This is a genomic window from candidate division TA06 bacterium, from assembly GCA_016235665.1.
In the GTDB taxonomy this organism is placed as follows: Bacteria; Edwardsbacteria; AC1; order AC1; family EtOH8; genus UBA5202.
In genome coordinates this window covers 1-57619 of the sequence record JACRJI010000009.1, presented here as the reverse complement: position 1 = coordinate 57619, position 57619 = coordinate 1, and the positions used below count along the sequence as shown (strand labels likewise).

Here is a 57619-nt window from a genome sequence, read left to right as displayed (position 1 = left end):
TGAGTGCCGCAGCTAACGCATTAAGTACCCCACCTGGGGAGTACGATCGCAAGGTTGAAACTCAAAGGAATTGACGGGGACCCGCACAAGCGGTGGAGGATGTGGTTCAATTCGACGCAACGCGAAGAACCTTACCTAGGCTTGACATGGTAGTGAACAACTATGGAAACATAGTCTTCCGCAAGGACACTGCCACAGGTGGTGCATGGCTGTCGTCAGCTCGTGTCGTGAGATGTTGGGTTAAGTCCCGCAACGAGCGCAACCCTTATCCTTAGTTGTTTCCACGAAAGTGGTTACCCTCTAAGGAGACTGCCCCGGATAACGGGGAGGAAGGTGGGGATGATGTCAAGTCCGCATGCTCCTTACGTCTAGGGCTACACACGTCCTACAATGGGGCCGACAATGGGATGCAATATCGCAAGATGGAGCTAATCCCCAAACGGCCTCTCAGTTCGGATTGCAGTCTGCAACTCGACTGCATGAAGTCGGAATCGCTAGTAATGGTGGATCAGCATGCCACCGTGAATACGTTCACGGGTCTTGTACACACCGCCCGTCACGTCATGGGAGCCGGTAATACCTAAAGTCGTTTGCCTAACCGCAAGGAGGGCGGCGCCTAAGGTAGGATTGGTGACTAGGACGAAGTCGTAACAAGGTAGCCGTACCGGAAGGTGTGGCTGGATCACCTCCTTTCTAGAGAACCCGCAGGACCTCCCAAGACTTATTGGGACCGGGGTCCTGCACATAAATCCATGTTACTCAAATTGTATGACCTGTGCTCTGCTTTTCGGTTTTTTAGGAAAAGGTTATGGGTTATAGGTAATAAACTTATAATCTGTAGCCTTTTTTCTTACCCCTCCCTAATCCTTCCCCCAACTGCGCTTCGGCTACGTCGCGCAAGCCCGGCGGGAGAGGGACGTACTATAGGGGCCCATAGCTCAGTTGGTTAGAGCGCGTCCCTGATAAGGACGAGGTCAGAAGTTCGACTCTTCTTGGGCCCACCATTTTAGCCTGTCTTCGGATGGGCATTTTTTATGTGATCAGGTAAAAAAATCCCCCCGCTTACGGCGGGGGGATTTTTTGTTTTAAAGATTTCAGCTTATTTTAAGACCAGCATTCTTTTGGTTGCATTAAAACCGGATGACTCTAACCGGTACAGATATGTTCCCGAAGAAATTCCTTTACCCTGTTCGTTTTTCCCGTCCCATTTGATCTGGTAGCTGCCGGGAATCTTGTCTTCATTGACCAGGGTCTTTACCAACTGGCCGGTAACATTATAGATATTTATTTTTATCCAGCCCGGCTGTGATATTTGATAACAAATGGTGGTCTGTTCCTTGACCGGGTTGGGAAAGTTCTGGCTCAGTTTGGTCGCAAAGACGGGAATATCGGTCAATTCCGTCTGCAATGCTCCGCTAAGCTTGGCAGTCAAAGTATCGCTGCCGCATCCGGTGCGCCTCATATTGCCTCTAAAAGTGGATCCACAGGAACCAGCGCTTTTAGTGTTGCAGCCAAGCTCCCAGGCAAAAAGTTTATGGCTTCCCCACCCAAAGGCCAGTAATTCCATCTTTCCGTCCTGGTTTATGTCGCTTAAGGCCGGAGCCGACCAGCTGGGCTCTATCCAGATGGGATAACCCGGGGTCAGCGAACCGTCTGATCCTTCAAAGGCGTACAAATACCCCGATTCAGTGGTCAAAAGAACTTCGATGATGCCGTCAGAATCGATATCGGCAGCAATGGGGTTGGTACGGCCATTGGAGCCGGTTTGAACCTCCCACAGCATCCGGTTCACACCCTGATCTGAATAGGCCCGGAGCACTCCGTTGGAAGCAATAAAGGCCGCATCCAGCTTGCCGTCGCCGTCCAGATCGGCTATGGCCGGTGAACATACTATCCTTGTTCCGCATCCAAACCCGACCGGCCAGCCTGCAAGCTGTTCTCCGTTCGCTTTGAAGCAGTATCCTTTGGTGGAGGCTGTTGGGCAATAGGTCTCGGCGCCCAGGATGATCTCGTTCTTTCCGTCATTGTCCATATCGGCAAAAACCGGGGAGGCCAGTCCATAACCGGCGCTGGACTGGACTATGATCGGCCATCCCGGCAGGCTGGTTCCGTCATGGTTCAGAACCAGTAGTTTTAGCGCACCGGCGGAATTGGCGGTGACTGCGATCTCCATCTGGGGGTCTCCGTCCAGATGGCCTAGAACCGGGGAAGACCACACCGGACCACCGGTGCAAATCGGCCAACCCAAAAGCAGGGATCCGCCGGCATCCCAGGCATAAACATAACCGGCAGTGGTGGCAGCCACGATTTCAAAGCTGCCGTCGCAGTTAAGGTCGGTTACCGCCGCCCCGGAAAAGGCGTCGCCGCATACGGCCTGGGGCCAACCCGGCTGTTCGGAACCGTCATGCCTTAAAACATGGACCTGGCCGTCGCCGGGCACCGTGTACCAGCCGCCGCTGCCCATCACAACCTCTAAAAAACCGTCGCTGTCAATATCGGCCAGGGCCGGGCTGGATTGGTCTATGCTTCCGCCGATTACCACCGGCCAGCCGGGTACAATCTTTCCCAGGCGATCAAAGGCATAGACTTTGCCGTCATCGCTGCCGATAATGATCTCCTCAAACCCGTCGTTATTGATATCGCCTGAGGCCGGGGATGACCACATCCGGCTGCCCCGGGTCCCGTTGCCCACCGCCGCCGGGAAACCGGGCATTAAGGCGGGCTGGGTTTTGATAGTGTTGGAAGCGGGGAATGCCGGGCTCTCGCTGCCCAGGGAATCGACAGCAGATACAGCATAGCTATAGCTGGTATTAGCGATCAACCCCTGATCGGTAAAAGTGCGGGAATCCATTACCGGAACCAGGTTGACTTTAGTAAAAGATACCTGGTCCGTGGTTTTACGGTATATATTATATCCTTTGATTCCAATGCCGTCATTGATCAATGCCCAAATTATCTGGATACGGTCAGATCCCAAAGCTCGTGCTTGAATGCCGCAGACCGGATTGATGACTTCGGACCGGCTGATTATCTGCCGGGATTCCCGGCCATAGGAATCGCGAATGGTAAGCAGCAGGGCGAGGGGGTTGCGGTCATCGGTTCTTATCGGTTTTAGCGCCAGCCTCCTATGGGTTGAAGAACCACCGGCCGGGATGCTTCCAAACCGGAGCATCTCAGGCCTGGGCCCGGTCTGTCCGCCGGCAACTGCTGTGGCAGTGAGGGTGATTCCCCGGGCCTGGCCGGTTCCCAGGTTGGCAATGACCACAGAATCCAAAGTAACAAAGGTTTCCCTTTTGGCGGCATTAAGACTGGCTGCCGGGGACAATACATAGGAAGATATTACCAGTGAATCGGCCTGAATGCCGGTTTTAATTTCCTGGGACACTATGATCTTTTCGGTTTTATTGTTTGATACCGCCAGATCGGCTTTGGCAATGAAAACAGCGGTCAGTCCCAGCGTCCGGTCTGATTTTATCCGCGGCGAAACAGTCAGCAAAAACCGGGGTCCCATAAGCGTATCACACACCAGGGTCTGGCCCGGCTCCAAAACCGGCAGGCTGATGATGGAGTCGGTTATTTTTACCTGAGGGTCTGCCGATCGCAGGATCACAAAGGCATTTTCCAAGGGGGACAGGCCGTTATTGGTTAGGGAAGGATACAAGGCAATGGTTTCGCCGGGGTTCATTACCCGATCGCAGTTCCCATTGCTTTTGTCGCCAATCGTTCGCCCGTCATCGCGAACGGTATAACTGCTTACAAAGGGATGGGCGGCCCCGGATGGAACGATCTGGCAGGAAGTCTGGCTCGGGATAACGTTGGTCCCGGTGACGGTTAACAAAAGCGGGCCTTCGGTCAACAGCGATATCGGCAGACTAACAGAGGAAGGTATCGTTACCTGGATGACTTTTAAAGCTTCATTTTGTTTGTAAACCGCCAGTTCAACCGTTCCTCCAGCGGCCGGGCCGGAAATGTCGACCTTGATCAGGGAATCGCTGACGGTCAATTGTCCGGGATGATTGACGCAAACTTTCTGAGGTTCTCCGGTCCAAAGCAGCATGGAGGGATCGCCCATCAAATTGATCGAGAATTGCGAATAGGAGTCACGGATGTGCTGCAAGACGGAAAAGGCCTGGCCCAGCATCTGCTGGCGGTAATAATAAATCCCTGTGAACATAGCCTGGTACAAATATCCCTGGTACCCCCAACCCACCCTGGAATTGCCGATGAAGGCCACGGCCCCGCCATTGGGATTATTGAGCAAATGCTTGGCAAAGCAGTCGTGGTCAAAGGCATTGGGATCGCAGGCCGGGGTGATCACCACCGAAGGCCGTCCGTTGTTTGCCAGCCGGCCGGCATCGGACCGATACAGCCAGCCGCCGCCGGTGGTGGCGCCGGTTCCCAGCTGATAGATGCCGCCGTGATCAAAGTGGTATACTATGTTATATCCCTTATTCAGTTCGACCATGGCCGATCCGGCGTCAAGGTTCTTGTCACCGGCCCATTGAAAGCAAGCCGAGTCAACCGCCGGGCGGTAAAGTTCGTAGGAATCTATCCAGGGGGCGTCTGTTTTAAGGGGGAAATTGTTTACTGATTCCGAACTCCAGGCATAACTGCCTTCGGAAACCATCAAAAAACTGGATCCGAAACCCGGCGGGGGATTTCTTTCGTAAGCTAAAACCTTGTCCACAAAGGTTTGGGCTTGGGCCGTTGTGCTTACCGGAGCCCGGCCTAACAGCAGGTCGGGTTGCATGTCAAGGACTTCGCCGCCCAATACATCACCGTATTGGCCGTCGCGATTGGGATCAAAATTGTAACTCTGGATGTCTCCGGTGCAGGAAGTATCCACTATATCGGAATAATAGAGATCGGTGGGAATCCGCAGGTCCGGAATATACTGCGGCCAGCTTCTCCAGGGGACATAACGGGCCGGTATCACCGGAGTGTCTCCCCCCAATAATACCAGCACCGTTCCCCAGTTGACCCAGGCGTCCTGGATGAAATGGCGGATCTTTTCCTGGATATCCGCTCCCCGGTAATTGCTCTCTATCCAGCGGGTGGTTTTGATTATGGTGTTAATGCCTTTTTGGGTCTTCCAGTCAGCCAGCCTTTGGAACTGGGGCGCCAATTCTTCCGAAGTTATTATCACATAGTCCACCGGCCTGCCTTCAAGAGAAGGGGATTCGGTGGCCGGGGATTTGGCGGAAGTCTGATCCACCGTGATCTTCGCGCACATGATCAGGCGGACAATATCATTTTTATTGGCAATGGCCGTCTGCAGCTGGTTCATCACCAGGCTTTGGGCCATAGGGCTGCGTCTTTTTACCGGGCTGGCCGAACCGGCTTTTAAAGCATATTCAATTTCAAATGATATCGAGTTGTAAAGGGTAAGCTGTGCTTTGGAAGGATTATACTGCAGGGGCATGACCTCAACCGTTACCACCTGGTGCTCACCCCAGGCCGATACGCCTTTGATCCTGGCTAACTGGCCGGGGTAGTCGCCTTTAGCCTGGTAAAAGGCAGGATCCGCCGCTACAAAGTCCGGGGCCGCCTGGCCGTTCATCGGGACCGGCTTTTGAACCGGAAAAGGATTGAAGCTCCCGGGCAGGTTTTCGGATGAAGATCCGGACATTTTCAATCCCCCTACCGAGGCGTTGAAGGGGACAAGGATGTTGACTAATTTTACCGGCAGCAAAGGGCTTCCGGGTTGGGCTTCCAACGGAAAGCTGCCTTTGACAGCGAGCCGGTGGTAAGAAGACTTGCCGATGGTTACCGGGTCGCTGGATAAATCTGACACCATAGTGGTCTGGGTGAAGCTGATTACGGCCGCATCGGAGGCCGTGAAAAATCCGAAGGCCATTATAACTGTTAATAACGCTGAATTCAGGTATTTCATTTGGGTACCCTTTGGTTTTGGTTATGTCATAATAAATACGCAAGCATCGTGCCAAGGGAAACAATAAAAGAACAACATCTGCAAAGCTATGCAAACACTGCTATTTGCGGCATGTGGTTTTCGTGGCGGGCTTTTACCAAATCCCCAAATTCGGACTAAAAACATTGCTATTGTCATAAGATATTTACTTTACCCGGCGGTATGTCACTTAATAAGAATTCAAGGATTAGCCAAGACGTAAGTTGTATCGCAACCGGCAATGAAAAAGCCGTTTAAAAAAACGGCTTTCAGGGGAATAACAAAAGATCCGGCGGACAGAATAAAGTATGGTAATGACTAAATAGAAGAGACCGTGAACATGGCTTGGAAGTAATATTTACCGGGGGCCATTTCTTTTGATAGCTTCAGCCGCAGATCAACCGCTAAAAGGCTGCCCCGTTGAATGTCTTCGCTTTGGTATAAAGTTTGGGCCTGGCCGTTGAAAGGCTGGAAATTTTCCTGGCCAGACAACTGAAACATCAGCATTTCACCGGGAAATGTTTGGCCATCCTGATTATAGATGCCGCCATTTAATTCAGTTTCCACCAATGCCCCTCCGGTGCTATTGCACCAGACCTTTAAGGACAGGGCTTTAGGTAAAGTGACATAGCCGCGAGCTACATCACTATTTGATACTTCAATGATGTTCTTTGATTCACAAAGCTCTACTCGTGAGATTTTCGGGATAATAACGCTGATATTTACCTGGTCTGAAGCGGAATTTGATCCGGGCCGGGCTAGCGTTTGGGCCAAACCGGAACTAGTCAATAATCCGGTTAAGGCAATTATTATGTAGATTTTGTTTTTCATACTTCCTTAAACTAACAAGGAAGCATCTAATATGCCAAAGAAAAATGATTTTGTAACACACAGTATTGCAACACATTACAGAGATAGAGAATATTTAAGCATTTGTCTTAAATGTCTTGTATATACGACATTAGTCGCAATAATTATATAATTTGCAAATGTCAATAAAAAAAGACAATAATTCTATTTCATTGAATATTAATGATTTACAAGAATATTTATAGTTTGGCATGTCTTATGCATTATAAAATTATGACACTGGTGAAAAATTTCCTTGGCTATTCTATTGACTTTTTCCAAATCCGGTGGTAACCTATGTTAACCCATAATATGAACGGAGAATTAAAATGGATAACCTACAGGGCGGAATACTGAAGACATTCAAGTATGCCGTATTTTCCGAGATCGCGACATCATTCGTCCATGAGATGAAGAATCCGATCTCGGCCATAACTCTGGGAATGGAATTCTTTGACATGAGCCTGGCCGAGGGCGATCCCCAGAAGGAAACCTTAAGGAGCATTTACAAATCTTCGGAAAAGCTGAATGCCCTGCTGGATAATCTGCTGGTCTATTACCAAAACGGCAATTCCGAAAAAACGCCCGTCAAGGTCTCGCAGGTGGCCAGGCAGGCGGTAAGCCTGGTCAATTATTTTATCACCCGGCACCAGGTAAAAGTGGAGATCTCCGAGCCGCCTCAGGAACCTTGGATCACCTGCCGGGCCAGTTTGGTGATGCAGGGACTGGTCTATCTTATGGTCTGGTCGGCCAAAAGAATGCCCCAGGGCGGCAAGATGTCGATCGAGGTTATGCTGGAGGGGCAAAGCGTGGTTTTGAACTTCCACGATCAGGGCCCTGCCATGGATTCCGGACAGCAGATCAGGATAATGAACCCCGAGCTTCCTCTGGGGCCCAATGCGGATGATCTGGGACCACAGTTGGCCCGGCACCTGTTCCAGGAAAACGGGGCCGAATTCAAACTGAGTGCCGGCCAACCGGAGACGCTGTTGTTCTCGGTAAAATTCAACAATCAATAGCCAGCCGAAAGATACAACCATGAGCCAGAAACCATCATACAAAGTGCTGATCATAGACGATGATCAGAGCATCTGTCTGATCCTGCTGCAGATACTGGGAAGCGCCGGATATCAGACCAGCTCGGCCAACAGCGCCGAAGCAGGACTTAAGGCCGTATCCGAAGTGCAGCCGGACCTGGTGCTGCTGGATATGCGCCTCCCCGACGCCTGGGGTCTGGATGTGATCCCCAAAATTAAAGAGATCGATCCCGATATACCGGTGATAGTGATCACCGGACATGCCAGCATAGAGGATGCGGTCAAGGCCGTCAAGGCCGGGGTGTACGATTATCTGCAAAAGCCGCTCCACGCCGACCAAGTGCTTTTATCCGTAGCCCAGGCGGCGGAAAGGAAGAACCTGCTGGCCGAGAACAAATACCTGCAGCAGACCCTGAACGAACGTTACGGATTTGAGAACATAGTGGCCAAGAGCCGGCCAATGATGGCGGTGTTTGGCACCATCCGCAAGATAGCCGAGACCAAGACCACGGTGCTGATACTGGGTGAATCCGGCACCGGCAAGGAGCTGGCGGCCCGGGCGGTGCACTTCAACAGCAAACGCAAGAGTGCCAAGTTCGTGCCTATCAACTGCGGGGGGATCCCCGAGACCCTGTTGGAATCGGAATTGTTTGGCTACGCCAAGGGCGCTTTTACCGGAGCCAACGGCAGTAAGGAAGGTCTGTTCAAGACCGCCGATAAGGGTACCATCTTTCTGGACGAGATAGGCACCATGCCGATGTCCCTGCAGGTCAAACTGCTGCGGGCGCTGCAGGAAGGCGTGTATTATCCCCTGGGCAGCACCGTTCCCACCGAGGTGGATGTGCGGGTGATAGCCGCCGCCAACCAGAACCTGGAGGAGGCTGTCAAGAAAGGACTTTTTCGGGAGGATTTGTTCTACCGGCTGAATGTCATCCAGATAAAACTGCCGCCTTTGCGGGACCGGCGCGATGACGTAATGCTTCTGGCTCATCATTTTTTAAAGAAATACAGCACCGAACAGGAAAAAATCATAGAAGGGTTTACTCCGGAGGCCGCTGATCATCTGTTGCGGCACGACTGGCCTGGTAATGTGAGGGAACTTGAGAACGCTGTGGAGCATGGAGTGGCGTTGTGCACCGGGAAAATGATCGGGTTGGAGGACTTTCCCCAGCGCCGGACGGGTACCCGCACCGAGGAAGTATCGCTGATGATAGACAAGCCACTGCGCCAGGCCCGGGACGAATATGAAAAACGCTACATCATGGGCCTGCTTAAACTTACCGGGGGCAATGTTACCCGGGCGGCCGAGATGGCCGAGATCGCCCGCCAGAACCTGCAGCTGAAACTGAGGGAATACGGCATCAGCTCCAAGTCCTACGCCCCAAAGAACAGGGAGTGACCATGAAAAAAGTTCTGATAGTGGACGACGAAGCGGTGCTGGCCGAAACGGCCGCCCTTCTTTTGAATCGCCAAGGGTACCAGGTGCTGTGGGCCAGCGACGGAAGCCAGGCGCTTAAACTGATAGAAGACCAGAAACCGGACCTGGTGATAGCCGACCTGGTGATGCCCAATATGGACGGGCTGCAGCTTTTGGAATGGGTGCGTGACCGCCGCAGTTTGGACGGGGTAAAATACATGCTGATGACCGTCAAGGAAAGCGTACTGGAGCCGCTGAAACGCTACCACACCGAGGCCGACGAATACATGTCCAAGCCTTTTGACAAGGGACAGCTGCTGGCCAAAGTGAAGAAACTGATCGGGGAACCCTGACCTGGTTACACCTCCATTTTTAAGGATAACAGGAAAATAATTATTGGCCGCAGATGCCGAAAAGACTAAAAAAGAGACATTATTGGCCGGTGATTAAACAGCAGGTATGGGAAAAATGAGCGAACTACCCAAAATATTATTGGTGGATGACGAAGAAACCAATCTGAATCTCCTCAAGATGCTTTGCCGCAAAATGGGGTACGACTGTCTGACTGCGCTGAACGGACGGCAGGCGGTGGATCTGGCTTTATCCCAGAATCCGGACCTGGTAATGATGGATGTAATAATGCCTGAAATGGATGGGTTTGAGGCCACCCGGAAACTGAAAAGCGATCCCGCCACCTCCTACATTCCGATCATCATGGTGACGGCGGCCAGTTCGCGGGAGGACAAACTTAAGGGAATAGCCTGCGGGGCCAACGATTTCATCACCAAGCCGGTGGATGTGCAGGAGCTGTCGCTGAGGATAAAGAACAACCTGAACATCAAGGAATACCACGATTTTTTGAAGAACTACAGCCTGACCCTGGAACAGCAGGTGAAGGAGCGGACCGTAAAACTGGAGAATGCACTGTTGCAGAGGGATCAGGCCTTTGACAAGATCAAGGACGGATACATAGACACCATATTCCGGCTGACCCTGGCGGCCGAGTACAAGGACGGGCATACCGGCAACCACATCCGCCGCACCAGCCACTACGCCAAGACCCTGGCATTGGAACTGGGGTTGGATAAGGACTTTGCCGAGACAATGTACTACGCCATGCCCATGCACGACATAGGCAAAGTGGGGATTCCCGATTCCATCCTGCTAAAACCCGGACCCCTGACCACTGAAGAATGGGCGGTGATGAAGGAGCATACCACCATCGGCAGCCGGATACTAACAGGATCACAGTCCGAGATCCTTGATCTGGCCCAGCAGATAGCCCTGACCCACCACGAGCGTTGGGACGGCAGCGGTTATCCCCAAAGCATGGCCGGGGAAAAAATACCTTTGGCCGGGCGCATTGCCAGCGTGGTGGACCAGTACGACGCCATCCGCAGCCTGCGGACCTATAAGCCGGAGATGGATCATAAGCAGGCCTTAAGCATACTGACCGAGGGCGATGACCGTTCCCGTCCCGGGCATTTTGATCCAGGCATAATTGAAGTGTTCAGAAAAAGGCACCAGGCCTTTGAGGAAATATATAGAATTCATGCCGAACGGAACGAAGCGGAATAGTTTACAGTGGATCAGAACTTTTCCCCACGAAATACACTAAAATATCAATAAATCAATAATCTACGGATCACAATATACGTCTGGGTTTTAACCGCTTGCGTCATTTGAAAAGCATCGAAGGTCTATTCGGAAAAATACAATTAATTACGGATCCCTAAAACGGTCCGGGAGAGAATATCATGAACTCTAAAAATAAAATAAATTTATCATTTGTCTTTGAACATCTGACAGCCATCGGCGTAATGTTTGCCGCGGGGTTTTGGCTGGTGGACATAATGATAGACGCTTTGTTCTTTAACGAGGGCACCATGATCGGCCAGTTACTGGCACCAGAACCGATGGAGGTATATTTCCGGCTTTTGGTGGGGTCGTTATTTGTTGTCTTTGGGTACCTGGCCCAAAGTATGCTGGTGAAACAAAAGCAGCTGAAGACGGACACTGAGCTTAAGGCTCGTCTGCTGGATGAGGTTAACGATGCGGTGGTGGCCCACGACTTGAACGGCAATTTTATTTACGCCAACGCCGCCGCCGGCAGGATGGGGGGAGTCAAAAAGGGATCTTCTGCCAACTCCAGCCGCAGTGAACTGAGGGGACTGATGTCCGAAGCCAAAAACAGCGGGGTTCTGATGGAAAAGTTGAAAGAGCTTGAGCAGAAAGGAAGTTTGACCTTTGAAATGACGGGCCGGCGGGAGGACCAATCCGAATTGTTTACCGAGGTCCATGCCAGCCTGATGAACATGGAGGGAAAGACAATCGTGTTAAGCGTGGCCCGGGATGTGACCCAGCGCCACCAGCAGGAGCAGGCCCGCAACAGCCTGCTTAAAGAACTGCAGACGGCCCTGGGCAAGATCAAGACCCTGAGGGGGCTGATCCCCATCTGCGCTAACTGCAAAAAGATCCGCAACGACGAGGGTTTTTGGCAGCAGGTGGAGGAATATGTTTCGGAGCATACCGAAGCCGATTTTACTTTTGGCATCTGTGAAGACTGCCTGGGCAAACTGTATCCCGAATTCAGCGGCGGCAAAGGAAAAGACGGACATAAGCGCTGGCACAAGAACGATAAATAGCGGCAGGTAATTATGAAACAATTTATTAAAATAATAAAAACCCACTTGGTTGTGCCCAGCCTGGGTTTTGCCTTCTTGTTCAGCATCTTCGACGTTATCGTGGATGTTTATATATTTAAAGAGGGAACGATAAAAACGCATTTATTGTCACCCCAGCCTTTGGAGATATATTACCGCAGTTTTGTGGCCTTGATGTTCATTACTTTTGGGTTCATTGGACAAAAGATGGCGCAGCGCCGGAAAAAAGCCGAGGAGACCCTTAAAGTTGCCGAGGATAAATTTAAAATAATAGCCGAAAATACCTACGACTGGGAGTTTTGGACCGGCCCGGACCATAAGTTTATATTTACTTCGCCTTCCGCTCTTCGTGTTACCGGGTATTCCCCGGAAAAGTTCAGCCAAGACCCGGATTTTCTGGACAGCATCATTTACCCTGAGGATATGCCGCTCTATGACCAGCACCGCAAAGAAGCCGAATCGGAACACGGCTTGCACGAAGTGGAATTCCGGATCAATCATGCCGACGGTTCGGTGCGCTGGATAAGCCATGCCTGCCAGCCGGTAACCGGATCAAATGGCGAGCATCTGGGTATTCGCGGCAACAATCGCGATATCACTGCCAGGAAAAAGTTACAACTGGAAAAAGAAATAAGTGAGGCAAAATACAGCAGTTTGTTCAGCAGCATGCTAAACGGTTTCGCCTGGCACAAGATCATTGTGGACGAAAACCACCGCCCGGTTGATTATGAATATTTGGAAGTCAATAACGCCTTCGAAAAAATGACCGGCCTGAACCGGAAAGACGTGCTATTTAAACGCGTTTCTGAAGTTATCCCGGAATTAAAAAACGATGATTTTGACTGGATCGGCACTTACGGCCGGGTGGCCCTTAATGACGAAAAAATACAATTTGAACAATATTCCAAAGCATTTGGGAAATGGTACAATGTAACAGCCTACAGCCCCGCTCATGGAGAGTTTGCCACCGTATTTGAGGATATCACCGAGCGCAAGAAGATAGAACGGGTGAACTGGGAAAACCAGGAAAGGATGGATGTGATATTCAACTCCATCCAGGCCGGCATCGTGGTGATAGACCGGGAGACGCACAGCATTGCTTATGTAAACCAGATGGCGGCCAAGATGATCGGTGCGCCGCAGGACGAGATCATGGACCATCCCTGCCACAAGTTCATCTGCCCGGCCCAGGCCGGCTCCTGCCCCATTACCGACCTGGGACAAACGGTTGACAATTCCGAAAAATGCCTCTTGACGGTGGCAGGGGAAAAGATACCCATACTAAAAACCGTGGTGGAGGAGGAACTGGCCGGGAGAAAGGTGCTGGTGGAAAGTTTCGTGGATATATCGGAACATAAACGGATTGAAGAAGAGCGGGAGAAGATCCGCTTATGGCAAACGGGCGTGAATGGAATATTGGAGGCTGTTCTTGCTCCTGTCTCGCTTGAACAGAAAATGAAAATCGTTACAGATGGAATCGTTGAAACATTCGGCGCAGATTTTTGCCGGATCTGGCTAATCGAAAAAGGAGATATGTGCAATGGGGACTGTATGCATGCTGAGTCCGTTGATGAATCGCATATATGCAAGTATCGTGACAAATGCCTGCACTTGAAAGCAAGTTCCGGCAGGTATACTCATATTAACGGTAAAGGGCACCGCCGCGTTCCGTTTGGCGTCTACAAAATAGGGCGTATCGCTTCCGGGGAAGATAAAAAATTTCTCACTAATGATGTGGCCCATGACCCCAGAGTCCATAACAATGAGTGGGCCAAAGGTCTGGGATTGGTGTCATTTGCCGGATATCAGCTGAAACCTCCGGATGGCGATGTGCTTGGGGTATTTGCGTTGTTTGCCGGATTTACGATATCTCCGGATATGGACAAAATTCTTGAGGGATTGAGCCGCGCCATCTCCCTGGCCATCCAGAAAGATATTGCAGACAAGGCACTGCAATACAAAAATGTACTTTTATCCACCCAGCAGGAGGCCTCGATAGAAGGAATCCTGATAGTGGGGGAGAACGATGAAATAGTATCTTATAATGGAAGATTTACCGAAATGTTCGATGTTCCTCCGGAAATAATCGGTAATAAGGATGATGCCCCGTTATTAGAGTTCGTCACCGGCAAACAGGCCGATCCCCAGGCTTTTCTCCAGCGGGTACAGTATCTTTATGCCCATAAAGAGGAAAAAAGCCAGGATGAAATTATCCTGAATGATGGACGCACTTTTGATCGTTACTCGGCGCCTATGGCTGGATCTAATGGAAAGTATTACGGCCGGGTCTGGTATTTCAGAGACATGACCGAGCGAAAACGCGCGGAGGAAACGTTACGGGCGAGTGAGGAGAAATTCCGGAATCTGGTTGAAAACCAAAGCGAGGGGATAGGGGTAACTAATGGAACTGAGGAGTTTGTTTTTGCTAATTCGGCGGCGAATAATATCTTTGGTTTAGGAGAAGGTATGCTGGTGGGCCGGTCGCTCAAAGAATTTTTAACTCCGGAAAGTGCTCAACAAGTAGCTGAACAAACCCGGCAAAGAAAAGATGGCAAAAGAGGGAACTACGAACTGGAAATACAAGTCGAGACGGGCGAAAAGAAAATCATATATGTATCGGCCCTACCCCAGACTGATTCAACAGGAAAATTCCTTGGAACAATGGGTCTATTTCAGGACATTACAGAGCGGAAAAAACAAGAGAAAGTGATCAAAGAACAGGCACTATTCTTTAAAACACTTGTTGATACAATATTGACCCCGGTATTTTATAAGGACACTGAAGGGAAATATTTGGGCTGTAACAAGGCGTTTGAAGAACTATTGGGGGTCCCGGAAGATCAAATTGCCGGGAAAACGGTCTTTGAACTGACCCCGCCGGATAAAGCTGTGCAATATCATAAAAAGGACAGGGAATTGCTGGAAAATGGCGGTATCCAGATGTACGAATATCCGGTAAAAAGCGCTAAGCAGGGATTGCGGGAAATGCAATTTAACAAATCAATATTCAAAGACGACATGGGGAACCCCAAAGGAATTGTAGGCGTAATGATGGACATTACTGAACGGAAAAAATCAGAAAAACTGCAGGCCGCAATATATCACATATCCGAGGCAGCCATAAGCTCCAATAACATTGAAACGCTTTTCGGCGAGATACATAGAACGGTGGCCGAACTGATATCGGCTAAAAATATCTACATAGCGCTTTACCACGAAAAAGAAGACATGCTAAGCTTCCCCTACTTTGTGGATGAAGCGGATCCAGCCCCGCAGCCGCGCAAACTGGCCAACGGACTGACCGAGTATGTGCTGAGGTCCGGAACGCCTCTGCTGGCTTCGCCGATGGTCCTGAATCTGTTGATAGAACAGGGCAAGGTGTCCATGGTGGGCACGCCGTCCATAGACTGGGCCGGAGTTCCGCTGAAAGCCGGCAACAGGATGCTGGGCGTGCTGGTGGTTCAATCGTATCAGGAAGATATCCGGTTCGGGGCTGAAGATCTGTCCATGTTGAACTTTGTCTCGGATAACATCGCCCAGGCCATTGCCCGGAAGAACGACGAGGAAGAAAGAATCAAATTAGTTTCCGATCTGCGTAAATTATCAACGGCAGTGGAACAGAGCCCCAGCGTGATCGTGATCACAGACCTGGAAGGCAATATTGAATACACCAACCCCGCTTTTGAAAAGACCACCGGCTATGCCCGCGCCGAGGCCATCGGACAGAATCCCAGGATATTAAAGTCTGGCGAACTTCCGTCCGAAGAATATAGGAGATTATGGGAGACGATAACAGCAGGAAACGAATGGCGGGGCCAGTTCCATAACAAGCGCAAAGACGGCAGCCTTTACTGGGAACAGGCCACCATCTCCGGCATCAAGGACGCCGGAGGGAAGATAGTCAAATACCTGGCGGTGAAAGAGGACATTACCGAGCGTAAGATGATGGAGGATGAACTGAGAGCCTCCGAGATCCAGAACCGGGCCCTGGTGGAATCGGCCGGGCGGGCGGGCGAGGCCATTGTGATGCTGCAAAATTCGGGCAGCATACAGGTGGCCTGCCTGGTGGCCAACCAGGAAGCGGTCAGGATAACCGGCTATTCCCAGGATGAGCTTAAAAGGATCTCCTGGCTGGACCTGGTCCACCCAAGATTCCGGGATGAATCTCAGAAGAGGGCCCAAGCCAGACTGCATAGCGAAGATATACCGGGCATTTACGAAATATCCCTGGTCTCCAAATACGGGGTGGAGATACCGATAGAAGTGACCGGCAGTCCGGTGCAGTACCAGGGCCGTCCCGCCATCGTGGGGTTCTTTAGGGAGATCACTGAACGCAAGCAGGCCGAGGTCGAGCGGGAGGCCATGATCACCGAGCTTAAGGCGGCCCTGGCCAACATTAAGCAGCTGAAGGGGCTGATCCCGATCTGCGCTTCCTGCAAGAAGATCCGCAACGACGGGGGCTACTGGCAGCAGGTGGAGGAATATGTGGCCGATCACAGCGAGGCCGACTTTAGCCACGGTTTGTGCGACGAGTGCGCCCATAATTTGTACCCCGATTACTTTAAGGACAAAAAGAACAAGACCGAGGGAGAAGAGGTCGGATGACCTGGCAGAATTGCTTAAAAACAAACATAAGGAGCCAGTACCATGGCAAACACCTGCAAAATATTGGTGGCCGAGGACGACTCTAACCTTAACTGGGTTTACCAGTCCATTTTAGAGGAAGCCGGTTACCAAATTGTAACTTCTGAAAACGGGAGAGAGGCTCTGGACAAGGTGCATCAGGTATTTCCCGACCTGTTGATCACCGACGCCATACTGCCGGGCATGGACGGGTTTGAGCTGGCCGAAGCGGTAAGAGGCAACCCTGCCACCAGGGATATCCCCATTATCTTCATCAGCGGAGTGGTCGAGGCGGCCGACCGGGTGCGGGCGGCTAGCTTGGGGATCAGCCAGTATCTGTCAAAGCCGGTGCAGGTGATGGAGCTGTTGACGGCGGTAAAGACAGCGCTGACTTCGACAGGGCTTCGGCATGCTCAGCCTAACAGCTCAGCCAGCGGATAATAATTCGGGGTAAATACTACGAACTCATCCCCTGCCCCTTCTCTTATAAAGAGAAGGGGGAAGGGGTTGAGGTTAAACTAACTAAAGACACTAACCACAAAAGGGGATGCCATGAACCAGGATCCAAAGCCCAAAGTGCTGGTGGCCGACGACGAGCCCACCATAGTCAACTTCTTCATCGCAGCCTTAAGCGACCAGGGTTACGAGATAGAATCGGCAGTAAACGGCGCCCAGGCGGTGGAAAAGGCCCTCAGCTTCCTGCCCGACGTCATTCTGCTGGATGTGATGATGCCGGAGCTGAACGGTTACCAGGTGACCGAAAAGCTTAAAGCCAACCCGGCCACCGAAGGCATACCCATAGTGCTGGTGACCGGACTGGGCAGCGTGGAGGACAAGGTTCAGGGTCTGGAGAGCGGAGCCGACGACTTTTTGACCAAGCCCTTCAACCTGCAGGAGATGCTGGCCCGGGTGCATTCCCTGATAAAACTGAAAAAGCTTCAGGATCAGCTTAAGGAGATCAGCGGACGCCAGCCGATGCCGGTTCACATCAAAAAGGTGCTTTCCTCATACCGCAGCCACATTCTGATAGTGGAGGACGACGAGCGGATCACCAACATCTGCAAGACAATACTGGGCACCGGGGGCTACATAGTGGACATTGCTCCCGACGGCGAGGAGGCCCAGAAGTACCTGCAGGCCGCCATCCCCGACCTGATCCTGCTGGACCTGATGCTGCCGGGGATCAGCGGGCTGGACCTGCTGAAGCAGTTGAAAGAGGACACCGTTACCAAGGACGTTCCGGTGATCATCATCACCGCCCTGGGCGACCTTAAGACCAAGGTCAAGAGCTTTTACATGGGGGTGGATGATTACCTGGTAAAACCGGTCAATTCCCTGGAACTGCTGGCCCGGGTGAAGGCCAACATCAGAAAGCACATGGCCCAGCAGGAGCTGAAATACAGTTTGGACGAGACCTTTCAGCAATCCATCACCGACCCCCTGACCGGGCTTTACAACCGCCATTACCTGGATACGGTGATGGACCGGGAGGTAGCGCTGTTCAAGCGGCATGGCCGGATGTTCTCTCTGATGATCATGGACATAGACAATTTTAAACCCATCAATGACAACCTGGGGCATCTGTGCGGAGACCAGGTGCTGACCGGGGCGGCCCGGATACTTAAGGACGAGATCCGGTCCAGCGATCTGGCCGTGCGCTACGGTGGGGACGAATTCATAGTGATCTTCTCGGACACCAAGGAGGACCAGGCCATGATCATAGCCCAAAGGATAAGGGCGGCGGTGGAGCAGAAAAAATTCATCGAGGGCAAGGACCAGACGGCTTCGGTCAGCATCGGCCTGACCCAATCTTCAAAACAGGACAACAGCGGGGAGGATATAATCAAACGGGCCGACGACGCTTTGTACCAGGCCAAAAGGGCGGGCAAGAACCGGGTGGTGTCGCTGTTCGGGAGTTGAGAGAGCAGTAATGAATAGCCCAGGCCTTCAGGCCTGGGTAGATGATGAATGGTAATAATTTTTTCTTAAGGCCGTTAACGGCCTTTGATCCGTCTTTGGCGGACTCTTTATCCAATTACCCAGTCGTAAACGGCTGGGCTAATTATAAAATGCCGTTTTGTTATGCTCCGTCTGACAGCTCAGTGTCAGGCGGGGCTTTTTTTACAAAAATACAGAAAACTATTGACAAAATGGGTAAAATCAGTATAATAAGTAAAATAAGCACAATTTAATTTGCATAAAAGCCATGAAACAAAAAACTTTTACCACCTTTGCCATCGCCAAGATGCTGGGCGTCTATCCCTCTACCATCGCCAACTGGGTAGACAGCGGGAAACTAAAGGCTTTCAGCACACCAGGGGGGCATAGGAGGGTGTTGCCCGGGGACTTGAAAACCTTCTTAAAACTGCATGACATGCCCTTTCCGGCCGGGCTTACCCCCGAAGAGATAAAGATACTGGTGGTGGATGACGATCCGTCCATTCTGGAACTAGTGACCGGCTTTTTAAAATCGGTCAAAAAGGGATACAAAGTATTCACTGCAGTCGACGGTTTTGAGGCCGGGCGTTTGCTGGGACAGCATGATCCGCATCTGGTGATATTGGATCTGAAGCTACCCGGCATTGACGGGTTTGAGGTCTGCCGCCAGATCAAGGAACAGCATTCCCGCACCAGGGTGCTGGCCATCACCGGTTACGACAATGAGGAGAACCGGCAGAGAATAATGAAGGCCGGGGCCGACGCCTACCTGGGGAAGCCGTTCAGGATGGGAAAGTTCCTGGAGGAATGCGAGAGACTGCTGAGCCTGGCATAGGGGTACAGTTCGGGACGCAGACTTCGGCAGGCTCAGTCGAACGATCCCCGCCGATTTTAAGGATTTAATTATTAACGCGAAGACGCAAAGGTCGCAAAGTATTTTTACTTTTATCAGGTTGTTGCACGATAACATCGCCTCTCTCCGCTGTAGGGGGTAGCAGGTAGCGCAAGCAGGATATGAAGATTAGTAAATCCAAAGAAGAATAAACCCCTCTGTGTCTCTGAGCCTCTGTGGCAAACCAAAAGGAGGAACCAAGATGACCAAGCGTCAGATCATGGAAAAGATCCCCTTTAAGCTGCTGGCGGTGTTTTTGCTGCTGGCGGCTGGCATTAGCGCCGGGGGGTATTTTTATTATAAGCAGCAACGGGTAAAAGCGGTTCAGCACATTTACGAAGACCTGAATACTATTGCCTCATTGAAAAGCGAGGAAATAACCGCATGGAGAAGGGAACGTTACGGAGATGCCTTTGTCATCACCAGAAGCCAGCAGTTCGCTTTCTCCGTAAGGCGTTGGTATCAGAATCCTGGCGATAAAAATCTTAAAGAATATATCTATAAAAGACTGGATGCTTTCAGGATCTACGATACTTACAAGGACGTAATACTGGTTGACCCCGCCGGTAAAGCCAGAATGTTCATAGACCAGGGCGGCTCCGAGAATCTCAGCCAGGCTACACTGAGTTTTGTCCGGGAGGCCGAAAGGCAAAACAGGATAATCTTTAGCGATTTTTATTATTGCGAGAAATGCCGGGAGGTGCATTTGGATGTGATAACTCCCCTGCATGACGGCGAAACTAACGCCGGAGCCATTATTTTGCGGATAAACCCCGATAAATTTCTCTACCCCTTGATCCAAAGGTGGCCGTCCGTAAGCAAGTCCGGTGAAACGGTGCTGGTGAGAAAAGAAGGCAATGAAGTTGTTTATCTTAACGAGTTGCGTCACCAAAAAGGAACGGCCCTGAGGCTACGCCTGCCTATTACGGATACCCTTCTGCCTGCGGCAATGGCGGTGATGAGTAAGGAAGGGTTGGTGGAAGGGACAGATTACCGGGACGTTCCGGTGGTGGCGGCCATAGTGCACATATCCGATTCGCCCTGGTTCATGGTGGTCAAAATGGATAAGAAAGAAATATACGCTCCGCTTAACAGGCAGGCCCGCAATATAATGTTTGTAACCGCTCTGACAGTAATTGCGTTGGCGGCTTTGCTGTCCTTTTTCTGGCAGGCCGATCGCCGTAGTTTTTATAAAAAACAGTACCAGATGGAGCTTGAGAAACAAGCCCTGATAAAGCATTACGACTACCTAACCAGATACGCAAATGACATCATCTTCCTACTGGATGACGACCATAAGGTGCGGGAGATAAACGAAAGGGCGCTGGAAGTATACGGCTATACCCGGGAAGAATTCATTGGTATGAATGCCGATCAGATTAGGGCGGATGACCAAAGAGCGCTGTTTAAAGCACAAATGAACCAGTTGGCCGTTCAAAAAGGCCTGCTTTATGAGACTATGCATAAACGGAAAGACGGTTCCACCTTTCCGGTGGAGATCAGCGCCCGGACCATAGAAATTGAGGGCAAGAACTATCTGCAGGGAATTGTCCGGGACATTACCGAGCACAAGCAGTATGAAATGGATATTCAGGAACGCAACGAGGAATTGGTAGCCTCCAATCAGGAACTGACGGCTGCCGAGGAGGAATTGAGACTCCAAATGGATGAATTGCAAAAGAGCAAGGAGGAAATTACGAATGAAAAGATATGGTCCGACACTTTGATACAATCAGCACCCAACATAGTGATCGGCCTGGGGGAAAGATCAAAAATACTGTTGTTCAACAGCTATGCCGAAAAACTTACCGGTTACAAAGCGGACGAAGTGTTGGGCAAGAATTGGATAGACATATTCATCCCGGAAGAACAGCGGCAGCAGATATACGGGGTATGGGACGATATTCTCAAGAATAAATATATTGAGCACCAATATGAAAACCCGGTGATCACTAAAAACAAAGAGACGCGCCTGATATCCTGGAGCAACAGTTTTCTAACCGAAAAGGGCCGGTTCAAAATGGTGCTGTCGCTGGGGCAGGACATTACCGAGCGAAAACAGGCCGAGGCCAAAATCGCCGAAAGCGAACAAAAATTCCGGCAATTGGCCGAAAACATTGACATGGTATTCTGGCTGACCGACTGGAGGGAGAAAAAACTGCTGTATGTCAATCCGGCATATGAAAAGATCTTCGGCCTTACGGTGGAGAGCGCTTATTCAGACCGGATGGGATGGAAAAAGGCTGTCCACCCGGACGATCTGGAACGGGTCAGCGGCGAGCTTCAAAGGCATGCCGAAAAGGAAGAATTTACGGAGCTGGAATACCGGATCATCTGCCAGGGCGAAATAAAGTGGATACACGAGCAGGCCTTTCCCTTGAAGGATGAGGCCGGCAAAGTCATCCGGTTCATTAATGTCGCCGATGACATCACCGAGCGCAAGCAAGCGGAGCAATCTTTGCGAGAGACTGAAGCCCGCTTGACCATTCTAAGCGACAACCTGCCCAATGGGATGGTCTACCAGATAGATTCCGGGAAGGACGGCCAGCAAAGAAGATTTACATATGTCAGCGCCGGGGTGGAGGAACTACACGGAGTGACTGCAAAAGAAGTCCTTAAGGATGCATCGGCCATCTATGGGCAGGTGGTGGAAGAGGACCGGAATATGTTGGCAGAGCGGGAAAGAAAGGCGTTGGCTCAGATGTCGCAATTCAGCGCTGAAGTGCGCATTAAAATGCCATCCGGGGCATTAAGATGGTCTATGTTCATTTCATCACCCCGCCGGCTGTTGAACGGACATCTAGTATGGGACGGATTGGAAGTTGACATCACCGAGCGCAAGCAGGCTGAAGATGCTTTGAGAGAAACATCAAAACGGTTGGAGTTAGCACTTACAACTTCCAGGGCAGGCACCTGGGACTGGGATGTTCTTACTGGTATCATCAAATGGTCACCCGAGATGTATAAACTATTTGAAATTGACCAGCACGAAACCACTGCTTCGTTTGATTCCTGGCGGATGAGGCTTCATCCAGAGGATGCACAGCTGGCTGAAAGCCGAATTGAAAAGGCATTAAAGGAAAAAACGCCGTTAAACAGTGATTACCGCGTGGTATTGCCAGGCGGTTATATTCGCTGGATCAATGCAACGGGGGAAGGATTTTATGACGAGAAGGGTCAGCCGAATCAAATGCTTGGGATTTGTCTGGACATCACCGAACGCAAACAAGCAGAGGTTGAATTACGAACAAACGAAGCGCGGTATAAAAAAGCAGAAGTGATGGGCGGGGTGGGAAACTGGGAGTATAACATCCAAACGGCAAACTTCTGGGGATCCGATGAAGCCAAGAGAATTTACGGTTTTGACCCGGATAAGAACGATTTTACCACGGACGAGGTTGAAAATTGCATCCCGGAAAGGGAACGGGTCCATCAGGCCCTGGTTGATCTTATAGAAAAAGATAAAGAATATGACCTTGAGTTTGAGATCCATCCTAAAAATTCCCCGGCGCCAAGGATCATAACATCAAAAGCCGAATTGCAGCGTGACGACCAGGGAAGACCGCTTAGGGTCGTAGGGGTCATCCAGGATATCACCGAGCGCAAGCGCAATGAAAAGCTGATGGCCCTGCAGTCCGAAGTGCTTAAAGTTCTGACCATGGAACTTTCCATCATGCAGACCGTGGAGCAGGTGATTGGGATCATAAAGCAGGCGGCCGGATTTGATGCGGTGGGCCTGCGCCTGAGAACGGACGAAGACTATCCCTTTGTGGCCTCCCTTGGTTATTCCGAGGAATTCCTTAAGGCCGAGAACACTTTGGCCAGCAAATACCCCGACGGCGGGCTTTGCCGGAACGAGGACGGCACCGTCAGCCTGGAATGCACCTGCGGCATGATAGTGAGCGGAAAAGCCGACCCCAATAACCCCCTGTTCACGCCCGGCGGCAGCGCCTGGACCAACAACTCGCTGCCGTTCCTGGATGTCCCGCCGGACGCCGACCCCAGGCTGAACCCCCGCAACCGTTGCATCCACGTGGGTTTCCTGTCGCTGGCCCTGATCCCCATCCGCACCGGAGCGGAGACCATCGGCCTGCTGCACCTGGCCGACCGCCATCCCGGCCGGTTCACCCCGGAAGGCATTCGTTTGTTCGAGGGCATAGGGGTCAGCATAGGGGTGGCCCTGGCCCGCAAGCAGGGCGAGGAAAAGATAGTAAACCAATTGTCGGAGCTGCAGCGCTGGCAGAACACCATGCTGGACCGCGAGGACCGGGTGATCGCATTGAAAAAAGAGGTCAATGACCTGCTGGACAAACTTGGCCAGCCCCAAAAATACGGAGGATGATACGCCATGCCGCCCCTAACGGGGCTACATACATATCGCTCCTAACGGAGCTACGGAGGAAACAAACATGCCGCCCCTAAAGGGGCTACATACATATCGCTCCTAACGGAGCTACGGAGGAAACAAACATACCGCCCCTAACGGGGTAACATACATATCGCTCCTAACGGGGCTACATACATATCGCTCCTAACGGAGCTACGGAGGAAACAAACATACCGCCCCTAACGGGGTAACATACATATCGCTCCTAACGGAGCTACGGAGGAAACAAACATGCCGCCCCTACGGGGCTACATACATATCGGCTCTACGAGCCTGCACACATCGCGCGCCGATGGCACTGCTCGGGCACATGGAGCATCATAGATGCGGAATGGTTGTAACCCCATAGCCGGATAGACCGCCCCAAGCGGCGTAGCCGCGGTATGGAAGCCCTATGATGGACCTTCACCGGAACCCATGGAGCATCATAGATGCGAGATGGTTGTAATCCCAGAGCGGGCAGGCAGGACCCAGCGTCGTAGACGCGGCATGAAAGACACTAAGAGAAAGAAAGATACATGGCCAACACCTACACCCAAATCTACATCCACGCGGTTTTCGCCGTCCGCTTAAGGCAGAACCTGATCCTGCCGGTCCACAGCGAGGAGATCCGGAAATACATGACCGGGGTGGTCACCAATCTGGGTTCAAAACTCATCGCCATCAACAACATGCCCGACCACTTTCACCTGCTGATCGGGATGCAGCCCGACATATCTCTCTCCGAACTGATCGGCAAGGTAAAATCCGGGTCTTCGGGGTTCATCAACCAGCAGGTGCTGACGCCCGGACGGTTTGAATGGCAGAAGGGTTTTGGGGCGTTCTCCTATGCCCGTTCGCAGTTGGACACGGTCATCAGGTACATTGACCGGCAGCAGGAGCATCATCGCAGGAAAACATTCATGGAAGAATATCTGACTTTGCTGGCCGAGTACGGGATAGATTATGATCAAAGGTATATTTTGAAAGAACCGGAATAAACAGGCCGACAGATGATCGGTCTGATGGACCTTCACCAGGAAATCAGGCGCGGGAGATGAACAAATAATGAAAATGTTTGGTAAATTAACATCCGGCGGCTTGGGCCCGGCGTGGACGGTTGCCCTAACAACTCTCATTGTCATTGCTGTTAGCATCTACTGCCTATTATCCGGCTGGACGATCATCTTCCAGAATCTCTTTTATGTCCCAATCATCATAGCCTGCATGTATTATGCTAAAAAGGGATTTGCTTATTCGGCGGTCCTGTCCTTTGTTTACTTTGCGCTTATCCTCTTTTTTGTCCGGGAACAAGCGGTGATCCTCCAAGCCGTGATCCGGACCATCATATTCATCGGTGTAGCTGGAGTTGTTTCTTTTTTATCCGTCAAACTAAAAAAGGCCGAGAACGCTTTGCTCCAAAGCGAAGTGCAAAAACTAGCAGGGGAGGAGATGCTGCAGATGGTTTGCGGTACGCCCATCCCCACATTCTTCATTGACAGGGATCACCGGGTGCTGTACTGGAACGTGGCGCTGGGAAAATACAGCGGGATAAAGGCCGAAAACATTATCGGTACTGACCAGCATTGGAAGGCCTTCTATGGCCAGAAAAGGCCTTGCATGGTTGATCTTATGGTGGACGGGCTGGAGGAACAGTTCCCCCAATGGTATCCCGGCATGTTCAAGAGATCCAACCTGGTGGATGGGGGATATGAGTGCACTGATTTTTTCCCGACCCTGGGCAATGGCGGCAAATGGCTGTTCATCACGGCAGTGACCCTTAAGGACCATCAGGGGAAAATCATCGGTGCTTTGGAAACGCTGGAAGACATCACCGAACGCAGGAACTCTGAGGAGGCGCTGCGAAAAAGCGAAGAAGAGGTCCGGCGGATCAACGAATCCCTGGAACTGCGGGTGCAGGAGCGCACCAGGGAACTGGAGGCGGCCACCAAGGAACTGGAGGCTTTTTCCTATTCGGTCTCCCACGACCTGCGGGCGCCGCTCCGGACCATAGACGGATTCGGGCAAGCCCTGCTGGAAGACTGCGCTGAAAAGCTTGACGCCCAGGGCAAGGATCATTTAAGAAGGATCCGGGCGGCCACCCAGCGCATGGGCGGACTGATAGACGACATGCTGAAGCTTTCCCGGATCACCCGGGCCGAGATGAACATCGAAAATGTCAGCCTGACCCGGATCGCCCGGTCGGTCATTGCCGAACTTCAGAACGGCCAACCCGGGCGATCTGCCAAGGTCATAATAGCTGAGGGGCTGGAGGACCGGGCCGATCCCCGGCTGATCCGCATAGCCCTGGAAAACCTGCTGGGCAACGCCTGGAAGTTCACGGGAAAACAGCCGGAAGCGTCGATCGAGTTCGGCTGCACGGCGGAGGGAGGCAGCAGGACATATTTCATCCGCGACAACGGGGCCGGGTTTGATATGGCCTATGTCAGCAAGCTGTTCACCCCTTTTCAGCGTCTGCACTCAATGGATGAATTCCCGGGCACCGGGATCGGGCTGGGCACGGTGCAGCGGATAATACAGAGGCACGGAGGCAAATTAAGGGCGGAGGGGCAAGCGGGCAAAGGAGCCACGTTCTATTTCACCCTGAACGGATAACCGATAATGCCGGAGGTGTTCCATGCTGAGGATATTACTGGTCGAAGACAATCCCGACGACATAGAACTGACGATGCGGGCGTTCAAAAAAAGCAACATACTCAACGAGATCATCGTCAAAAGGGACGGGCAGGAAGCGCTGGATTATTTTTTTGGAAAGGACGGCATGGCCGGTGGGCAGCCCGGCCTGTTACCCGCCCTGATCCTGCTGGACCTGAATCTACCCAAGATCGGTGGGCTGGAAGTGCTGGAAAAACTAAGGGCCGATGACAGGACCAAACTGATCCCGGTGGTGATACTGACCTCATCGAAGGAACAGACGGACATGCTGAGCGGCTATCAGCTGGGATGCAACAGCTATATCAGGAAACCGGTGGATTTCAACCAATTCGCTGAGGCGGTGAAGCAGTTGGGGCTGTATTGGCTGGTTTTGAACGAGTCCCCGAACAAGAACCAGGACCTGTGAAGATAAAGGAGACGGCCATGGCGAAGTTGCTTCGCATCCTGATAATTGAGGATTCCGAGGATGACGCTCAGCTGATATTGCGCCAGCTGCGCCAGGGCGGTTATGAGCCGGAGTGGGAAAGGGTGGACACGCCCGAGGCCATGCTTGGAGCGCTTGACCGGAAGCAATGGGATGCCGTCATCTCCGATTACATCATGCCCCATTTCAGCGGGCTTAACGCCCTGAGCCTTCTGCAAAAGCAGGGGCAGGACCTTCCTTTCATAGTGGTGTCGGGAAAGATCGGGGAGGATGTGGCGGTGGAGGCGATGAAGGCCGGCGCCCACGATTATCTGATGAAAAACAACCTGCACCGACTGCCGGTGGCGGTTGAACTGGCGATGAAGGGGGCGGAGAACCGGCGGGCCCTTAAAAAGGCCGAGGATATGCTGAAGCATCAGGAGGAAGAATACCGCGCTCTGTTTGAAAATGCCGGCGATGCCATATTCATCACTGACGCCGAGACCGCGATCATTTTGGATGCCAACAAAATGGCCGAGAAAATACTGGGCCTGCCAAAGCAGCAGATAATCGGCCTGAACCGGTCCGCCCTCCATCCTCAAGGCGAAGATTATGCCGGGCAGTTCTCCCGTCACGTGGCAGCCGGCCTGGTCACCGACGATGAGTCGGTGGTGATAAACCGCGAGGGGAGGCATATACCTGTCCGCATCAGCGCAGCCACGCTTGAGCTTAATGGCCGAAAGGTCATCCAGGGCATATTCAGGGACATCAGCGCACGGAAGGAAGCCGAGAATGAGTTGAAAAGCAAGAACCTTGAATTAATAGCTGCACGAAACCAAGTGGATACTGCCCTGCAGACCAGCGAAAAGTCCCGGCTGGCGCTGCTCAGCGTGCTGGAGGACCAGAAACTGGCGGCAGAAAAGCTGGGACAAAGCGAGGAGCGCTACCGCACCCTGGTGGAGGCCCAGCGGGACCTGATCATCCGCTGGCTGCCGGACACCACCCTGACCTATGCCAACCAGGTATATTGCGATTTAACCGGAAAGAAACCGGAGGAGATGCTGGGAAGATCCTGGCTGCTGGTGCTGCCGGCGGGGGACCGGGTGAAATTTCAAGAATTCTACCAGGAGCTGGCCCGGAACCCGGAGATCAACGAATATGAACATCAGGCAACGGCGGCGGACGGCTCCCGGCAATGGATATCCTGGAGTGAAGTGCCGATCTTTGACAAATCTGGCAAGCTCGTGGAATTCCAATCGGTGGGGCGCAATATCACCGCGCTTAAGCAGGCCGAGGCCCTGCAACGGGTCTTATACCAGATATCTGACGCAGCCATCGGCTGCAGAGATCTGCATCAGCTCTACATCCAGATACACAAGACCATCGCCAAACTGATGCCGGCCGAGAACCTGTACATTGCCCTTTACGACGAAAAAAACGGCATAATAAGTTTTCCGTATTATAAAGATCAGAAGAACGATAACACCGCACCGCGCAGGTTCGGCAAGGGCCTTACCGAGCACATCATAACCACCCAAAAACCGCTGTTGGTGAACAAACAAATCCACGACCAACTGCAAAAGGAGGGAAAGGCCGAGTTCGTGGGGCAGCCTTCCAAGCAATGGTTGGGAGTGCCCCTGCAAGCCGAAAACAGGACATTCGGAACACTGGTGGTCCAAAGTTACGATGAAAAAGCGGAGTACACCCAAAATGATCTGGAGCTATTGAACTTTGTGGCCGGGCACGTGGCGGCGGCCATCCTCAGCATAAAGGCGGAGCAGGAGTTGGCCGGCAGCGAGACACGTTACCGTACCTTCATGGACTCGGCCACCGATATCGCTTTTTTAAAGGACGATCAGCTTCGTTATCTGATGGTCAACCGGGCCCAGGAGGAATTCTTTGGCAAGCCGGCCGGTCAGATCCTGGGAAAGACCGACTACGACCTGCTGCCGAATGAGACCGCCCAGGCCTTCCGGCTTTCGGACCAGATGGCGCTGGAAAGCAAGCAGACCCTGCTCAGCCACGAACAGATTGGCAATCGCATTTACGAAGCCCGCAAATTCCCGGTGGATCTCCAGAACGGCAAGACCGGGGTGGGGGCCTACATCCGGGATATCACCGAGCAACAGAGGGCAGACCAGGCCATCCGGGAAAGCCAGGAAAAATACCGCGACCTGGTGGAGAACATCAATGATGTGGTGTTTGCGGTGGATCTTTACGGAAAACTGGTTTACATCAGCCCTTCCAGCGAACCTGTCCTGGGGTACCGGCCCGATGAGATCATTGGGCGGAAACTCATAGAATTTGTGAAGGAAGACGACCGGACACTGCTGGCCCGGGAACTTCAAAAGAGCCTGGAAAACGGAGTAGCCGACAGCGAATACCGGATCACCACCAAAAAAGGAAACACCAGGTGGATATCTTCCTCCAGCCGGCTGATGCAGGAAGACGGGAAGCCAGTGGGGTTGAACGGTCTGCTGACGGATATCACCGAGCGCAAGCTGGCCGAGGAAAAACTTATACAAAGCGAAGAACGCTACCGCGCCTTGATAGAAACACAGCGGGATATGATCACCCGCTGGCTGCCGGATACCAGCCTGACCTATGTCAACCAGGCTTATTGTGATTTTATGGGCAAAAAACCGGAGGAAATGCTTGGGAAATCCTGGCTGGACCTTACTCCGGAGGACAGCCGGAAGCAATTCCAGGAATTTTACGGCGAATTGAGGCTGCATCCGGTTAATAATGAATATGAGCATAGGACCTTGGCGCCGGACGGTACGCCAAGATGGACGGCATGGAGCGAAGTGCCAATTTTTGATAAATCAGGCCGCCTCCTGGAATATCAATCTGTGGGGCGCGATATCACCGGACGCAAGCTGGCCGAGGAGCAGATCAAACTGGCGGCCAAGAAATGGGAGACCACTTTCGACTCCATCGGCGACGGGGTCTGCCTGCTGGACCGGCAGTGGAGGATACTGCAGTGCAACCAGGCCTTCAGCAAAATGGTGGGCAAGCCTTATGCCGAGGTACTGGGCTGTGACTGCCACGAACTGGCCCACGGCCCAGAGCATCCCCGGGAGAATTGCCTGCTGACCAAAATGGAAAGGTCCCTGCAACGGGAAACCATGGAACTGGAGCACGAAGGAAAAACACTCTACCTTTCGGCTGACCCAATATTTGACGAAAATAAAAACCTGATCGGCGCGGTGCACATCATCTCCGACATCACCGGCCGCAAGCTGATGGAGCAGGAACTGCTGCAGGCCCAGAAGATGGAGGCGGTGGGCTTTCTGGCCGGTGGGGTGGCCCACGACTTCAACAACATGCTGGCCGGCATAGTGGGCAATGCCGAACTGCTGCAGCTTAAGATCTACGGACAGAAGGAGCTGGAGGTCTACGTGGATAACATCATCAAGGCCTCGGGGCACGCTGCCGGACTGACCAAACAGCTATTGGCCTTTGCCCGCAAGGGGCAGTACCAGCAGGTACCGGTCAATGTTCACAAGGTCATTGCCGAAACCCTGGGAATATTAAGCAACACCATAGACCGGAGGATAAAGATAGAACAGCACCTGCGGGCCAACCCGGCGGTGATCCTGGGGGACCACAGCCAGCTGGAGAACGCATTCATGAACCTGGGGATCAACGCCCGGGATGCCATGCCCCAGGGCGGCAAATTGATATACTCCACCGACCTGGTGAACCTGGACAAAGAATACATCCTGCAGCACAACTACAAGATAGAACCCGGGCACTATGTGCAGGTATCGGTGGAGGATACCGGCAGCGGCATGACCGACGAGGTCAAACGCCATTTGTTTGAGCCGTTCTTTACCACCAAGGAAAAGGGCCGGGGCACCGGGCTGGGCCTGGCCGGGGTCTACGGATGCATCAAAAATCACGGGGGCTCGGTAGAAGTATACTCGGAACCGGGTCGGGGCACGGCTGTCAAACTTTACCTTCCGCTGTATGCTGACCTGGCCGATTCCGGGGAGCCGGACTTTACCCGGCTTCAGGAATTGCCGGCGGCCGGTACGGGCAGCATCCTGATAGTGGATGACGAGGACATGATCCGGACCATCGCCGCCCAGATACTGAAGACCGCCGGCTACCGGGTGCAGACCTGCGTCGACGGCCAGGAGGCGGTGGAGCTGTACGCCAGGGATCACGGCAGCATAGACCTGGTGATCATGGACATGGTGATGCCCAAGCTGGACGGGCGCGAGGCGTTTGCCAAGATGCAGAAGATCAATCCCAAGGTTAAAGTGCTGTTGTCTTCGGGCTTTTCCGAGGACGGAGACGCCCAGGCTATCCTGCAGGACGGGGCGCAGGGGTTCATCCAAAAACCTTACCGCAGCGCGGAACTGCTGATGAGGGTGCAGCAGGCGATGCAGCCAACAAAGAACATTGGGTGAAATGTGAATTGTGAAACGTAAGAGGGAAAACGTGGTAAAGGTTGTAAAGGTGGTAATAGTGAAATGTAAACAGTTCTTCGACGGTTCGGCAGGCTTGCCGCAAGCACGGCCCAGCCTAAAAGCTCAGGGCAAGCAAACAGTAAACAGTAAACAGTAAACGTCACAACAAGTATGCTACAGTTAAAAGGCCTGGCCCTAAACCACAAAAGCACGGTGCTGATCATCCGCTGGCTGGTGGTGCTGCTGGTGATCTTCATGGCGGCCTACAGCCCCAAAGGGCTGGATTTCAGCAGTCCCAATTACCTGCTGTCGCTCATATACCTGGTGCTGAACCTGGCCATCTCATTCATCCCGCAGCGCTACTTCGACAAGGGCTGGTTCGTTTACGTGCTGTTCGTGCTGGACATCATCTTCGTCTCGGCGGTGGTGTATTTTGCCGAGGGCATAGACACCGATTTTTACTTGATCTACTTCCTCAGCATCTTCATGTCCAGCGTGGGCCAAAGCCTGGGCGGGTCGTTCCCGGTGGCCATCGTCACCTCGCTGTTGTACGGCTGGCTGGTCTACAAGAAATACGGGACGGACATGTTCTCCGAGCCCTCTTTCTGGCTTAGGATCCCGTTCTTCTTTCTGATCGCCATGTTCAGCAGTTTCTGGTCGGTGCAGGTGGCGGCCGAGCGCAAGAAGAAGGAACAGGCCGAGGAGTACGGGCACGTACTTCAAAAAGAAATCGAACAAGCCACCGAAGAATATTTAAAGGTCAACGAGAACCTTAAATATTACAAAGAATACAATGAAAATATAATGGCCAGCATCAGCAGCGGGGTGATAGTGGTGGACATAAACCGGGTGGTGACCACCTTTAATAAAGAAGCCGTTAATATCTGCCAGCTGGTCTCCGCCGCGGTGGTAGGCAAATCATTGGAAGAATACGAAAAACTTAAGCCCATTGATGATCTGCTAAAATTAACAATGGAATGCGGCAAGCCCCTTTACAGAAAAGAGATGGTTTTGACCCTGGAGAACAAAAACGAGAAAGTGATAGGCGTATCCACTTCATTGCTGCATACCCAGACTACCAGAACCAACGGGGCCATCGCTATTTTCTCAGATATTTCCAAGACCAAAAGCCTGGAGGAACGGGTCAAGCACTCGGAAAAACTGGCGGTGCTGGGCGAGATGGCGGCGGTGATGGCCCACGAGATACGCAATCCCCTCAATGCCATTGCCGGGTTCGCCCAGCTGCTGCAGACCAAGGTGGAGGAAGCCGATCCCAGGCGCAAATACGTGGACATCATTACCCATGAGGCTTTCCGGATAGACACCCTGATCTCGGACATCCTTGATTTTGCCCATCAGAAGAAGGCCGCCAATCTGGAGGTCAATCTGGAAGATCTGGTGAACCGGGTGATAGCCTCCAAATCGGATCAGGCCAGCCGGAAAGAGGTCACCCTGGTAAAACAGGCTGCGCCAAATACTCCGAGGGTCATGGGCGATGCCGTCAGGCTGGAGCGGATACTGCTGAACTTGGTGAATAACGCCATTGACGCCATGGATCAGCCGGGATCCATAACAATCACCACCGAGCGGCTGGAGAGCGACCTGGGCCCGGTGGCTTCGATCATGGTACAGGATAGCGGTTGCGGCATACCCCCGGAGAATCTGGAAACCATTTTCAAACCGTTCTTTACCACCAAGTCGGCCGGAACCGGGCTGGGCCTGGCCATCATCCAGAAGATCGTGGAGGAACATCACGGACAGATCACCGTGAAAAGCGAGATAGACAAAGGGACTACATTCAGCCTGGTTATTCCGGCAGCGGCAGAGACGGAGGCACAACCACCGGGAAGACAGGATTAACATGATTAACGGGATTTATTTTACAATATACCGGGGCACAATCACCGGGGCAGACAGGAGCGCCTCCGCTGGAGCTAGAGCGCTTGAAGAAGCCCAGCATAGAAGCGTAAGCGGATTAACATGATTTGCTTTTAACAATCGAGCCACTGCGATAAAACACAATTGCCGGACAGGTGAAGCAGTCTAACAAAAAGTAGATTGCTTAGCAATGCAAACCCGCAGACCACTCGCAAAGACATTGGGCACAGGGCAATGAATCCGACTACGGGGTACTTTCCTGCGGGTACTACTCTACTACCGGCCTACTTTACTACTTTCAAAATACAACCAAGGAGCACCATCATGAAACGCATCATCGTGGCCGATGACGAAGCCAACATCCGGCTGCTGCTGGAAGCGGTCCTGAGCGAAGAGGGTTACCAGGTGACGGTTGTGGCCAGCGGCCGCGAAGCCCTAAGGAAGATTCTGAAGGAAGACTTTGACCTGGGGGTCTTTGACATTAAAATGCCGGATATGAACGGCCTGGAGCTGATCCAAAGGATAAGGGAACTGAAAAAAGAATTTCCGGTGGTGGTCTGCTCGGCTTTCAAACACCTGCAGGACGACTATATCATAGGCACTTCGGGCATCGCCGCCTACATCACCAAGCCGGTGAATCTTGATGATTTTAAAAACAAGATCAAGGAGATACTTGACGCCAAATGATAGTCTTTCCGGCATATGTTCATTCAGCGAGTTGACCGGGAAAGGCAGGATTGCCCATAAACAAAAGCCGCCCCGTCGTAAAAACGGGGCGGCTTTTGTTAGCCAAATAATATTACTTGAGCAGGGTGATCCTTTTGGTGAACATCTGCTCACCGGCAGAAAATTTCAGCACATAGACCCCGGCGGGGACTGCCTGGCCCTTGGCGTTCCTGCCGTCCCAGCGCACGCTGTAGGCTCCGGCCTGCCGGCTGCCGCTGAACACGGTCCTTACCTGCTGTCCCAGCATGTTGTATATCCTGGCGCTGACCATCCCCGGCTGAGCTAACTGATAATTGATCATTGCAAATTGTGTGCAGGGGTTGGGGCTGATGCTAACCTGGTTCTCAAGGGAACCCAATGATACCCCGGCCGAAGCAGACACCGGGCCGTAATAGGTGATCTTGCCGTCAAGCTCCTGCTCGGCAATCTTGTAATAGTAGGTAACTCCGGCTTCGGCCTGGCCGTCAACAAAACTGTATTGCGAGCCGCTGGAGGCATTGCCCGAGGCCGGCAGTTTGCCCATCACTGAATAACCGTTATCGGCTGCAAGGCTGCGTTCCACCATCCAGCTGGCGCTGTTGCTTTCGCTGGCGGTGCTCCAGGCGATCTCCACTTTGCCTGGAAGCCCGGTGGCTGTGAAGGAACAAAGCTCCACCGCCGAGGGCGCGGCCGAGACCACCCAGTTGCTGGTGGATCCCGTAAGGGCGAAATTGCGCAGTGTTCCGTCTATGGGGCTTGATTTGCCGTAGGCTCCGGATGAATCATATAATACTGTTATCCCGGAATTGTCTCCGTCAGCCACACCCTGGTTAAAGGTGTACTGGGCCACCAACCCGGAAGTGCCGGGTGTAATCACGCTGTTCATGCTGGCTTGGATCTCGGCCTGGGATCGGGCGTAGTTCCAAATGCGGAAACGGTCGAGTGATCCAAAGAACTGATAAGTTGAAGTGCTGTTGTTGCGTCCGATAAGCATAGAATCGGCCGTTGGCGTTAATACGGCGGAAGCAGCGGATGTTTTATCAAGGTTGCCATTGATGTACCATTTTACGTTTGTGCCGTCATATGTTACTGCAACATGATACCAAGTGTTGGTTATCAGGGAGGTGGTAGAGGTGACATCAAAATAACTTGAAACATTGTTTCCCCATATCAACCGCATTTGCGAACCCCAGAGGCCGACTTTATAACCGCCGGGATTGCCACAATAGGTCATTTTGGTGCAAAAGTATTGGGTAATAGGCGATGTATTGGTAACTTTTATCCAGGTTTCAAAAGTTGCCTGGGTGGTTAAAGAAAGTGCGGCGTTGTGCGGTATCGCTATATAGTCATTAACGCCGTCAAAATTCAAGCTGTTGTGTTGCGCCCAGACAGGGACGGCCAGGAATAATCCGGCCAGCACGATGGTCAATCCGAAAAGAATCCGTTTCATGGTAAGTCTCCTTTGGTTATTAGTGGTTATTGTTGTTACTGTTGTTATAGTAATATTATTTTTCATGGCAGGGTCTCCAAATAGTTATGGATTATGTTACTGCCATATAAAGAAGCAAAAGGCGTGCCAAAATAGATTGATGGAACTATCTCATTGAAATGCATAACATTACGCTGTATCAAAAGATCGAGATATTTTATGGTAAGTGTCATTAATATCGGACAAACAACTGGTTTTTAAGACAATTGGATGGTTGTCGTTGCTGTGTCTTGCCCCGGTATAATTCAGCATTTTCTGACAGCCGTTAGAGGGATTTGATAACTGAATGAAACTGACTGCCAGTAAAATGCCAGTTGAAATCACAATCTAAATAAGGTATAATTAGGCCATGGAAAAAATTGCCGTGAAACCAAAAAAAATATTGGTGGTTGATGACGACCGCAACGTACTTTTCTTGATCTCCGAGCTTTTAGCCCGGGACCACTACGAGGTCATTCAGGCCTCGGACGGACTGACCGCTTTAAGCCAGATACGCAGTTTATTGCCCGAGCTGGCGGTGCTGGATGTGATGATGCCCGGCCTGGATGGGTTTGAGCTTTGCCGGAGGGTTAAAAATGATCCCCTGACCATGGGCATCAAAGTGATAATGGTCACTGCCAAAACATCGGGCAAGGACATTGAAACCGGGCTTTTGGCCGGAGCCGACCATTACATTACCAAGCCTTTTAAAATGGCGGAGCTATCCGATAAAATAAAAGAACTGATCGGCTGAATAAAAAGAGGCGGCTTATTTAAAAGCCGCCTCTTAATTTTATCTGTTAATTTTATGACAGTAAGCTCTGTACTTCTTCTCTGGCCTTTTCATCGATCGGGATGATAATGGGTTTGGGGATATAAGGCCTCATGTCTTTGGCTGCGACCTGAACATCAGTTTGGGCCTTTTCATCAATCGGGATGATAATGGGTTTGGGGATATAAGGCCTCATGTCTTTGGCAGCGTAAACAGAGTCGCTGTTTTGATCAAAGGAAACCGGGCTGGCCGCGAAGATCAATCCGCAGGCGATCAGGAGCAGGGTTAGGTTTTTCATTTTAGCTCTCTTTATTTAATGGTTTTTGTTTTTCATGTTCACATAATAAATAGAAAGCAATTGCCGTGCCATTAATTAATCACGATTAGTAACACATTGTCCATAAACCACTTGCCTCACATTTTGGCTGCAGTTAAATACCTCAAATTCTTTTCCAATAAGAAAAAAAGTGTTACAATAGTCTTTTATTAGTTACTTCTATCTGGGGTTGACTTATGTCATCAATAACCGAAAAATACTATGGATTTTGCCGCTTTCCTGTGATACAATAATTGTTTAACAGGTTTCATCATCAATAATATTGAGGGAAGATGAAGAACAAATTCAATGCTATTTTAGTCCTGTTGGCTGGGTTGGCCGCATTTGGCCAGGCGCATGCCACCGCTACCCGGCAGGTGAGCATGCCCGGTATTTCAGCTTTTACGCTGGATGACCAGGATATTTTCAACCAGCCTTCGCTGATCCCATTCTATTACCGGGCGGTCATAGTAGACCTGAGCGGGGACAGTAGCCGGATTACCGGTCAAAGCTCGGTGCTTTTGACCTATGCCAACCGGGAGCAGGCCTTCGGGATCATAGGATTGGCAGTCAATTACCGCTCGGATGCCGCTCAGAATTTGATAAACTACATCAATCCTTCCATTGAAACACTGGGCATAGACATAAACCTGATAGACAAGATCAAGGATAACGGCCTGGGTCTTAATCTGCCGCTTATCCCGGAACTGGGTTCAGAGTTTGACCTGATGTACGCCCGTAAATTCGGCGACCGGACCGCCGGGATAAGGCTGGAACATTCTTTGGGCCAGAGCAGTTATTCCTATTCCAACGTGGAAAACCAGGCTTCCTGCGCGGTCACCGGACTGACCATGGGCCTGGGTTACGATCCCAGCGATGCGGTTCGGGTGGATGCCGGGCTGAGTTACGGCAAGCTGTCTTTTGAAACCAGTTACACTCTTTCCCTGCTGGATTCCACCGAATCAGTGAACTCCAAAGGCCTGGGCTATCTGGCTTTTTCCAGCCGGGCGTTCTTAAGTGTGACTGAAGAAATGGTGCTGGTGCCGGCGGTCAATTTCAATTATTTCGGCCTGGGCTACGATTACGCCAAGAACTATACCCTGGTGACCGCCGGGGGAACAAATCAAAGCACCGGTCTGTTTCTTGGATGCGGTTGGCAGTTCCGGCCGGATAACAGAATGACCCTGTTGGCCGGGCTGGGTTACGGGTATCAGAATACAAAAATAACCGATTCTCTGGTCTGCCACACCCGGCAGGATAAAACAACGGCCAGTTATCCATCCATTACTGCCGGAATGGAAGCCAATCTAACTGGTTGGCTGACGGTACGGCTGGGCGCCGAAAAGAAGATATTGTCCCAAAACACTACCAAAGAATTTTTTGACAATACCACGCTGATTGAAAAAACCATTACCCAGCCCTATGAACTTAACCTGGGTCTGGCTTTAAAAATTCGGGGATTCACCATGGACCTGATGCTTAACCCCAAGCTGATCTATTCCGGGGGAAACATTGCCAGCGGCAGCAAGAACTGGCCGTTTACCCGGGCTTCCCTGGTTTACAGATTCTAATCAGGCCAGATACTTGTCACAAATACACTAAGCATGCACTGAGCGATGCCGAAGTGACACAAAACGATTTATTATTAACCTGTAAACTTTTAGTGTGCTTTAGTGGATAAAAAAGGAAAATACCATCTGCGTAAATCTGCGTCCCAAGCGGTCTGAACCTTATTTAGGGCTTGAAATTTAAGCTGGAATTGATTATAATTATAGACTGCAACAATCTGCATTGACATAGTCACTCTTGCAAATATATAATGCTTTGCCTCGCAAGGTGTTATATATTTTTATTGGTAACCGTGCAATAACAGAAAATCAAATATCAACCATTAAGTACTTAGGAGGGTTTAAAGCTTATGTCTACCTTATCCAATATCAAGCCGTTGGGCGACCGGGTGTTGGTAAAGCCGTCGGAAGTCAAAGAGACCAAAAAGGGCGGTATCATAATCCCTGACACGGTCAAGGAAAAGCCCATGGAGGGCGAAGTGGTGGCCGCAGGCCCGGGCAAGATCTCCGACAGCGGCACCCGCATGGCCATGGACCTAAAAGCCGGAGACAAGGTGCTGTATGGAAAATATTCCGGCACCGAGGTCAAGATCGACGATGTGGAATACCTGATCATGCACACCGACGATATTCTAGCGGTGATCGGCTAAACCCGAAATATCAAATACTAAACGCTAATTCCTAAGCAAATAAAAATATTCAAAGCATCATATTCCTAAACAGTTTGGAACTTAATTATTGAGGTTTTAAGCTTGTTTTAGAGATTCGGAATTAGTATTTAGGATTTAACAAAAGCAATAAATATTTTAAATAAACAAGGAGAAACCCAATGGCAAATGGCAAGATGATCGAATACGACGTCAAGGCCCGCGAGGCTTTAAAGCGCGGGGTTGACAAATTAGCCAATGCGGTCAAGGTAACCCTGGGACCCAAGGGCCGCAATGTGGTGCTGGAGAAGAAGTTCGGCTCACCCCTGGTGACCAAGGACGGCGTGACCGTGGCCAAGGAAGTGGAACTTGACGATCCCTACGAGAACATGGGCGCCCAGATGGTCAAGGAAGTGGCCTCCAAGACCTCCGACATCGCCGGCGACGGCACCACCACCGCCACCGTGCTGGCCCAGTCCATATATAAGGAAGGCCTGAAGAACGTCACCGCCGGGGCCAACCCCATGGACCTCAAACGGGGAATTGACCTGGCAGTGGAATCGGTGATCGCCGACATCAAGAAGATCTCCAAACCCACCAAGGGCAAGGCCGAGATCTCCAACATCGCTACCATTTCCGCCAACAACGACCGGACCATCGGCGACCTGATCGCCGATGCCATGGAGAAGGTGGGCAAGGACGGAGTGATCACGGTGGAAGAGGCCAAAGGTATGGAGACCACCCTGGAGACGGTCGAGGGCATGCAGTTTGACCGGGGCTACATCTCCCCCTACTTTGTCACCAATTCCGAGCGGATGGAATCCGTGATGGAAGACGCCTATATTCTGATCCACGACAAGAAAATATCAGCCATGAAGGAACTTCTGCCGGTGTTGGAGAAAGTAGCCCAGTTGGGCAAGCCCCTGGTCATCATTTGCGAAGACCTGGACGGCGAGGCCCTGGCCACCCTGGTGGTCAACAAACTGCGCGGCACCCTGCAGGTCTGCGCCGTCAAGGCCCCCGGTTTCGGCGACCGCCGCAAGGAAATGCTGACCGACATCGAGATCCTGACCGGAGGCAAGGTTATCTCCGAGGAAACCGGGTTCAAACTGGAGAACGCCCAACTAAGCGACCTGGGCAAGGCCAAGCGGGTGACGGTGGACAAGGACAACACCACCATCATCGAAGGCGCCGGCAAGGAGAAGGAGATCAAGGCCCGCATCGCCCAGATCAGGGCTCAGATCGAAGAGACCAAGAGCGACTACGACAAGGAAAAACTGCAGGAACGCCTGGCCAAGCTGGCCGGCGGAGTGGCTGTGATCAATGTCGGCGCCGCCACCGAGACCGCCATGAAGGAAAAGAAAGCCCGGGTCGAGGACGCCCTGCACGCCACCAGAGCCGCAGTGGAAGAGGGGGTGATTCCCGGCGGCGGAGTAGCCTTTATCCGGGCCATTGCTTCGCTGGATGCCATCAAGTGCACGGGCGACTCCAAGATCGGGGTGTCCATCATCCGCCGGGCGCTGGAAGAGCCCCTGCGCCAGATCTGCACCAACGCCGGGGTGGAGGGCGCGGTGATAGTGGACGAGATCAAAAAAGCCACCAATCCCAGCATGGGCTACAATGCCGACACCGATAAGGTGGAAGACCTGGTAGCGGCCGGGGTGATCGATCCCACCAAGGTGGCCCGGATCGCCTTGCAGAACGCGGCTTCCATCGCCGGCCTGCTGCTGACCACCGAGTGCGTAATCGCCGAGAAACCCAAGGAAGAGAAGCCGATGCCGATGCCTCAGGGCGGCGGCTACGGCGGAGACATGTACTAAAACCGGAAGGCTGAATATTGAATACAGAAGAACCTCGCAGTCCAAGGACTGCGGGGTTCTTTCGTTTTATCTGTTGACGGGGATTCTTAATATTGATAATATTGCTGGTAACTTCAACAATCACCCGGGAGAATGTCTGGAGCACTATGAACAAAATGTTTCAGCTACTCATCGCCCTGCTCTTGCTGTCATCGGCGTCAGGCGCAGCCGAGACGATAGATGTTGCACCTGCCATACCAGGAATTCATCTCCGCAGTCTGCAACGGAGACAGCGCCACAGTCAACCGGATGCTGGGCGAGGGATACAACTACCGGACTGCGGGGCTGAAGAACGGCAACACCTCGCCCCTGATGGGAGCGGCCGCCAACGGCCAGATGGGAATGCTGAGGTTCTTTTTGGGCCGGGGAGATGAGGTCAACTATCTGTCTTCCTTCAACGGGACTGCCTTTAACAGCGCTTTCAGGAATGAACATTATACCGAGGCCGAGACATTGCTGGCGCACGGGGCCGATCCTACTTTGGGCATAGTAGACAATTGGAAGCCGGTCATAATTGGCTGTTATAATAGGGTGTTCGCGGATGCTGGCCGCCCTCGATGATGAAGACTACGATTACATCCAGCTCCTGATAGAGGCCGGGGCTAACATTGATTACCGGATGGCGGGGACCAGTACATATCAGGGATTCACCACGCTGATCTTTGTCCCGGCCAAAGGCCAACCTGACATGGTGCGGATGTAAATGCTGCCGATACCAACGGTGTTACCGCGTTGACCATGCCATAGCCAATATGCGCCGCTACCGATCTGTAATATCCCATCTGCTGGCGGCCTAATCCGATCTGGCCAAAAAGGGGACACTGGTGCTGTTGAATACTCCTGCCGGCAAGGGTACGGTTTTGGACATAGCCCGGTTCTCACTGAACAGCGGGCGTGGGGCCGTCTGGTCGCTGGTCAAGATGGAGATACTATCTTCTATCGAGGCTGCCTACCGGGCTGCCGCCAGTAAAAACTGCTGTCAAGGGAACAACAATAAGAAGAAACCAGCTACCGTTAGTAAAAAAAGTAACAGGTCTGGGGCGCTGGAATAGCCGGCTTGAATTAGCCTAATAAAAAACCCCCGCTGGATAATTCCAGCGGGGGTTTTTATGCTTAAGTGTCCAATCGTTACTTATATAAAGTGTAAGTAATGGTGTCGGAAACGGCCACCACATTCCCGGCGGCATCGGCCCCGGTGGTCACGGCAGTGATGAATGCCGGCTGTGCTAGCCAAGTGATCCAAGTAAGAGTAGCCGAAGCTTTACCTGTCCCGCCGGTAACTATGGCGTCGGTGATGTTGGCCCCTATTACCGGTGTAGTGCAGGCGGCGTCAATCCAGACCTGGTAATATACGGTGGTGCCGTCGGATACTGGATTTGTGTATTTGTCCTGAAGCAGGGCGGTAATTGGAATATTGGAGGTTCCATCCGAATTGTCTGTTGGTGTACCGGTTGCCAAGGTCAAATAAGAGGTGGGACCGGAGATTATGACCAGGTTTATCTGCGATCTGATGGTATCATTGCCGGCCACGCAGAACGCGCTTACCTGGATCGGTCCGGCAGAAGTACCACTATTCAATGTAACGATGGCCTGACCCAAACTGGTGGTGGTGGTAAGAGTGGTGTATACATTGTTAAGGGTGGCCCCGCCGGGGTTGGCGGTTATTCTAAAAGTTATCGGGGTTCCATTGCTTACCATCTGCCCTGTCCCGTCCTTGACCGTGGCGGTTATGGCGGTGAATGATATCCCGCCGGCGCCGGCCACCTGGATATTAGGCAGGGCGGAAACCAGCGCCACGCTGGCCGGAGTTGTCACCTGGGACGAGCTTACGGTCATGGTGGTGGTATCGCTGTAAGCGGTGCCGGTGGCAGTGACAGTTATCAGGGTGGTGCCGCTGCTAACGCCAGTGGCCAACCCGCTGGTGCTGATGGTGCCCACCGCAGTATTGGATGAGGACCAGGTGAAAGCCACACTAGTAAGGGTGTTGTTATTAGAGTCCCGGGCCACGGCAGTGAACTGTTGGGTTGAAGAAACGCTGACGGTCGGGGCATCGGGGGAAATGGCCACGCTTTTTACCGTGGTGGTATTGGCGGTGGTGGTGTCGTCATTCGTAGGAGTGGGTGTGGCGGTGGGAGTACTGCTACAGCCGATCAACAGGGAAGATAAGACCAGGGCGAAACCCAAGAATAGGGCTGCATATTTTTTTGTGAACATTGCTTTGGCTCCTGATAAAAAATTGATTTAGAAGCTTAACGAGACGGAATCGCTGAATGTTTTGTTATATCCATAGGCATCTGCGCCATAGAACTTGAGCCACATGGTGGCCGGTGATCCGCCTACGGATGCAGCGATCAATGCTATTCCAGCGGTTGAATAGGTAATGTACATGGTGGCTTTGGTTTCCCCGGAGATAAAGAAAGAATAATGGATGGGGTCGGAATTAATTATTACAGGATTGGTGCCGGGACCGATAAGCCGGTCTTGTTCCGTGGTAATGATGGCATCCACCTTGTTTTTACTTTCAAAGGTGATGGTAACCACGGTATCCTTGCCGCCTGGGCTCATAGGAGTGATGCTGGTTATCTTTACTTCCGGGGTGGGGGTCAATGCGCTACAGCCCATAATAACCAGGGTGATCAGGGCCACCGCCAGGGTTAAACCGATCAAAGGCTTTTTTTGCATGGCTAAACCTCCATTAAATTTTTTTATTAATTTTCGGTAGTTGTGGTGTTACTTAAAAACAACCTTACAATAGAGTAGTATATTGCAGGTTAGGCGTTCTGTCAAGAGAAAAATATATTTATTTTATTTATTTTTAAATTTCTCTTGACAAACTACCTGTAAATATAATAAAATGGCAAACAGCACATCAATAGGTAAACATATATAGCTAATCATACCTCACTCATCTTATCGAGGGACATATGCCGGTATCACCAAAAGATATAGATTCCGCCAAGCTTTACACGGTCACTGAAACCGCCCGCATTTTGGCCGTTACCGACCAAACCGTGCGCAAGCACCTTTGCCAAAAAGGCCTGATCGGTAAAAAAATCGGACAGCGCTGGCTGATCAAAGGCACAGAGATCCAAAAATTCATCGGCGAGTAAATTTTTTAATATAATGGGTTCCTCAAATGAACACATTAAATAAGAGGGATAGTTAAATGTTCTTCGGCAAAAAAGCAGCCACCCTGGGCCTGGACATAGGAAGCAACCAGATAAAGTTCGTCGAGATCCAAAAGACCGGCAAGGGCATTACCCTGACGAACTATGGTTCCGCCCCCTTACTGCCCGAGGCCATTGTGGAAGGCGAGATCATGGACCGGACACTGGTAATAGACACCATCAAGGGCCTTTTTGAGACCCATAAGATAAAAGGCAACGAGGTGGTGGCGGCCGTTTCCGGACGCGGAGTCATCGTCAAGCGGATCACCATGGACAAGCTCAAGGAGTCGGAGGCCAGGGACCGGATAAAATGGGAGGCCGAGCAGCACGTACCGTTTGAGATCTCGGACGTGGTGCTGGATTTCCAGATACTGAATCCCGACCTGGGCAACAATCAAATGGAAGTGCTGCTGATCGCCGTCAAGAACGACACCATCAATCCCCAGCTTGATCTTTTAAGCGGGGCCGGGCTTTATCCGGTGATCATGGATTACGGGGCTTTTGCGGTACAGAACGCCTTTGAAGCCAACTACGATATCCCGTCGGATGAGATGGTGGCCCTGGTGCACATCGGCGCTGACGGCACCAACATCAATTTCATAAAGAACAAGATACCGTTTTTTACCCGCGACCTGCCGATGGGCGGGAATGCCTGCCTTCAGTTGGTGCAGAAGAACCTGGGGCTTTCCTATGACCAGGCCGCCGAACTGACCAAAGGCGAGAACGTGGCCGATGTCAGCCAGGAATCAGCCAGCGAGGTCTTTGCCAGCTTTGCCTCTGACTTTGCCGGATCCATAGAGAGAACCCTTTCTTTCCTGGCCATGTCAGGCGGCAGCGACAAAATGAGCAGGATATTCCTGTCCGGGGGCGGGGCTTTAATCCCTTCGCTTCAGGATAATCTAAAGGAGAAATTTGGGATACCGGTGGAAATCGTCAATCCGTTGCAGAAAATATCATACGACCCCAACCTTTTCGGGGCCACCGGGGCCGAGCGAATAGCTCCAATGTTAACTTTGGCGGTGGGCTTGGGTTTAAGGGAGGTAAAATAAATGATACAGATCAATTTGATCCACGACCAGAAAATTGCCAAGGTGGCTGCTCCCCGTTCCTCGGGCGGCGGTTTTAAGTTCGCCCTGCCCCGGCTGCCGTTCAACGTAGGGATGGTGGCTGCTGCGTTGCTCTTTATAGTGGTGATAGTGGTTTCGATCATTGCTTATGGCTGGCAACAGACCGATTTTAAAATAACCAACAAAAAAATCAAAACAGACAGCCTGAAGATTGACAGTTTAAGGATTCTCAATGCCAAAGTTCAGGAGTTAAAGCGAACCAAGGATGAAGTTGAGTCCAAACTGAACGAGGTCAACCTGATAAACCAGGGGAGATTCTATGAGGCCCGGCTGTTGGAAGTGGTCAACCGCTGTCTGCCGGAATATCTCTGGCTGACCCTCCTTTCCGAGGAAGAGGGAAAAACAACCTTAGAGGGTTCTACTTTCTCCAATCTGATAGTGGTGGAGCTAATGGATAATCTTAAATCATCCCGTTGTTTCAGCGGTATCGAACTGGCCCAGACGTCCAAGGCAGATATCGAAGGCCGGGAGATGGTAAAATTCAGCTTAACCGGCAGTTATAACCCGGATGTTCCCAAGCCGTCGCCCTCATATGCCATGCCCCAGGATCCCAAACAACCTGCCAAGCTGACTTTGGGCTGGAACCGGGTCAGCCAGGCCACTAACTACATCATTCAAGTATCAGCCAGCGATTCATTTAACAATCTTATAGCCAACCAAAATCTGGGGGATACCACCAGCTTCATTGTCAATTCCGGGCTGGAAGAGGGGAGAAAATATTTCTGGCGGGTGCAGGCTTATAATAGCTATATTTCAGCCGGTTCCGACTGGTCCAACCCGATGCCGCTATTCATAGGCGGAGGAAAGGGGAATAAATGAACATAGATATCAAAGACATAAAAACACAGATCACCCTGGGATTGGTGGTCTTAAGCCTGGCCATAGCCGGTTTGTTCTATTTTTTGAACTTCCGGCCTTCTGGGGAACGGCTCAGCCAGCGCAAGGTAAAACTTGATTCACTAGAGGCTGGGATTCGGCTTTTGGACGCTGCAGTTAGTGAGTCCACCAAGTTCAATATGGAATTGAAGAACATGAGCAAAAAGCTCCGCCAGGCCGAGAAGCTTTTGCCTGACGAAAAGGACATTCCCAGTCTGTTGCGCCAGATCACCCAAGCCGGCATAAAGACCGGGATTCGTTTCACCGCCTTTAAACCCGGTGCCCTGACGGCCTCGCCAAACGCCAAATTGTCTTCGGTGTTAACGGTGGATGTCAGCGTCACCGGATCTTACAGTCAGTTGGGTGATTTTATGGCCAATCTGGGCATCCTGAACCGGATCGTTGTCCCCGCCAAGATCAAAGTATTGCCCAACACAGATAAAAACGACAAAAATAAAACACTAAAAGCAGATTTTGTGGTTAAAGCTTTTGTATTTAATAAAGCAGGAGGCGTAAAGTCAGATGTTAAAGATACAGGCAAACCTAAGAGGTCCAGCCGGTCTTAATTTGCTGGCGTTGGCGGCAGCCCTAGCCTTGGTCTGCGGCTGCCAATCAGGTAATAAGACCCCCAGCCAGGCAACCCCGGTTCCGGTTCAAAAGGCGCAGGCGGTTCCTGTCAATTTGCCGCCCGCCGGTGACACCCTTTTAAAGAGCGAAACCTATGAATACTCGCTGAAAGGCAGCCGAGATCCGTTCAAGTCGGTGATTCAAAAGCGGGGCGAAGGCAGCGGCGAGAACAGCATTGGCACACTGGATATTTCCAACATTTCCCTGACCGGCGTCATTGAAGGGCCCAATGGGCGTTTGGCCCTGGTCCACGACAATCAGGGGGTGGGGTATGTCGTTCAGGAGGGGGATCAGCTGATTGGCGGACGGGTGTTGGCCATCAAAGACACCAGCATAGTGTTCCGGCAGGAAGTGGATAAGGGGAAAACCATAGATTTTTCCCTTCCGCTGACCAGGGAGAGCCAGGATTTGAGAATCAACCAATAAAAGATATATAAAGTCTATAAAAAAGGCGAAGCAAATGAGTAACTCCAAAATCGGAATCAGGCTGGCTCTGGTGGCCGGGGCCGTGCTGGCCTTAAGCCAAATGCTATGGGCCATCAAGATCAACGACATCGTAGTCAGAAAATTCGAAGGCGTTACCGAGGTGGTCATCAGCTGCGATGACGTGCCGGATGCCAAGGATTTTACCCTGACCAAGCCGGACCGCCTGGTGCTTGACATCAAGGGAGCCACAATCGGGTTCGGTAATAAGACCCTCAACCTTAACCGGGGAGGCATCAATAGCATCAGCACCAGCCATTTCGATCGGGAGGGAGGGATTGCCAGGGTGGTGATAGAGATGTCCTCGTCGCCTTCATACATACTGATGACAGAGGAAAGCGATATCGTCATCAAGCTGACCACCAAGGAAACAGCCCAGTTTGCCGAGTGGAAGGCCACCACTGCCGAAATGCAGGTGGCGGCGGCTCCGGCGACCCCGGCCGCACCGGTGGCTCCGCCCAGCGCTCCCCCAGTGATGGAAGAAACCCCTTCCGCTCCAGCGGTGCCGGTGACTCCGGCCCCGGCCACCCCGGCGGCTCCGGCTCCGGTGGTGGAACAGCCGGCCACCCCGGCGGCTCCGGTAACCCCGACGCCTTATACCCCGGCGGCCCCGGCTCCGGTAGTGGAACAGCCGGTTGTTCCGTACACTCCGCCGCCGGCCACACCCAGGACCCCGTCCACTCCGCCTCCGGTGGTGGAAGAAACACCTGCCACACCGTTGGCCCCGGCGGCTCCTCCGCAGTATCAGGCACTGCCTGTCACCCCCATGCAGCCGTCCCAGCCGGTATATGTGGCTGCCAAAACGTCTACCTATCCTGCCAGAAGCAAACGGGGCCTGGCCGGCAAGAAAGTGTCTTTGAACCTGGAGAATTCGGATATTGTGGCAGTTCTTAGGGGCATGGCCCAACTGGCCAACTGCAACCTGATCATCGGCGGCGATGTCAAGGGCAACATCAGCATGCGATTAAAAGACGTGCCCTGGGTAATGGCCTTCAACGAAATGGTTAAATCGGCCGCTATGATAGCCGATTGGGGCGAAGATTCCACCATCATCCGGGTGGGAACTCCCGCCAAAATGCAGGAAGAAGTGCGCGGCCGCAGCCTGGGTGTGGAATTGAAAACCATGGTTTATAACATTCAGTATGCCGTGGCCAGCGAACTGTCCGGTTCCATTCAAAAAATATTAAGCGACCGGGGCGGCATCCAGGTGGATAAAAGGACCAACGCCCTGGTTATCACCGATGTGGCCGACAAGCAGGCTGAAGCCAGGAACCTCATAGTTCAACTGGACACTCCGACCCAGCAGGTGGAGATCATTGCCCGGATCATCGATGTGGATATGGATGCCACCAAGGATCTGGGGATCAACTGGTCTATAGCCAATGTGGGAAGCTATGCCGCCAATCTGGAAACCAAGAATGTAGGAACTAATCCCGGGGTTCAGGTGCCGCAATTGCTGCCCACCGGTGACCGCCCCGGGGTCAATATCGGAACCATACGTTCCTTTGCCCAGTTGAATGCCACCATCTCGGCCTTGGAATCAAACCGCAAGGCCAATACCATCTCCAACCCCAGGATCTCGGCCACCAACAATAAGGAAGCCAAAATAGTCGGCGGCAAGAAGATCCCGATCTCCTTGAGGGATGAAAGCGGCAATACTGTAACATCAATGTACACCATCGGTATGGTGCTGACGGTCACCCCGCACATCAACTCGGCCCAGAACATCACCATGGACGTCAAGACCGAGATCTCGGATCTGGACCCCACCGCCACTATTTTGGGCGGGGTGGTCATTTTGACCAACGAGGCCACCACCCAGATAATGATCAATGACGGAGAAACCGCTGTAATCGGCGGCCTGTTGCAGACCAAGGGCGGAAAGTCGGTCAAGGGCGTTCCGATCCTGATGAACATCCCGGTGATCGGCGCACTGTTCCGTTCCACCAGCACCGCGACGGCCAAACGTGAGATATTGATCTTCCTGACTCCCAATATCATTAAATAACAGCAGCGCTGTAAAACGAAAAAAGAATCGTCCCGAGCTTGGCCGGGACGATTCTTTTATGGTATAATGGGGTTAATTATTTCAGGAAAACTGGTTAAACTTTCTTGGCGGCCTTGGCCAGACGGGATTTCATCCGGGCGGCGGTATTCTTGTGAAGCACGCCCTTTTTGGCGGCCTTGTCTATCTGGGAATAGACGGCAGGAAGCTGTTCCCCCTTCGGCAGGCTTTGGGCATCGCCGGTTTTTACCATAGTGGCCTTTTTGATGGTTCCGCGCAGTTTGCTTTTTACCGCCATTCTTGCGGTTCGGCGCTTGATGGCCTGACGGGCCCGTTTTACCGCAGAATTTATTTTTTTCTTGGTATTCCTTTTTTTAGTCTCTGCCAACTTGATCCCTCCAAATAAATTTTGTTGTTTATTGATTAGTCGTTAGTTTTCTCTTTACAAAGCATATAAAAATATCATATCATACCATTAAAGTCAAGCTATATTTTATCCATTAATAAACCCGACACCGTTTGATAAGGAATTGCTTATGGACCGCACCGAAGCCAAGAGGATAATCGAAGCCCTGCTGTTTGCCACTGACATCCCGCTGCCAGTCTCCAAGATCAAGTCCACCCTGGGCGAGATAGACGTCAAGATACTGCGGCAGCTGCTGCATGAACTGAAGGACGAATACGAACGTGACGGGCACAGCTTTTCCCTGGTGGAGCTGGCCGGAGGATTCCAGATATACACCAGGCCGGAGTATTCCAAATGGGTGGGAGAGCTTTTTAGGGGCCGGCGGGTGTCCCGGCTTACCGCCGCCTCACTGGAGACCCTGGGAATAGTGGCCTACAAGCAGCCCATCATCAAGGCCGATATGGAGAGCATCCGCGGGGTGAACGTGGACGGGGTGACTGCCACTCTGCTGGAGCGCAATCTGATCACCGCTGTGGGCCACGACAACCGGCCCGGCAAGCCGGTGCTGTTCGGCACCACTCCGGAGTTTTTACGCTATTTCGGCCTGAGCTCGCTGTCGGACCTGCCCCGGATTGAGGAGTTGGAGGAATACCTGAAATCCAAACAGGCGGAAAAGGAAAAAATGGACGCCGAGATCGACGCCGAACTGGGATTGAAGAGGCTTTCCGGTTACGGCACCCAGGAGGAGGTTCCCTTTGAATCTCCAGTTGGCAAGAGCGAAGAAGTACCAGGCGGATCCCAGCCGGAAGCTCTTAATGAAGAAAGCCCGTCTCAGGAACCTGAGGCCGGGCCGGCTGAAGGCGGGAAAGAAAAATAAAAAGTTATAAAGGAAACAAATATTATTATAAGGAACCCAGGAACACAGGAGTTGTTTTCTGGTTTCTTGGATTCCTTATATAGCGAGCCAGAGTTATTTTTTGCCGGGGGATACCTTTAGCTTGTATATCTTGCTGGCTGTGCCCTCGGTGACTATGAATTCCAGGCCCTGAAGCCTGAAACTTTCTCCGGGCAGGGGGATGCGCTGAAGCTCTTCGAACAGGAATCCGGCCAGGCTGTGGGCCTTGGAGTTGGTTTTAATCTTGAATTGTCCGGTAAATTTATCCAAAGGCATCCGGGCATCTGCCAGGAACGAGCGGTTATCCAATTGTTGTATGTACTGATATTCCCGGTCCAGTTCGTCCTGCATCTGGCCCACGATCTCTTCTATCATGTCCTCGCTGGTTACCAGGCCGGAGGGAGCGCCGTACTCATTGATGGCCAGGGCGATGGATATCTTTTTTTTGCGGAACTCGGACAGGGCCTGGGAGACCTTGATGGTCTGGGGCAGGAATACCGGCAGCCGGATGAATTCCACCGCCCGCAGGCTGCCGGATTTTTTGCGCCATAGCCGCAAGACCTCCTTGACATGGATGATCCCGATGATGTTGTCCGGGTTTTTTTCGTAAACCGGAAAACGGGAATGTCCGGATTTCAGGCAGAGATCGATTATCTGATCCACCTTGGCCGAGGCTTCGATGGATGCGACCTGGGGCAGGGGTATCATCACCTCCCAGAGCGGGGTCTGGGACAGCGATAATATCCGCTGCATCATATGCCCCTCATCCCGGGTGACGGCGTTCTGGGCCACGGCCCGGGACAACAGCTGTTGCAGGTCCTGGGAGGTCAGCTTACCGTGATCTTTTAGCCTTAGCTTTGCCAGCAGTTCTTTTATCGGAAACATCAGGTTTGTCCAATGGGTTGGCGATGGTTAGGTTTTTGGGGGAGACCATTCCGCCGGAGACGATCAATTTTAGGGCTTCTTCCACCGACATCTTGATCCTTAACAGCCGCCGGGGCGGCACCAGCATGATCCGGCCGCCGGTGGGATTGGGGGTGTTGGGCAGGTAGACGGTATGGACCGTGGTCCCGTTCTCCATCTCCCAGGTCTGGTCGGAGGTCAAAAATCCCAGGGCATAGGTGCCGGGGCGGGGATACTCCACCGCCACCACCTGGCGAAAGGCGAAACGGTTGCTGAAGAAATTATCGGTGAACTGCTTGGTGGTGCCGTAAACCAGCCGGGCCAAGGGGACCCGGGAGATGAAGTTGTCCCAGAAGTTCAGCAGTTTCCGTCCAATCAGGTGCGAAGCCAGAAAACCCACCGCATAAATGACCAGCACCAGCAGTACAAAACCCAGCAACAGTCTTACCGTCCGGGGTATGTCCTGAAGATAGGGGATATAGACCAGGAGCTGGCCGAATATTTGTCCGCTCCAGGTGAACAGAAACCATAGAAGGTAGGCGGTCAGCAGAATAGGCAGCATCACCACCAGGCCGGTTAAAAAATATTTCTTTACCGGTTGTCCTGAGGAGTCATGTCTTTTTATGAATTCCATAATTGTTAAAAATTAAATAACAGTCCAGGCCACAAAGACACTAAGGCACAAAACCATATTTTAGAAATAGGAAATGGGAAATTGTTATTAGTGTCTTGGTGCCTTAGTGGCTGAATGATTACTAAAATTAACACAAATTACCTGCCGCGTCAAGATTATTTATTCTAAAAAACGGATGAAACTTTATCTCAGGCTGGCCTCATATTTAAAACCTTACTGGAAGCACTACCTGCTGGCGGTGCTATGCATGTGGCTGCTGGCATTGTTTTCCGGCGCCTCCCTGGGGATGATAGCGCCTTTCATCAAGGTGCTGTTTGGTTCCCAAAACCAGCCTCTGCCGGTCCGGCCCGCGATAGGCACCGGGATTGATCTTTCCCGGTTTAAGGACCTGGCCGTCTGGTGGCTGTTGAAGGAGGGGCGGCTGGCCGGCCTGATCAAGCTGTGCTGGCTGATCCTGGGCGTGTTCTTTCTCAAGAACCTGTTCCTTTTTTTACAGCGGCTGCTGACAGTATACATCGAGCAGAAGGTGACGGCGGACATCCGGGAGGAGATGTACGGCCACCTTCATAAGCTGTCCTTGTCTTACTTTCACAAGCATAAAGTGGGGGGCGTGGTATCGCGGATGACCAACGACGTGGGCTGGGTAAGGGGGGCGGTTAACGACGGCACCCTTTCGGTCATCCGCCACATCAGTCTGATCCTGATCTACCTGACGCTGGCCATTTTGGCGGCCCCAAAACTGGCCCTGACAGCCTTTTTAGTGCTGCCCTTGAGCATAGGCACCATCTCCCTGATCGGCCGCAGGCTGAGGAAAAGGGGAAGGCGGCTGCAGGAGAAACTGGCCGAGGTGGCCTCGGTGCTGACCGAGACAGTGGCCGGGATACGGGTGGTCAAGACTTTTGCCATGGAGGAGCACGAGAAAGCCAAGTTCTCCCGTTACAACCGCGACTATTTCCGTTCGGTCTTCCGTTTCGAGTCGCTGGCCGGGATGACGCCGCCCCTGACCGAGTTCATGGGGGCCATTGCCGGAGTGGTCATCATCTGGATCGCCAGGGACCAGGTGTCCGGTAGCGGGACGGTCACCCCCGAGAGGTTCTTCGTTTTCCTGGCCGGGGCATTTTCCATGATGCAGCCCCTGAACGGGCTTTCCAACATGGTCCCGGCCATGCAGCAGGGGCTGGCCGCGGCCGAAAGGATCTTCGGCCTGCTGGACCTGGAGCCGGAGGTGAAGGACCTGCCGAACGCTGTTTCCATCGGCGAATTCAAGAGTTCCATAAAATTCCAGGACGTTTCTTTCAGCTACAAAAGCCGGGGCCAGGACGGGGACGGGCCGGCCGACGAAGAATATGTACTGAGGGACATCAACATAGACATCAAGCGGGGCGAGATGCTGGCCTTAGTCGGTCCCTCCGGGGCCGGAAAGTCCACTTTGGCCGACCTGATACCCAGGTTCTACGACTGCACCAAGGGCAGGATAGAGATAGACGGCAGGGACCTTCGGGAATTGGAGTCCAAATCGCTCAGGAGGCTGCTGGGAGTCGTCGGGCAGGAAACCATCCTCTTCCACGACACGGTGTTCAATAACATCGCCTACGGGCGTCCAGGGGCCTCCCAGGCCCAGGTGGAAGAGGCCGCCAGGGCCGCCAACGCCCACCAGTTCATATCTGAGATGCCGGACGGCTACCAGACCGTCCTGGGCGAGCGGGGTTTGAAGATCTCGGGCGGCCAGAGGCAGAGGATATCCATCGCCCGGGCCATCCTCAAGAACCCGGCCATCCTGATATTAGACGAAGCCACCTCGGCCTTAGACACCGAGTCCGAACAACTGGTCCAGCAGGCCATCAATAACCTGATGAACAATCGCACCGCCATAGTCATCGCCCACCGGCTGTCCACCATCCAGCGGGCCGATAGGATAATAGTGCTTGAGGACGGGAGGATAACCGAGACCGGGAAGCACTCGGAGCTTTTGGCCAAGAGCGGGACATATGCCAGGCTGTATAACTTGCAGTTTGCGAAGAGCAAAGCATAGACCCAAACGGGAACTTATAAGGAATCCAGGAATACAGGAAAAATCAAGTTGATGATCCCACAACAGTAACATTAAGCAATTCAATACGTTATCATAGGGTTGAAGACACCGTACATGAGGTAGAGGACGCCAAACAACAGCACCGATATACGCAACAGGTTTGTAAAATCTGGTCTATTTTAGCTGGTTTACGCAATAACTTTGTAAAACAAATAATTATCCCCAATTGTAAACCGACAGTCAACAAGAGAATGAAAGATATTTTAGAAGGTTCAAAACAACTTCTGACAGAATCCATTGACCTACTGGGCAAAACTGTAAATGAAGTGATTTTTATCGGTGGCTGGGGACCTTACTTACGACACATAGACAGGCACCCTGGAACAAAGGATGTAGATATTTTATTTCCATTGAATTATTCAAGGGAAATAATTATTAGTATTCTTGAAAACTTTCTCAAAAACAATTTTTACATAAGTGCTAAACACGATTTTCAATTATGCAGAGCCTTCCAAATTGGAGAAAGAACATATATTTTCAATGTTGACCTTTTGCATCCGACAGAAGGCAAAATTGAGAAAGTGGATTTTATAGAAATTATGGACTTGGATGTAACAGTTGACGGGATAAGAGTTAAGCCAATTGTATCAATTAACGTTGAGTTTGGAGATGTTATCCATTCTGAAAAATTGATTGGACAAGTAGAATTTGCAGGAAAGAAAATAAAAGTCTTAGACGGTGCGGGAATTGTTATTTCAAAACTAAGTGCTTGCCACAACAAAAAAAGGCCAAGAGACATTTATGACATTTATTTATCCCTGACAGAACCAAATACAATTGGGAAAATGGAAAAATTAGTTTCTATCAATCCATTGATCAAAAAAAAACTCGACGAATACGCTGAACATCTAAAAAACAATTGGTCAGACTATGAAAACAGCTTAAAGACGTTCGGAGTAAATGACCCGAAAGCAAAAGAATTATTATTAATGGGGAGATAATAAATGAGCATAACACGACACGGGTTTTAACGTCAGGCAGGGTGATGTACCCACTGAACTTTTATGTTTATGTTAAACATTAGTTGCAACTTTAGTTTTGTTCTTTGATGCCAGAATGTTGTAAAAACCTTCTATTGATGGCGGGTTTACAAAACTAACAATCTTAAAAACAATAATTATACGTAAATTTAAACTATGCCTACACTATCCTCATTAAATATACCGACACCCAAAAGTTGGGATGAATTCGAAGATATTTGCTTAAGCAGCTTCAAATTACGTTGGTCAAGTCCTAATTTGACAAAACATGGCAGACAAGGACAACCACAAAATGGTGTTGATATTTATGGAGAAGACCATCTTGGTCAGTTGGTAGGTATTCAGTGCAAGAAATATGACTTAGAACTAACGCCAAAAGCCGTTGAGGAAGAAATCAAAAAAGCTGAAAACTTCAGACCAGATTTGAAGGCGTTATATATTGCGACCACTGCTCCTTCTGACACTAAGATTCAATCTGCAATTAGATTGATTTCTGGTAAAAGAGTTGCCGTAAATAAATTTCCAGTTGGAATTTGCTTTTGGAATGAAATTCTCCAAGACCTTGCAAACAACGTGGTGGTTTTTGGGAAACATTTTCCGCAACTAAGTATAAAGGGAACAAATATACAAAACGGACAGAAGTTAATCGCAATCCTAGACCTTGTATATTACGGTGTTAACTTCAATCAATCCCTGAGTCTTTTGTTCGGGGATGTTTATGATGACCCAATTCAGTTATCCATATTATGTAATGTTTTGGAAAATGCATCCATGCAGCTTATGACAGAAAAGAAACAGCAGAATTTCATAGCTGACTTAAAATATATTGAGGATTATGTTCTTCCTTGGGTTGAGGGAAAAGAAAAAAGAGAGGAAGGTTGGGCACCTGTAACAAAAAAGGTGAAGTATGTCGAGCAGAAAGTTATTGGTTTGCAATATGAACTTTCAAACGATGAACTTGCAGTTTTCCAGCTTGGAATTGCCTTGGCAAATTGGGACAGAAAAGGAGTGAATAATGGAAAGATTGGGCAAAAGGTTGAAGATAATATTTTAAAATTGACCCAAAAACTATTTGGGAAAACGCCCAAAGAAGTAAAGGATGAAATAAATTTTTATAAAGATGACAAAACTGTAGGGGTTGTGAATTGTCCCTTTAAATGTTATGTCATTTGTAGAGGTTATATAATTCAAAAACAACTTTACGAATAAAAATGATGTAAAACAAGCGGTTTGACAATATGGATGGGTGACAAATATGCTTAACCATTTTCTGTCGATAGTTGGCTATAGATGATTACGCACCCATTGTGCAAACCTTAATGCCTTCTGTTTCCCCAATAATCCCCATATATCACAATCAACTTCATGCGCATACCCAAAACTGAAAAAATTTTCAAGAAGGCCCTGATCGGCCTTTTCTCTGCCTTCCTGCCCGACGTGCTTTACTCCCCGGACCAGGTGGACCTTGGTTCGGTCAAAAGCATTCTGGTGATCCGGCAGCACGACCAGCTGGGCGATCTGATCCTGACCACGCCGGTCTACCGGGCCTTAAGGCAAAAATTTCCGAATGCCAAAATAACCGTTTTGGCCCGCTATTATACCAACTCCGTCCTGCAGAACAATCCAAACATCGATCAGGTGCTGGTCTATCCGGAAAAGCTTAAACTGGCCACGCCCCAAAGGCTGTTCCGGCTGTTCCAGGGCCTGCGGCAGCCCTATGACCTATGCATCGTGCTGAACACCGTTTCCCACTCGCTCTCCAGCGATGTCCTATCCCTGTTGTCCGGGGCCCGCTACCGGCTGGGGACGGCGGAAATGCCGTTCTATGATTTCCGGCCCAATCTTTTTTACAATGTACTGTCGGCTCCTTCAGTTTCGCCCATCCACGAAACCAAGCGCAGCCTTTTGATCCTGGAGCACCTGGGGATCACCACCGGCGACCTGTCGGAAGAGGTCTGCCTGACTCCGGAGGAGAAGGAACAGGGCCAGAAGGTGCTGTGGGACCACCATCTGGTTCCGGAGAAGACCATCGGCCTGAACCTGGGCGCCTACAATACGCCGAACCGGTGGCCTTACCAGAAGTACGCGGCCCTGGCCGACTGGCTGGCCGGAGAACTGGGATTCCAGGTGGCCGTGTTCTGGGGGCCGCGCGAGGACGACCTGGGCGAGCGGTTCATGGGGGCGGTCAACGCCAAGGTGACGCCCCTGCCCGGCCTGGACATCCGGCAGCTGGCCGGGGTCATCAGCCAGCTGCAGCTGGTGGTGTGCAACAATACCGGCATCATGCACCTTTCGGCGGCGGTGGGAGCGCCCACCTTCGCCATCTTCGGCCTGTACGACCCCGAGCTGTGGCGGCCATTGAACAAGGATTTCTACGGCGTCCGGGGATTGGACAAGACCTGCACCTCGGCCGAGCTGGAGGTGGTGCAGTCGGGGATCAGGAGGATGCTGGAGAGACAAAAATAAATGGGAAGCAGCTAAACTTGTCCTGAGAAAGGCCACCCGGCTCCACAGACGAATGGATGGGAAATGGGAAGTGGGAAGTGAAACCAAGGGCAGTGGTTCCTATTTCCCATTTTTTGTTACTTCCTATTTGGGAGCGGCCCAAACTTGTTGACAAAACCATCGTCCTCTGTTAAAATCAATGTTGGGCCGGGCCCGATGGAAGTGATGTTTGCCAACCCCGCCAGGACCGGAAGGTAGCAACGGTAAGCACGACCTCTCCTTGTTATCGGATAAGCCTGGCCCACTTATTTAAACCCTAAAACCTAATATCGAAATCCTAAATAATATCCAAACCACAAACCTCAAACAGTCGTTTTGAATTTTGGTAATTGATATTTGTTTAGAGTTTAGAGTTTAGACACTAGTAATTATAGATGCTGGTTTTGTTATGTCCTATTTAGTCTTAGCCCGCAAGTGGCGGCCCCAGAATTTTGAGCAGCTGATCGGCCAGCTGCACGTGACCACCACCTTGCGCAATGCCATCAAATCAAAGCGCATCGCCCATGCCTACCT

Annotated in this window: 44 protein-coding genes, 1 tRNA gene, 1 rRNA gene and 1 other RNA gene; 38 read left to right on the top strand and 9 right to left on the bottom strand. The window is 51.6% G+C overall.

Going from position 1 to position 57619, the window contains the following annotated elements:
- Positions 1-696: ribosomal RNA gene (locus tag HZA73_04985) — 16S ribosomal RNA — on the top strand; the annotation flags it as partial.
- Positions 697-927: 231 nt separating this feature from the next.
- A tRNA-Ile gene (locus tag HZA73_04980) sits at positions 928-1004 on the top strand.
- Between the two features lie 95 nt (positions 1005-1099).
- Here HZA73_04980 and HZA73_04975 read toward each other — a convergent pair.
- The gene (locus HZA73_04975) at positions 1100-5857 is read right to left on the bottom strand and encodes a VCBS repeat-containing protein (GenBank protein ID MBI5805379.1); all 4758 of its coding nucleotides are present in this window, start codon (positions 5855-5857) and stop codon (positions 1100-1102) included.
- A gap of 372 nt (positions 5858-6229) precedes the next feature.
- Entirely contained in the window at positions 6230-6742 is a 513-nt protein-coding gene (locus tag HZA73_04970; protein ID MBI5805378.1) for a hypothetical protein, read from the bottom strand.
- A 347-nt stretch (positions 6743-7089) separates the two neighbouring features.
- Between HZA73_04970 and HZA73_04965 the strand changes: the two genes are divergently transcribed.
- The 16 genes from HZA73_04965 to HZA73_04890 all read left to right on the top strand — a co-directional run bounded on the left by HZA73_04965 (position 7090) and on the right by HZA73_04890 (position 33758).
- Positions 7090-7779 (top strand): hypothetical protein, encoded by a 690-nt coding sequence (locus HZA73_04965; GenBank protein MBI5805377.1) that lies wholly within the window; start codon positions 7090-7092, stop codon positions 7777-7779.
- A gap of 19 nt (positions 7780-7798) precedes the next feature.
- On the top strand, positions 7799-9196 hold the full coding sequence (locus tag HZA73_04960; GenBank protein MBI5805376.1) for a sigma-54-dependent Fis family transcriptional regulator: 1398 nt from the start codon (positions 7799-7801) through the stop codon (positions 9194-9196).
- A 2-nt stretch (positions 9197-9198) separates the two neighbouring features.
- On the top strand, positions 9199-9567 hold the full coding sequence (locus HZA73_04955) for a response regulator (protein MBI5805375.1): 369 nt from the start codon (positions 9199-9201) through the stop codon (positions 9565-9567).
- A 115-nt stretch (positions 9568-9682) separates the two neighbouring features.
- Positions 9683-10792: a response regulator gene (locus HZA73_04950; protein MBI5805374.1), complete on the top strand. Its 1110-nt coding sequence runs from the start codon at positions 9683-9685 to the stop codon at positions 10790-10792.
- Between the two features lie 179 nt (positions 10793-10971).
- Positions 10972-11859, top strand: coding sequence for a PAS domain S-box protein (locus HZA73_04945; protein ID MBI5805373.1), 888 nt, complete (start codon positions 10972-10974; stop codon positions 11857-11859).
- A 12-nt stretch (positions 11860-11871) separates the two neighbouring features.
- Positions 11872-16482, top strand: a complete 4611-nt coding sequence (locus tag HZA73_04940) for a PAS domain S-box protein (protein MBI5805372.1) — start codon at positions 11872-11874, stop codon at positions 16480-16482.
- 42 nt (positions 16483-16524) lie between these two features.
- Positions 16525-16941 (top strand): response regulator, encoded by a 417-nt coding sequence (locus tag HZA73_04935; protein MBI5805371.1) that lies wholly within the window; start codon positions 16525-16527, stop codon positions 16939-16941.
- Between the two features lie 111 nt (positions 16942-17052).
- Positions 17053-18420 (top strand): response regulator, encoded by a 1368-nt coding sequence (locus tag HZA73_04930; GenBank protein MBI5805370.1) that lies wholly within the window; start codon positions 17053-17055, stop codon positions 18418-18420.
- A gap of 286 nt (positions 18421-18706) precedes the next feature.
- The gene (locus HZA73_04925) at positions 18707-19273 is read left to right on the top strand and encodes a response regulator (protein ID MBI5805369.1); all 567 of its coding nucleotides are present in this window, start codon (positions 18707-18709) and stop codon (positions 19271-19273) included.
- 259 nt (positions 19274-19532) lie between these two features.
- Positions 19533-23672, top strand: coding sequence for a PAS domain S-box protein (locus HZA73_04920; GenBank protein MBI5805368.1), 4140 nt, complete (start codon positions 19533-19535; stop codon positions 23670-23672).
- A 563-nt stretch (positions 23673-24235) separates the two neighbouring features.
- On the top strand, positions 24236-24697 hold the full coding sequence (tnpA, locus tag HZA73_04915) for an IS200/IS605 family transposase (protein ID MBI5805367.1): 462 nt from the start codon (positions 24236-24238) through the stop codon (positions 24695-24697).
- Positions 24698-25433: 736 nt separating this feature from the next.
- Positions 25434-26312, top strand: a complete 879-nt coding sequence (locus HZA73_04910) for a hybrid sensor histidine kinase/response regulator (protein MBI5805366.1) — start codon at positions 25434-25436, stop codon at positions 26310-26312.
- Between the two features lie 22 nt (positions 26313-26334).
- On the top strand, positions 26335-26778 hold the full coding sequence (locus HZA73_04905; protein ID MBI5805365.1) for a response regulator: 444 nt from the start codon (positions 26335-26337) through the stop codon (positions 26776-26778).
- Positions 26779-26795: 17 nt separating this feature from the next.
- Entirely contained in the window at positions 26796-31193 is a 4398-nt protein-coding gene (locus HZA73_04900; protein ID MBI5805364.1) for a PAS domain S-box protein, read from the top strand.
- A gap of 171 nt (positions 31194-31364) precedes the next feature.
- Positions 31365-33053 (top strand): PAS domain-containing protein, encoded by a 1689-nt coding sequence (locus HZA73_04895; protein MBI5805363.1) that lies wholly within the window; start codon positions 31365-31367, stop codon positions 33051-33053.
- A 342-nt stretch (positions 33054-33395) separates the two neighbouring features.
- Positions 33396-33758, top strand: a complete 363-nt coding sequence (locus HZA73_04890) for a response regulator (protein ID MBI5805362.1) — start codon at positions 33396-33398, stop codon at positions 33756-33758.
- A gap of 112 nt (positions 33759-33870) precedes the next feature.
- Here HZA73_04890 and HZA73_04885 read toward each other — a convergent pair whose 3' ends face one another.
- Positions 33871-35226: a T9SS type A sorting domain-containing protein gene (locus HZA73_04885; protein ID MBI5805361.1), complete on the bottom strand. Its 1356-nt coding sequence runs from the start codon at positions 35224-35226 to the stop codon at positions 33871-33873.
- Between the two features lie 403 nt (positions 35227-35629).
- Between HZA73_04885 and HZA73_04880 the strand changes: the two genes are divergently transcribed.
- On the top strand, positions 35630-35998 hold the full coding sequence (locus tag HZA73_04880) for a response regulator (protein ID MBI5805360.1): 369 nt from the start codon (positions 35630-35632) through the stop codon (positions 35996-35998).
- A gap of 52 nt (positions 35999-36050) precedes the next feature.
- Here the strand turns inward: HZA73_04880 and HZA73_04875 are convergent, their stop codons facing one another.
- Positions 36051-36314, bottom strand: a complete 264-nt coding sequence (locus HZA73_04875) for a hypothetical protein (GenBank protein ID MBI5805359.1) — start codon at positions 36312-36314, stop codon at positions 36051-36053.
- A gap of 311 nt (positions 36315-36625) precedes the next feature.
- On the opposite strand from HZA73_04875, the gene HZA73_04870 reads away from it, so the two are divergent.
- From HZA73_04870 to HZA73_04845, 6 genes are all read left to right on the top strand, one after another.
- Positions 36626-37903: an autotransporter outer membrane beta-barrel domain-containing protein gene (locus tag HZA73_04870; protein MBI5805358.1), complete on the top strand. Its 1278-nt coding sequence runs from the start codon at positions 36626-36628 to the stop codon at positions 37901-37903.
- A 347-nt stretch (positions 37904-38250) separates the two neighbouring features.
- Complete coding sequence (locus HZA73_04865) at positions 38251-38550, top strand: co-chaperone GroES (protein ID MBI5805357.1); 300 nt, start codon at positions 38251-38253, stop codon at positions 38548-38550.
- Between the two features lie 179 nt (positions 38551-38729).
- Positions 38730-40367, top strand: a complete 1638-nt coding sequence (gene groL, locus HZA73_04860; GenBank protein MBI5805356.1) for a chaperonin GroEL — start codon at positions 38730-38732, stop codon at positions 40365-40367.
- 219 nt (positions 40368-40586) lie between these two features.
- Complete coding sequence (locus HZA73_04855) at positions 40587-40967, top strand: ankyrin repeat domain-containing protein (GenBank protein ID MBI5805355.1); 381 nt, start codon at positions 40587-40589, stop codon at positions 40965-40967.
- Positions 40948-41109: an ankyrin repeat domain-containing protein gene (locus tag HZA73_04850; protein ID MBI5805354.1), complete on the top strand. Its 162-nt coding sequence runs from the start codon at positions 40948-40950 to the stop codon at positions 41107-41109. The genes HZA73_04855 and HZA73_04850 overlap by 20 nt, the downstream gene beginning before the upstream one ends.
- A 121-nt stretch (positions 41110-41230) precedes the next feature.
- A complete protein-coding gene (locus tag HZA73_04845; protein MBI5805353.1) occupies positions 41231-41458 on the top strand; it encodes a hypothetical protein in 228 nt (75 codons plus the stop codon).
- Positions 41459-41534: 76 nt separating this feature from the next.
- Here HZA73_04845 and HZA73_04840 read toward each other — a convergent pair whose 3' ends face one another.
- Positions 41535-42620, bottom strand: coding sequence for an Ig-like domain-containing protein (locus HZA73_04840; GenBank protein MBI5805352.1), 1086 nt, complete (start codon positions 42618-42620; stop codon positions 41535-41537).
- A 27-nt stretch (positions 42621-42647) separates the two neighbouring features.
- Positions 42648-43088: a hypothetical protein gene (locus HZA73_04835; GenBank protein ID MBI5805351.1), complete on the bottom strand. Its 441-nt coding sequence runs from the start codon at positions 43086-43088 to the stop codon at positions 42648-42650.
- 242 nt (positions 43089-43330) lie between these two features.
- On the opposite strand from HZA73_04835, the gene HZA73_04830 reads away from it, so the two are divergent.
- From HZA73_04830 to HZA73_04805, 6 genes are read left to right on the top strand one after another with little or no spacing between them, the layout of a single operon-like run.
- Positions 43331-43516 (top strand): helix-turn-helix domain-containing protein, encoded by a 186-nt coding sequence (locus tag HZA73_04830; protein MBI5805350.1) that lies wholly within the window; start codon positions 43331-43333, stop codon positions 43514-43516.
- A gap of 56 nt (positions 43517-43572) precedes the next feature.
- Positions 43573-44622, top strand: a complete 1050-nt coding sequence (gene pilM / locus HZA73_04825) for a type IV pilus assembly protein PilM (GenBank protein MBI5805349.1) — start codon at positions 43573-43575, stop codon at positions 44620-44622.
- Positions 44623-45519 (top strand): PilN domain-containing protein, encoded by an 897-nt coding sequence (locus tag HZA73_04820; GenBank protein ID MBI5805348.1) that lies wholly within the window; start codon positions 44623-44625, stop codon positions 45517-45519.
- A complete protein-coding gene (pilO, locus tag HZA73_04815) occupies positions 45516-46142 on the top strand; it encodes a type 4a pilus biogenesis protein PilO (protein MBI5805347.1) in 627 nt (208 codons plus the stop codon). The genes HZA73_04820 and pilO overlap by 4 nt, the downstream gene beginning before the upstream one ends.
- On the top strand, positions 46099-46629 hold the full coding sequence (locus HZA73_04810; GenBank protein MBI5805346.1) for a hypothetical protein: 531 nt from the start codon (positions 46099-46101) through the stop codon (positions 46627-46629). The genes pilO and HZA73_04810 overlap by 44 nt, the downstream gene beginning before the upstream one ends.
- Positions 46630-46663: 34 nt before the next feature.
- Positions 46664-48694: an AMIN domain-containing protein gene (locus HZA73_04805; protein MBI5805345.1), complete on the top strand. Its 2031-nt coding sequence runs from the start codon at positions 46664-46666 to the stop codon at positions 48692-48694.
- 94 nt (positions 48695-48788) lie between these two features.
- Here HZA73_04805 and rpsT read toward each other — a convergent pair whose 3' ends face one another.
- Complete coding sequence (gene rpsT, locus HZA73_04800; protein MBI5805344.1) at positions 48789-49043, bottom strand: 30S ribosomal protein S20; 255 nt, start codon at positions 49041-49043, stop codon at positions 48789-48791.
- A 184-nt stretch (positions 49044-49227) separates the two neighbouring features.
- On the opposite strand from rpsT, the gene scpB reads away from it, so the two are divergent.
- Positions 49228-49974 (top strand): SMC-Scp complex subunit ScpB, encoded by a 747-nt coding sequence (gene scpB / locus HZA73_04795; GenBank protein MBI5805343.1) that lies wholly within the window; start codon positions 49228-49230, stop codon positions 49972-49974.
- Positions 49975-50067: 93 nt separating this feature from the next.
- Here scpB and HZA73_04790 read toward each other — a convergent pair whose 3' ends face one another.
- Together HZA73_04790 and HZA73_04785 are read right to left on the bottom strand one after the other, a co-directional pair.
- Positions 50068-50877, bottom strand: coding sequence for an HlyC/CorC family transporter (locus HZA73_04790; protein MBI5805342.1), 810 nt, complete (start codon positions 50875-50877; stop codon positions 50068-50070).
- Positions 50825-51529 carry a DUF502 domain-containing protein gene (locus HZA73_04785; protein ID MBI5805341.1) on the bottom strand — a complete coding sequence of 235 codons (705 nt, stop codon included), beginning with the start codon at positions 51527-51529 and terminating at the stop codon, positions 50825-50827. Before HZA73_04785 ends, HZA73_04790 begins: the two co-directional genes overlap by 53 nt.
- A gap of 175 nt (positions 51530-51704) precedes the next feature.
- Between HZA73_04785 and HZA73_04780 the strand changes: the two genes are divergently transcribed.
- The 6 genes from HZA73_04780 to HZA73_04755 all read left to right on the top strand — a co-directional run.
- Positions 51705-53561 carry an ABC transporter ATP-binding protein gene (locus tag HZA73_04780; protein ID MBI5805340.1) on the top strand — a complete coding sequence of 619 codons (1857 nt, stop codon included), beginning with the start codon at positions 51705-51707 and terminating at the stop codon, positions 53559-53561.
- 251 nt (positions 53562-53812) lie between these two features.
- The gene (locus HZA73_04775) at positions 53813-54562 is read left to right on the top strand and encodes a nucleotidyl transferase AbiEii/AbiGii toxin family protein (GenBank protein MBI5805339.1); all 750 of its coding nucleotides are present in this window, start codon (positions 53813-53815) and stop codon (positions 54560-54562) included.
- A gap of 195 nt (positions 54563-54757) precedes the next feature.
- Positions 54758-55810 carry a hypothetical protein gene (locus HZA73_04770; protein MBI5805338.1) on the top strand — a complete coding sequence of 351 codons (1053 nt, stop codon included), beginning with the start codon at positions 54758-54760 and terminating at the stop codon, positions 55808-55810.
- A 156-nt stretch (positions 55811-55966) separates the two neighbouring features.
- The gene (locus HZA73_04765; protein ID MBI5805337.1) at positions 55967-57067 is read left to right on the top strand and encodes a glycosyltransferase family 9 protein; all 1101 of its coding nucleotides are present in this window, start codon (positions 55967-55969) and stop codon (positions 57065-57067) included.
- Positions 57068-57251: 184 nt separating this feature from the next.
- Positions 57252-57351, top strand: an RNA gene (gene ffs / locus HZA73_04760) — signal recognition particle sRNA small type.
- A gap of 143 nt (positions 57352-57494) precedes the next feature.
- Positions 57495-57619: DNA polymerase III subunit gamma/tau (locus HZA73_04755; protein MBI5805336.1), on the top strand; the 125-nt coding region annotated here is incomplete at its 3' end.

Excerpts from the sequence above, each read along its gene's own strand:
- HZA73_04975 (MBI5805379.1), bottom strand. The coding sequence starts at position 5,857 with ATGGCCTTCGGATTTTTCACGGCCTCCGATGCGGCCGTAATCAGCTTC.
- HZA73_04970 (MBI5805378.1), bottom strand. The coding sequence starts at position 6,742 with ATGAAAAACAAAATCTACATAATAATTGCCTTAACCGGATTATTGACT.
- HZA73_04965 (MBI5805377.1), top strand. The coding sequence starts at position 7,090 with ATGGATAACCTACAGGGCGGAATACTGAAGACATTCAAGTATGCCGTA.
- HZA73_04960 (MBI5805376.1), top strand. The coding sequence starts at position 7,799 with ATGAGCCAGAAACCATCATACAAAGTGCTGATCATAGACGATGATCAG.
- HZA73_04955 (MBI5805375.1), top strand. The coding sequence starts at position 9,199 with ATGAAAAAAGTTCTGATAGTGGACGACGAAGCGGTGCTGGCCGAAACG.
- HZA73_04950 (MBI5805374.1), top strand. The coding sequence starts at position 9,683 with ATGAGCGAACTACCCAAAATATTATTGGTGGATGACGAAGAAACCAAT.
- HZA73_04945 (MBI5805373.1), top strand. The coding sequence starts at position 10,972 with ATGAACTCTAAAAATAAAATAAATTTATCATTTGTCTTTGAACATCTG.
- HZA73_04940 (MBI5805372.1), top strand. The coding sequence starts at position 11,872 with ATGAAACAATTTATTAAAATAATAAAAACCCACTTGGTTGTGCCCAGC.
- HZA73_04935 (MBI5805371.1), top strand. The coding sequence starts at position 16,525 with ATGGCAAACACCTGCAAAATATTGGTGGCCGAGGACGACTCTAACCTT.
- HZA73_04930 (MBI5805370.1), top strand. The coding sequence starts at position 17,053 with ATGAACCAGGATCCAAAGCCCAAAGTGCTGGTGGCCGACGACGAGCCC.
- HZA73_04925 (MBI5805369.1), top strand. The coding sequence starts at position 18,707 with ATGAAACAAAAAACTTTTACCACCTTTGCCATCGCCAAGATGCTGGGC.
- HZA73_04920 (MBI5805368.1), top strand. The coding sequence starts at position 19,533 with ATGACCAAGCGTCAGATCATGGAAAAGATCCCCTTTAAGCTGCTGGCG.
- tnpA (MBI5805367.1), top strand. The coding sequence starts at position 24,236 with ATGGCCAACACCTACACCCAAATCTACATCCACGCGGTTTTCGCCGTC.
- HZA73_04905 (MBI5805365.1), top strand. The coding sequence starts at position 26,335 with ATGCTGAGGATATTACTGGTCGAAGACAATCCCGACGACATAGAACTG.
- HZA73_04900 (MBI5805364.1), top strand. The coding sequence starts at position 26,796 with ATGGCGAAGTTGCTTCGCATCCTGATAATTGAGGATTCCGAGGATGAC.
- HZA73_04895 (MBI5805363.1), top strand. The coding sequence starts at position 31,365 with ATGCTACAGTTAAAAGGCCTGGCCCTAAACCACAAAAGCACGGTGCTG.
- HZA73_04890 (MBI5805362.1), top strand. The coding sequence starts at position 33,396 with ATGAAACGCATCATCGTGGCCGATGACGAAGCCAACATCCGGCTGCTG.
- HZA73_04885 (MBI5805361.1), bottom strand. The coding sequence starts at position 35,226 with ATGAAACGGATTCTTTTCGGATTGACCATCGTGCTGGCCGGATTATTC.
- HZA73_04875 (MBI5805359.1), bottom strand. The coding sequence starts at position 36,314 with ATGAAAAACCTAACCCTGCTCCTGATCGCCTGCGGATTGATCTTCGCG.
- HZA73_04870 (MBI5805358.1), top strand. The coding sequence starts at position 36,626 with ATGAAGAACAAATTCAATGCTATTTTAGTCCTGTTGGCTGGGTTGGCC.
- HZA73_04865 (MBI5805357.1), top strand. The coding sequence starts at position 38,251 with ATGTCTACCTTATCCAATATCAAGCCGTTGGGCGACCGGGTGTTGGTA.
- groL (MBI5805356.1), top strand. The coding sequence starts at position 38,730 with ATGGCAAATGGCAAGATGATCGAATACGACGTCAAGGCCCGCGAGGCT.
- HZA73_04855 (MBI5805355.1), top strand. The coding sequence starts at position 40,587 with ATGTTGCACCTGCCATACCAGGAATTCATCTCCGCAGTCTGCAACGGA.
- HZA73_04850 (MBI5805354.1), top strand. The coding sequence starts at position 40,948 with ATGCTGGCCGCCCTCGATGATGAAGACTACGATTACATCCAGCTCCTG.
- HZA73_04840 (MBI5805352.1), bottom strand. The coding sequence starts at position 42,620 with ATGTTCACAAAAAAATATGCAGCCCTATTCTTGGGTTTCGCCCTGGTC.
- HZA73_04835 (MBI5805351.1), bottom strand. The coding sequence starts at position 43,088 with ATGCAAAAAAAGCCTTTGATCGGTTTAACCCTGGCGGTGGCCCTGATC.
- HZA73_04830 (MBI5805350.1), top strand. The coding sequence starts at position 43,331 with ATGCCGGTATCACCAAAAGATATAGATTCCGCCAAGCTTTACACGGTC.
- pilM (MBI5805349.1), top strand. The coding sequence starts at position 43,573 with ATGTTCTTCGGCAAAAAAGCAGCCACCCTGGGCCTGGACATAGGAAGC.
- HZA73_04820 (MBI5805348.1), top strand. The coding sequence starts at position 44,623 with ATGATACAGATCAATTTGATCCACGACCAGAAAATTGCCAAGGTGGCT.
- pilO (MBI5805347.1), top strand. The coding sequence starts at position 45,516 with ATGAACATAGATATCAAAGACATAAAAACACAGATCACCCTGGGATTG.
- HZA73_04810 (MBI5805346.1), top strand. The coding sequence starts at position 46,099 with ATGTTAAAGATACAGGCAAACCTAAGAGGTCCAGCCGGTCTTAATTTG.
- HZA73_04805 (MBI5805345.1), top strand. The coding sequence starts at position 46,664 with ATGAGTAACTCCAAAATCGGAATCAGGCTGGCTCTGGTGGCCGGGGCC.
- scpB (MBI5805343.1), top strand. The coding sequence starts at position 49,228 with ATGGACCGCACCGAAGCCAAGAGGATAATCGAAGCCCTGCTGTTTGCC.
- HZA73_04790 (MBI5805342.1), bottom strand. The coding sequence starts at position 50,877 with ATGTTTCCGATAAAAGAACTGCTGGCAAAGCTAAGGCTAAAAGATCAC.
- HZA73_04785 (MBI5805341.1), bottom strand. The coding sequence starts at position 51,529 with ATGGAATTCATAAAAAGACATGACTCCTCAGGACAACCGGTAAAGAAA.
- HZA73_04780 (MBI5805340.1), top strand. The coding sequence starts at position 51,705 with ATGAAACTTTATCTCAGGCTGGCCTCATATTTAAAACCTTACTGGAAG.
- HZA73_04775 (MBI5805339.1), top strand. The coding sequence starts at position 53,813 with ATGAAAGATATTTTAGAAGGTTCAAAACAACTTCTGACAGAATCCATT.
- HZA73_04770 (MBI5805338.1), top strand. The coding sequence starts at position 54,758 with ATGCCTACACTATCCTCATTAAATATACCGACACCCAAAAGTTGGGAT.
- HZA73_04765 (MBI5805337.1), top strand. The coding sequence starts at position 55,967 with ATGCGCATACCCAAAACTGAAAAAATTTTCAAGAAGGCCCTGATCGGC.